Source organism: Streptomyces sp. NPDC052043, assembly GCF_044548235.1.
Lineage (GTDB): Bacteria > Actinomycetota > Actinomycetes > Streptomycetales > Streptomycetaceae > Streptomyces.
This window is the reverse complement of record NZ_JBIUBT010000004.1, coordinates 511,388-569,058: the sequence shown is the minus strand read 5'-3', so window position 1 is coordinate 569,058 and position 57,671 is coordinate 511,388. Positions and strand designations below refer to the sequence as shown.

At 68.0% G+C, this 57,671-nt stretch carries 48 protein-coding genes, 1 tRNA gene and 6 pseudogenes (2 of these 55 running past the window's edge); 18 read left to right on the top strand and 37 right to left on the bottom strand.

Features of this window, described 5'->3' with window-relative positions:
• From thrC to ACIHCX_RS13815, 5 genes are all read right to left on the bottom strand, one after another.
• Positions 1-319, bottom strand: partial view of a threonine synthase gene (gene thrC, locus ACIHCX_RS13835; protein ID WP_400029141.1) — the 5' end (the start) only. Its footprint begins 740 nt before the window's first position; the window shows 319 of its 1,059 coding nt (coding positions 1-319); the start codon lies at positions 317-319; its stop codon lies beyond the left edge, outside the window.
• 6 nt (positions 320-325) lie between these two features.
• Positions 326-1,618, bottom strand: coding sequence for a homoserine dehydrogenase (locus tag ACIHCX_RS13830; protein WP_400029140.1), 1,293 nt, complete (start codon positions 1,616-1,618; stop codon positions 326-328).
• Positions 1,619-1,850: 232 nt separating this feature from the next.
• Positions 1,851-3,242: a diaminopimelate decarboxylase gene (lysA, locus tag ACIHCX_RS13825; RefSeq protein WP_400029139.1), complete on the bottom strand. Its 1,392-nt coding sequence runs from the start codon at positions 3,240-3,242 to the stop codon at positions 1,851-1,853.
• A gap of 26 nt (positions 3,243-3,268) precedes the next feature.
• Positions 3,269-4,483, bottom strand: coding sequence for an ArgS-related anticodon-binding protein NrtL (gene nrtL, locus ACIHCX_RS13820; protein WP_400029138.1), 1,215 nt, complete (start codon positions 4,481-4,483; stop codon positions 3,269-3,271).
• Positions 4,484-4,640: 157 nt separating this feature from the next.
• Entirely contained in the window at positions 4,641-5,111 is a 471-nt protein-coding gene (locus tag ACIHCX_RS13815) for a response regulator (protein ID WP_400029137.1), read from the bottom strand.
• A 113-nt stretch (positions 5,112-5,224) separates the two neighbouring features.
• On the opposite strand from ACIHCX_RS13815, the gene ACIHCX_RS13810 reads away from it, so the two are divergent.
• Positions 5,225-5,296, top strand: a tRNA-Arg gene (locus ACIHCX_RS13810).
• A gap of 549 nt (positions 5,297-5,845) precedes the next feature.
• Here ACIHCX_RS13810 and ACIHCX_RS13805 read toward each other — a convergent pair.
• Positions 5,846-6,574 (bottom strand): DUF4839 domain-containing protein, encoded by a 729-nt coding sequence (locus tag ACIHCX_RS13805; protein ID WP_400029136.1) that lies wholly within the window; start codon positions 6,572-6,574, stop codon positions 5,846-5,848.
• A 258-nt stretch (positions 6,575-6,832) separates the two neighbouring features.
• Positions 6,833-6,919, bottom strand: coding sequence for a DUF3761 domain-containing protein (locus tag ACIHCX_RS13800; RefSeq protein ID WP_225075656.1), 87 nt, complete (start codon positions 6,917-6,919; stop codon positions 6,833-6,835).
• On the opposite strand from ACIHCX_RS13800, the gene ACIHCX_RS13795 reads away from it, so the two are divergent.
• Together ACIHCX_RS13795 and ACIHCX_RS13790 are read left to right on the top strand one after the other, a co-directional pair.
• Complete coding sequence (locus tag ACIHCX_RS13795; protein ID WP_400029244.1) at positions 6,912-7,193, top strand: hypothetical protein; 282 nt, start codon at positions 6,912-6,914, stop codon at positions 7,191-7,193. The genes ACIHCX_RS13800 and ACIHCX_RS13795 overlap by 8 nt on opposite strands.
• A gap of 755 nt (positions 7,194-7,948) precedes the next feature.
• On the top strand, positions 7,949-9,103 hold the full coding sequence (locus tag ACIHCX_RS13790) for a hypothetical protein (RefSeq protein WP_400029135.1): 1,155 nt from the start codon (positions 7,949-7,951) through the stop codon (positions 9,101-9,103).
• A gap of 68 nt (positions 9,104-9,171) precedes the next feature.
• Here the strand turns inward: ACIHCX_RS13790 and ACIHCX_RS13785 are convergent, their stop codons facing one another.
• The 13 genes and pseudogenes from ACIHCX_RS13785 to ACIHCX_RS13725 form a co-directional block, all read right to left on the bottom strand.
• On the bottom strand, positions 9,172-10,545 hold the full coding sequence (locus ACIHCX_RS13785; protein WP_400029134.1) for a tyrosine-type recombinase/integrase: 1,374 nt from the start codon (positions 10,543-10,545) through the stop codon (positions 9,172-9,174).
• The gene (locus ACIHCX_RS13780; protein WP_361772232.1) at positions 10,542-10,736 is read right to left on the bottom strand and encodes a helix-turn-helix domain-containing protein; all 195 of its coding nucleotides are present in this window, start codon (positions 10,734-10,736) and stop codon (positions 10,542-10,544) included. Before ACIHCX_RS13780 ends, ACIHCX_RS13785 begins: the two co-directional genes overlap by 4 nt.
• A complete protein-coding gene (locus ACIHCX_RS13775) occupies positions 10,712-12,031 on the bottom strand; it encodes a replication initiator (protein ID WP_400029133.1) in 1,320 nt (439 codons plus the stop codon). The genes ACIHCX_RS13780 and ACIHCX_RS13775 overlap by 25 nt, the downstream gene beginning before the upstream one ends.
• 133 nt (positions 12,032-12,164) lie before the next feature.
• Positions 12,165-12,419: pseudogene (locus tag ACIHCX_RS13770) on the bottom strand (SpdD protein); the annotation flags it as partial.
• A gap of 14 nt (positions 12,420-12,433) precedes the next feature.
• Positions 12,434-12,628 (bottom strand): hypothetical protein, encoded by a 195-nt coding sequence (locus ACIHCX_RS13765; protein ID WP_400029132.1) that lies wholly within the window; start codon positions 12,626-12,628, stop codon positions 12,434-12,436.
• 9 nt (positions 12,629-12,637) lie between these two features.
• On the bottom strand, positions 12,638-12,829 hold the full coding sequence (locus tag ACIHCX_RS13760; RefSeq protein ID WP_400029131.1) for a mobile element transfer protein: 192 nt from the start codon (positions 12,827-12,829) through the stop codon (positions 12,638-12,640).
• Complete coding sequence (locus ACIHCX_RS13755; protein ID WP_281155632.1) at positions 12,829-13,020, bottom strand: hypothetical protein; 192 nt, start codon at positions 13,018-13,020, stop codon at positions 12,829-12,831. The genes ACIHCX_RS13760 and ACIHCX_RS13755 overlap by 1 nt, the downstream gene beginning before the upstream one ends.
• Before the next feature lie 18 nt (positions 13,021-13,038).
• Positions 13,039-13,668, bottom strand: coding sequence for a DUF2637 domain-containing protein (locus ACIHCX_RS13750; RefSeq protein WP_400029130.1), 630 nt, complete (start codon positions 13,666-13,668; stop codon positions 13,039-13,041).
• Positions 13,669-13,751: 83 nt separating this feature from the next.
• A complete protein-coding gene (locus tag ACIHCX_RS13745; protein ID WP_400029129.1) occupies positions 13,752-15,125 on the bottom strand; it encodes an FtsK/SpoIIIE domain-containing protein in 1,374 nt (457 codons plus the stop codon).
• A 5-nt stretch (positions 15,126-15,130) separates the two neighbouring features.
• Positions 15,131-15,481, bottom strand: a complete 351-nt coding sequence (locus tag ACIHCX_RS13740) for a hypothetical protein (protein ID WP_365775198.1) — start codon at positions 15,479-15,481, stop codon at positions 15,131-15,133.
• 126 nt (positions 15,482-15,607) lie between these two features.
• Positions 15,608-16,336, bottom strand: coding sequence for a GntR family transcriptional regulator (locus ACIHCX_RS13735; protein WP_400029128.1), 729 nt, complete (start codon positions 16,334-16,336; stop codon positions 15,608-15,610).
• Positions 16,337-16,425: 89 nt separating this feature from the next.
• Positions 16,426-16,863 carry an ATP-binding protein gene (locus ACIHCX_RS13730; protein ID WP_400029127.1) on the bottom strand — a complete coding sequence of 146 codons (438 nt, stop codon included), beginning with the start codon at positions 16,861-16,863 and terminating at the stop codon, positions 16,426-16,428.
• Between the two features lie 278 nt (positions 16,864-17,141).
• Positions 17,142-17,882 carry a GntR family transcriptional regulator gene (locus ACIHCX_RS13725; RefSeq protein WP_400029126.1) on the bottom strand — a complete coding sequence of 247 codons (741 nt, stop codon included), beginning with the start codon at positions 17,880-17,882 and terminating at the stop codon, positions 17,142-17,144.
• 80 nt (positions 17,883-17,962) lie between these two features.
• Here ACIHCX_RS13725 and ACIHCX_RS13720 point away from each other — a divergent pair, with 80 nt between their 5' ends.
• From ACIHCX_RS13720 to ACIHCX_RS13690, 7 genes are all read left to right on the top strand, one after another.
• The gene (locus ACIHCX_RS13720; protein ID WP_400029125.1) at positions 17,963-19,048 is read left to right on the top strand and encodes a DUF1152 domain-containing protein; all 1,086 of its coding nucleotides are present in this window, start codon (positions 17,963-17,965) and stop codon (positions 19,046-19,048) included.
• On the top strand, positions 19,045-19,773 hold the full coding sequence (locus ACIHCX_RS13715) for a hypothetical protein (protein ID WP_400029124.1): 729 nt from the start codon (positions 19,045-19,047) through the stop codon (positions 19,771-19,773). Before ACIHCX_RS13720 ends, ACIHCX_RS13715 begins: the two co-directional genes overlap by 4 nt.
• 696 nt (positions 19,774-20,469) lie before the next feature.
• Positions 20,470-24,153 carry a DEAD/DEAH box helicase family protein gene (locus ACIHCX_RS13710; RefSeq protein WP_400029123.1) on the top strand — a complete coding sequence of 1,228 codons (3,684 nt, stop codon included), beginning with the start codon at positions 20,470-20,472 and terminating at the stop codon, positions 24,151-24,153.
• Complete coding sequence (locus tag ACIHCX_RS13705; RefSeq protein ID WP_400029122.1) at positions 24,150-25,640, top strand: restriction endonuclease subunit S; 1,491 nt, start codon at positions 24,150-24,152, stop codon at positions 25,638-25,640. Before ACIHCX_RS13710 ends, ACIHCX_RS13705 begins: the two co-directional genes overlap by 4 nt.
• 8 nt (positions 25,641-25,648) lie before the next feature.
• On the top strand, positions 25,649-27,256 hold the full coding sequence (locus tag ACIHCX_RS13700) for an N-6 DNA methylase (RefSeq protein WP_400029121.1): 1,608 nt from the start codon (positions 25,649-25,651) through the stop codon (positions 27,254-27,256).
• A 570-nt stretch (positions 27,257-27,826) separates the two neighbouring features.
• A complete protein-coding gene (locus tag ACIHCX_RS13695) occupies positions 27,827-29,335 on the top strand; it encodes an N-6 DNA methylase (protein WP_400029120.1) in 1,509 nt (502 codons plus the stop codon).
• 63 nt (positions 29,336-29,398) lie between these two features.
• Positions 29,399-31,552 (top strand): AIPR family protein, encoded by a 2,154-nt coding sequence (locus ACIHCX_RS13690; protein ID WP_400029119.1) that lies wholly within the window; start codon positions 29,399-29,401, stop codon positions 31,550-31,552.
• A gap of 693 nt (positions 31,553-32,245) precedes the next feature.
• On the opposite strand, the gene ACIHCX_RS13685 is transcribed toward ACIHCX_RS13690, so the two are convergent.
• Together ACIHCX_RS13685 and ACIHCX_RS13680 are read right to left on the bottom strand one after the other, a co-directional pair.
• Positions 32,246-32,986 carry an SDR family oxidoreductase gene (locus tag ACIHCX_RS13685; protein WP_400029118.1) on the bottom strand — a complete coding sequence of 247 codons (741 nt, stop codon included), beginning with the start codon at positions 32,984-32,986 and terminating at the stop codon, positions 32,246-32,248.
• A 90-nt stretch (positions 32,987-33,076) separates the two neighbouring features.
• On the bottom strand, positions 33,077-33,763 hold the full coding sequence (locus tag ACIHCX_RS13680) for a CatB-related O-acetyltransferase (RefSeq protein WP_400029117.1): 687 nt from the start codon (positions 33,761-33,763) through the stop codon (positions 33,077-33,079).
• A 370-nt stretch (positions 33,764-34,133) separates the two neighbouring features.
• On the opposite strand from ACIHCX_RS13680, the pseudogene ACIHCX_RS13675 reads away from it, so the two are divergent.
• Positions 34,134-34,307, top strand: a pseudogene (locus ACIHCX_RS13675) (transposase); the annotation flags it as partial.
• A 5-nt stretch (positions 34,308-34,312) separates the two neighbouring features.
• Here the strand turns inward: ACIHCX_RS13675 and ACIHCX_RS13670 are convergent.
• The 3 genes and pseudogenes from ACIHCX_RS13670 to ACIHCX_RS13660 all read right to left on the bottom strand — a co-directional run.
• On the bottom strand, positions 34,313-35,764 hold the full coding sequence (locus ACIHCX_RS13670; RefSeq protein WP_400029116.1) for a tyrosine-type recombinase/integrase: 1,452 nt from the start codon (positions 35,762-35,764) through the stop codon (positions 34,313-34,315).
• Positions 35,761-35,952, bottom strand: coding sequence for a helix-turn-helix transcriptional regulator (locus tag ACIHCX_RS13665; RefSeq protein WP_400029237.1), 192 nt, complete (start codon positions 35,950-35,952; stop codon positions 35,761-35,763). The genes ACIHCX_RS13670 and ACIHCX_RS13665 overlap by 4 nt, the downstream gene beginning before the upstream one ends.
• A pseudogene (locus ACIHCX_RS13660) lies at positions 35,947-36,333 on the bottom strand (AAA family ATPase); the annotation flags it as partial. The pseudogene ACIHCX_RS13660 and the gene ACIHCX_RS13665, both read right to left, overlap by 6 nt.
• Between ACIHCX_RS13660 and ACIHCX_RS13655 the strand changes: the two are divergent.
• Both ACIHCX_RS13655 and ACIHCX_RS13650 read left to right on the top strand, forming a co-directional pair.
• Complete coding sequence (locus ACIHCX_RS13655) at positions 36,332-36,574, top strand: hypothetical protein (protein ID WP_400029115.1); 243 nt, start codon at positions 36,332-36,334, stop codon at positions 36,572-36,574. The pseudogene ACIHCX_RS13660 and the gene ACIHCX_RS13655 sit on opposite strands and share 2 nt — an antisense overlap.
• 387 nt (positions 36,575-36,961) lie before the next feature.
• Positions 36,962-37,432, top strand: a pseudogene (locus ACIHCX_RS13650) (hypothetical protein); the annotation flags it as partial.
• A gap of 226 nt (positions 37,433-37,658) precedes the next feature.
• Here the strand turns inward: ACIHCX_RS13650 and ACIHCX_RS13645 are convergent.
• From ACIHCX_RS13645 to ACIHCX_RS13625, 5 genes and pseudogenes are all read right to left on the bottom strand, one after another.
• Positions 37,659-38,134: pseudogene (locus ACIHCX_RS13645) on the bottom strand (winged helix-turn-helix domain-containing protein).
• A gap of 197 nt (positions 38,135-38,331) precedes the next feature.
• Complete coding sequence (locus tag ACIHCX_RS13640; protein WP_400029114.1) at positions 38,332-39,639, bottom strand: hypothetical protein; 1,308 nt, start codon at positions 39,637-39,639, stop codon at positions 38,332-38,334.
• Positions 39,640-41,479: 1,840 nt separating this feature from the next.
• Positions 41,480-42,235 carry a hypothetical protein gene (locus ACIHCX_RS13635; protein WP_400029113.1) on the bottom strand — a complete coding sequence of 252 codons (756 nt, stop codon included), beginning with the start codon at positions 42,233-42,235 and terminating at the stop codon, positions 41,480-41,482.
• Between the two features lie 323 nt (positions 42,236-42,558).
• Positions 42,559-43,800, bottom strand: coding sequence for a S8 family serine peptidase (locus ACIHCX_RS13630; protein ID WP_400029112.1), 1,242 nt, complete (start codon positions 43,798-43,800; stop codon positions 42,559-42,561).
• Positions 43,801-44,233: 433 nt separating this feature from the next.
• Positions 44,234-45,121, bottom strand: a complete 888-nt coding sequence (locus ACIHCX_RS13625; RefSeq protein WP_400029111.1) for a LysR family transcriptional regulator — start codon at positions 45,119-45,121, stop codon at positions 44,234-44,236.
• A 163-nt stretch (positions 45,122-45,284) separates the two neighbouring features.
• On the opposite strand from ACIHCX_RS13625, the gene ACIHCX_RS13620 reads away from it, so the two are divergent.
• From ACIHCX_RS13620 to ACIHCX_RS13610, 3 genes are all read left to right on the top strand, one after another.
• On the top strand, positions 45,285-46,526 hold the full coding sequence (locus ACIHCX_RS13620; protein ID WP_400029110.1) for an alpha/beta hydrolase: 1,242 nt from the start codon (positions 45,285-45,287) through the stop codon (positions 46,524-46,526).
• A gap of 43 nt (positions 46,527-46,569) precedes the next feature.
• A complete protein-coding gene (locus tag ACIHCX_RS13615; RefSeq protein WP_400029109.1) occupies positions 46,570-47,751 on the top strand; it encodes an alpha/beta hydrolase in 1,182 nt (393 codons plus the stop codon).
• 505 nt (positions 47,752-48,256) lie between these two features.
• Positions 48,257-48,772, top strand: coding sequence for a hypothetical protein (locus tag ACIHCX_RS13610; protein WP_400029108.1), 516 nt, complete (start codon positions 48,257-48,259; stop codon positions 48,770-48,772).
• Positions 48,773-48,777: 5 nt separating this feature from the next.
• Here the strand turns inward: ACIHCX_RS13610 and ACIHCX_RS13605 are convergent, their stop codons facing one another.
• The 3 genes from ACIHCX_RS13605 to ACIHCX_RS13595 are packed head-to-tail and all read right to left on the bottom strand — an operon-like array spanning position 48,778 to position 51,586.
• Positions 48,778-49,356 (bottom strand): NifU family protein, encoded by a 579-nt coding sequence (locus ACIHCX_RS13605; protein ID WP_400029107.1) that lies wholly within the window; start codon positions 49,354-49,356, stop codon positions 48,778-48,780.
• Positions 49,353-51,290, bottom strand: coding sequence for a ferrous iron transporter B (locus tag ACIHCX_RS13600; RefSeq protein WP_400029106.1), 1,938 nt, complete (start codon positions 51,288-51,290; stop codon positions 49,353-49,355). Before ACIHCX_RS13600 ends, ACIHCX_RS13605 begins: the two co-directional genes overlap by 4 nt.
• Positions 51,287-51,586, bottom strand: a complete 300-nt coding sequence (locus tag ACIHCX_RS13595) for a ferrous iron transport protein A (protein ID WP_400029105.1) — start codon at positions 51,584-51,586, stop codon at positions 51,287-51,289. Before ACIHCX_RS13595 ends, ACIHCX_RS13600 begins: the two co-directional genes overlap by 4 nt.
• A 171-nt stretch (positions 51,587-51,757) precedes the next feature.
• Here ACIHCX_RS13595 and ACIHCX_RS13590 point away from each other — a divergent pair.
• Both ACIHCX_RS13590 and ACIHCX_RS13585 read left to right on the top strand, forming a co-directional pair.
• Positions 51,758-53,178: pseudogene (locus ACIHCX_RS13590) on the top strand (SMI1/KNR4 family protein).
• Between the two features lie 112 nt (positions 53,179-53,290).
• The gene (locus ACIHCX_RS13585) at positions 53,291-54,859 is read left to right on the top strand and encodes an FMN-binding glutamate synthase family protein (protein WP_400029104.1); all 1,569 of its coding nucleotides are present in this window, start codon (positions 53,291-53,293) and stop codon (positions 54,857-54,859) included.
• A gap of 269 nt (positions 54,860-55,128) precedes the next feature.
• Here the strand turns inward: ACIHCX_RS13585 and ACIHCX_RS13580 are convergent, their stop codons facing one another.
• From ACIHCX_RS13580 to ACIHCX_RS13565, 4 genes are all read right to left on the bottom strand, one after another.
• Positions 55,129-55,533, bottom strand: a complete 405-nt coding sequence (locus ACIHCX_RS13580) for a VOC family protein (protein WP_400029103.1) — start codon at positions 55,531-55,533, stop codon at positions 55,129-55,131.
• Positions 55,534-55,715: 182 nt separating this feature from the next.
• Entirely contained in the window at positions 55,716-56,528 is an 813-nt protein-coding gene (locus tag ACIHCX_RS13575) for a rhomboid family intramembrane serine protease (RefSeq protein WP_400029102.1), read from the bottom strand.
• A gap of 132 nt (positions 56,529-56,660) precedes the next feature.
• Complete coding sequence (locus ACIHCX_RS13570; protein WP_400029236.1) at positions 56,661-57,323, bottom strand: M48 family metalloprotease; 663 nt, start codon at positions 57,321-57,323, stop codon at positions 56,661-56,663.
• A 53-nt stretch (positions 57,324-57,376) separates the two neighbouring features.
• Positions 57,377-57,671, bottom strand: the 3' portion of a protein-coding gene (locus tag ACIHCX_RS13565; RefSeq protein WP_400029101.1) for a hypothetical protein. It continues 284 nt past the right edge of the window; 295 of the gene's 579 nt are visible here — the last part of the coding sequence; the start codon falls outside the window, past its right edge; its stop codon occupies positions 57,377-57,379.

Here is a 57,671-nt window from a genome sequence, read left to right as displayed (position 1 = left end):
GCACCGCCGAGACCATCCCGGCCCGTACGGCGTAGGCGGCCGCGGAGGCGGAGGTGTTGCCGGTGGAGGCGCAGATGACGGCCTTCGCGCCCTCCTCCTTGGCCTTGCTGATCGCCATCGTCATGCCGCGGTCCTTGAAGGACCCGGTCGGGTTCGCGCCCTCGACCTTGAGGTGGACCTCGCAGCCGGTGCGCTCGGACAGCACCTGCGCGGGCACGAGGGGCGTACCACCCTCACGGAGCGTGATGACCGGCGTGCTGTCGGACACCGGCAGCCTGTCCCGGTACTCCTCGATGATTCCGCGCCACTGGTGGGTCATTGCTGCTTACTCTCCTTCAACCCGCATGATGCTGGCGACACCCCGCACGGTGTCGAGCTTGCACAGCGCCTCCACGGTCCCGCCGAGGGCGGCGTCGGAAGCACGGTGGGTGACGACGACGAGGGAGGCCTCACCGTCCTTGCCCTGCTGGCGCACCGTGTCGATGGACACCCCGTGCTCGGCGAACACGGTGGCGACCTGGGCGAGCACACCCGGCTTGTCGGCGACGTCCAGGCTGATGTGGTACCGCGTGACGACGTCCCCCATGGGCGACACGGTCAGCGCCGCGTACGCCGACTCGCCGGGCCCGGTGGCCCCGTTGAGCCGGTTGCGGCAGACGGCGACGAGGTCGCCGAGCACGGCGGAGGCGGTGGGCGCGCCGCCGGCACCGGGACCGTAGAACATCAGCTGCCCGGCCGCGTCGGACTCGACGAACACGGCGTTGTAGGCGCCGCGCACGGAGGCCAGCGGGTGGGTGAGCGGAATCATCGCGGGGTGCACGCGCGCGGTGACGGACCCGCCGTCCTCGGCCCGTTCGCAGATGGCGAGCAGCTTGATGGTGCAGCCCATCTCCTTGGCGGAGGCGAAGTCCGCGGCGGTGACCTCGGTCATGCCCTCGCGGTAGACGTCGTCGAGCCGTACCCGCGTGTGGAAGGCGATCCCGGCGAGGATGGCGGCCTTGGCGGCGGCGTCGAACCCCTCGACGTCGGCGGTCGGGTCGGCCTCCGCGTACCCGAGCGCGGTGGCCTCGTCGAGGGCTTCCTGGTAGCCGGCCCCCGTGGAGTCCATCTTGTCGAGGATGAAGTTGGTGGTGCCGTTGACGATGCCGAGCACCCGGTTGACCTTGTCCCCGGCGAGGGACTCGCGCAGCGGCCGGATCAGCGGGATGGCGCCGGCGACGGCGGCCTCGTAGTAGAGGTCCCTGCCGTTCGCCTCCGCGGCGGCGTGCAGGGCGGCCCCGTCCTGGGCGAGCAGGGCCTTGTTCGCGGAGACGACGGAGGCGCCGTGCTCGAAGGCGGTGGTGATGAGCGTCCGGGCGGGCTCGATCCCCCCGATGACCTCGACCACGACGTCGATGTCGCCGCGTTTGACGAGCGCGGTGGCGTCGGTGGTGACGAGGTCGGCGGGGACGCCCTCACGCACCTTGTCCGGGCGCCGCACGGCGACCCCGGCGAGCTCCACCGGGGCCCCGATCCTGGCCGCGAGGTCGGCGGCGTGCGTCGTCATGATGCGCGCCACCTCTGAGCCGACAACCCCACAGCCCAGCAGCGCCACCTTCAGCGGACGCGTACGCATCATCCGACCTCGTTTCCTCATACCGTCTTCGGTGGGACCAGTCTCACGCACCGGTCCGGGGTATCTGCTATTTGTCCGGAACGTGAGACGTTTATTTCATTTCCGTCGGCCGGGAAGACAGGAGATCTTCCGGCCGCGCCTCGGCGATGTCACCGTTGTTCGTCGTGGTCGCGTGGGGCCGTCGTGATCGTGTGGGGCCATCGTGATCACGTGGGGTCTCATCCGACGTCGAGCCTTATCCGACGTCGAGCCGCAGGAGGTCCTCCTCCGTCTCCCGGCGGACGATCACCCGGGCCTCCCCGTCCGCCACGGCGACGACCGGCGGCCGCAGCGCGTGGTTGTAGTTGCTGGCCATGGACCGGCAGTACGCGCCTGTGGCCGGCACGGCGACGAGGTCACCGGGTGCCAGGTCGGCCGGCAGGAAGGCGTCCTTGACGACGATGTCCCCGCTCTCGCAGTGCTTGCCCACGACCCGGACGAGCATCGGCTCGGCCTCGGAGACACGGGAGACGAGCGCCACGCTGTACTCGGCGTCGTAGAGCGCCGTGCGGATGTTGTCGGACATGCCGCCGTCCACGGACACGTACGTCCGCAGCCCCTCCAGCGGCTTGATGGTGCCGACCTCGTAGAGCGTGAAGGCGGTGGGCCCGACGACGGCGCGCCCCGGCTCGACGGAGATGCGGGGCGTCCGCAGCCGGGCGGCCTCGCACTCACGGGTGACGATCTCGGTCAGCGCCTTGGCGATCTCGTGCGGCTCACGCGGGTCGTCGTTGCTGGTGTAGGCGATCCCGAGCCCGCCGCCGAGGTCGATCTCCGGCAGCTCGACCCCGTGCTCGTCCCGGATGTCCTTGAGCAGCCGCACCACGCGGTGCGCGGCCACCTCGAACCCGGACATGTCGAAGATCTGCGACCCGATGTGGGAGTGGATGCCGATGAGTTCGAGCCCGTCGAGCTGGAGGGCCCGTCGTACGGCCTCGGCGGCCTGGCCCCCGGCCAGCGGGATGCCGAACTTCTGGTCCTCGTGCGCGGTGGCGATGAACTCGTGCGTGTGTGCCTCGACGCCGACGGTGATCCGGATCTGCACGCGCTGCCGCTTCCCGAGGGACTGCGCGATGTGGGCGACCCGCACGATCTCCTGGAAGGAGTCGAGCACGATCCGACCGACCCCGGCCTCGACGGCCCGCTGGATCTCGTGCGGGGACTTGTTGTTGCCGTGGAAGGCGATCCGCTCGGCCGGCATTCCGGCCGACAGCGCGGTGGCGAGCTCGGTGCCGGAACAGACGTCGAGGTTCAGCCCCTCCTCGTCGAGCCACCTCACGACGGCCCGGGACAGGAACGCCTTGCCGGCGTAGAAGACGTCGGCGTGGTGCCCGAAGGCGTTGCGCCAGGCCCGTGCCCGGGCGCGGAAGTCGGTCTCGTCGAGGACGTAGGCGGGGGTGCCGAACCGTTCGGCGAGGTCGGTGACGGCGATACCGCCGACGGTCACGACGCCGTCCTCGCGCCGGTCGACGGTCTGCGCCCAGACCTTGGGATCGAGGGCGTTGAGGTCGGCGGGCGGGGCGGAGTAGTGCCCCTCGGGCAGGACGTCGGCGTGGCGGGGCCCGGCGGGATGTGCGGAACGGCTCATGTCAGTGCGGCTCTCTGTGGGCTCTCTCAGAGGTGTTCGGGTGCGTCGATGCCAAGCAGGGACAGGCCACCGGTCAGCACCGTCCCGGCGGCTTCGGCAAGGGCGAGCCGGGCGCGGTGGGCGGCCGAGGGTTTCTCCTCCCCACGCGGCAGCACGGTCGCGAGGAAGGGCAGCACGGCATCGGCAACGCTGACGAGGTGCCGGGCGAGAACGTCGGGAGCACGGTGGTCCGCGGCGCGGGCGAGCACGCGGGGATGGTCGGCGAGCAGGGTGAACAACTCGGGCGGGGCCACGTCGACGGGCCCCGCCTCGGCCCCGAAGCCCAGGTCGGCGGCGTTGCGACCGAGGGCCCGGGTGCGGGCGTGGGCGTACCGGACGCGGAAGAGCGGGTTGCTCTCGCGTTGCACGAGGTGCCTGTGGCGCTCGTCGTGATCGTCGTGATCGGCGCCGATACGGGGCCCGTCGTGGCCGATACGGGGCCGATCGTGGCCGGCGGGATGCAGCAGGGCCCAGCGGGCAGCGTCGCGGCCGAGGGGGAGGGGGTCGGCGGAGACGGGAACGGGCCGGACACGGACGCGAACGGGGACGCGGAGGCCGTGCGGCGTGTCCTCGCCGGGAGCATCGACGTGACCGGGGGCATCGACGTGCACGCCCAGGACCCACTCCCAGTCGGCGGGGACAGGACTCGCGCAGACGACCCGCCCCTCGCCCCCCTGGGACCGGAGCAGCCGCGCCACGACATCCGCGACGACGACGGCGCGGACCTCGCGGGGGCAGCACAGTTCCAGGACGGTCGGGGTCGGCTGAGGGCTCCCCGTCGCAGGGGACCGAGGGGTGCCCGTCGCCCGTGGGGTCCCCGTCGTCTCCGGGGCTCCCGTCGCCGGCGGGGCGTACCCGTAGCGCTCCCCCGACCGCCGAACGTCCTCCACCAGCCGGACGAGGGCGGCCTCGGCGTCGGCGTCACGGAGGCTGATGTTGAGGAACCCGGGTCCGGTGACGGTGACGTCGTCGATGCCGTCGAGGCCGAGTAGATGCCCCCGGAGCACCTGGGCGACGACCGGGGCCGGCTGTCCGGCGGACCGGGCGAGCCGGAGGGCGATGTTGGTGGCGTAGTCACCACAACCACCGGGCCGAGGCGGCGTGACCACGACCCGCTCGGGCACACCGACGCTCAGCTCCCCCACGTCGACAGCGCGACGAACCGCACTCAGCACGGTACGAGAGAGCTCCACGGGGGTCACGGGACAAGCGTAGGGGAGGAGGGGGGTGGGTAAGCGAACTGGTTTGGGCGCGGTATCGCCATGTGGACCATGTGAACGAGAACCGCCGGAATCCACGAGGCTGCCGAGCTGGGAGTGCCGAACTGGGACTGCCGACCTCCAGGAACCGGGAACCGTCTCACCCGCTGCTACGCCCGGCTGGCTCGGCCTCCCCCGCCCCACGGGCACCACCGTCGATCAACCGCCGCACGACCCGCACGAGCTCCGCCGGCTCGAAGGGCTTGGCGAGGAAGGCGTCGACGCCCACGTCGAGCCCGGCCTCGACCTCGTACTGCGAACAGGCGCTGACGATGGCGAGCGGAAGATCATGGGTGAGCGGATCGGCCCGTAACCGGGCCGCGGTCCGCAGCCCGTCAAGTCGCGGCATGACGACATCGAGCGTGACGACATCGGGCCGCACCCGATGCACGACATCCAGACACTCGGCACCATCGGCCGCGGTCACGACCTCGAGCCCCTCAAGCTCAAGATTGACCCTGATCAACTGCCGGATGACCTTGTTGTCGTCCACAACAAGCACCCGGCCCGAAGCGGCTGGCACCACTCGAGAGTAGGTCGGGACCAGCCACCGCGTCCGGCTTTTCCCCACTTCCACCCCTTCCGGGGGACCCACCCCCAGGACCCCACCGGAAAACGTTCATGACCACCCTCCCGGAACTGGTAGTGTTCTACCCGTCGCCGCGCAGACAACGCGCCCGACCCGCCCCCGTAGCTCAGGGGATAGAGCAACGGCCTCCGGAGCCGTGTGCGCAGGTTCGAATCCTGCCGGGGGCACCCTTCATGAGGTGCCCAAAGACCCCGTCACCAGCGGAAACGCTGAGGCCGGGGTCTTCGCGTATGTGCAGGCGTATGCCGCCCGGAGCGGCCGTATGTCGGGGGCTGTGGACGAGGCGTGGACGGGATCTTGAAGCATCGCCGCAGGTAATGAGCCTGATCCGACTCGCGCAGGCCTGCCCCTCGCTATCGTCGTTCTGGCCCTGATTTCTGCGCCGCGGCGGGGAAATCAGGCTGGCGGCGCAAGCTGTCGAGGCCGGCATACAGCCGGGCGAACGCTTGGTTCAGTGGCCCACTGTCCGATGGCGTGTATCTACTGCGGGTCACCCTGCGACATGACCTCGGCGTCGAGGTAAAGCCTGACTTCGAGCGCTCCCTCATGCGAGGTCTCGCCGCCCTCGACAGTGAGCGAAGAAGCCTTGAACGCCAACTCGACTCAGAGCACACTCAAGCGAACCGGTCCGCATAACGCACAGATCAGCACGGCCTGGCGAGAATGGACCGAGCGCCCGACTTCCGCGCGGCGTGCCGATGCGCCGCCCATCTTGGCTACCGGACTTCCGTCGAGACCGGGTCGAGGAAGAAGAGGCACTGGACCGCGTTGAATTCGCGCACCTGGGCGACGAAGCGGAACTTGTCGCCTTCGCCGACGGTGGCGGGGATCTTCTTGCCGGTCAGCTTCAGGTCAAAGATGTTGACGTCTTCGTACTTGAAGGCCGGCCCGACCGTCGTTTGCGGTCCCTTGTCGCCTGGGCCCAGGAGGATGTCGTAGCGGGTTTTGTAGTCACCGTGGGGCGCCATGTTGACGATCGAGCCGTTGAACGCGACCGTCTGGCCCTTGTGCCTGGTCGCGAAGTCCAGGTTCGCTTCGTCGCAGTGGTCCGCCGTCTTCAGCAGCGCCGCGAACTCCGGGTTGTTCTGAGGCGTGATCACCTCAGCGGCAGCCGACTCGGCCGCGGTCGGAGTCGGCGTAGCGGAAGGCTCCTCGCTCGCAGCGGCCATCGACTTGCCTGGCTCGTCCTTCTTCTCGCCTCCGTCGCTGAGAGCGGAGGCAACGCCGATGATGCTGGCCAGGATCACGAGGACGGCGGCCGCCGAGCCGATCAGGAGCCACGGCTGCGGCTTCTTCGGCCGACGGAAGTTGAGGGTGGAACGAAGCCTGCCCTGGGCCTGTTCCACGAGCTCCCAGCCATCCTTCTGCATCTTCGAGATCACCAAGCCGTCGGTGCCGCGAACTGTCTGCACGGTCTTGTACTCGTACTTGATCTCGTCGGCCATGCGACTCCGCCCTCAAAAAAGATGGACTGTTCATACCAAGGGCCTCGCGAGCGTAGGGGACGCCGCTTGGAACTCGGCATCACCGACGTCACCCTCCGCCCCATCCGGCGCGGCCACGGCCGAGGCCGCCGCGGTGGTCGTGCGTCCGGAGCCGTGCGGGCGCAGAAGCCTCGGAGACACGTGACCGGCCCCCCGATTCAACGGGGTGGGTGGCCCCACGCTCACACCACCAGTTGGAGCACCGCCCCGAGACGTTGACTACCGGTAGAAGACGGCCACGCCACCGTGATGCGAACAGGCTCCCTGATGGTGAGCGGCGTACGAGTACGTACCGTCGTTGCACAGAGCCGTCGCACCCCCGCCCGCAGAACTGGAGCCTCCCGACGAGCTGGACCCGCCGCTGGACGACGATCCGCCAGACGTCGAACTGCCACCCGTTCCCGACCCCGCGGCAGCGGCGTGCGCGGTGACAGTCACCTTCACCTCGACCGTCTTCGTCACTGTCGGCGCGGGTTTCGGCTTCGCGGTCTCCGTCGCCGTGGCCGTCGCAGTGACCGTGGCCGTGGCCGTCGGCTGCACCTTGTCGTTAGCCACCGACTTCGTCGCGTCCGGGTTCTGACCGTCGGCGCCGCCACTGCCCACGCCCATGATGAACGCGAGGCCCAGGGCGGGCAGTACGAATCGCTTGCGGGCCCACTTGGGTGCGGGACGGACGGCCGGCGGTCCGGGCGGAGGCTGGAACGGCGGCTGGGGCTGGTAGTAGCTCATGGGATCCCCCTGCTTGAGTACGTGCAGGGTGAAGCTATCTACACGGACACGCCAGATGTGAGGGATTAGTAAAGAAGGTGACCGAGTTGTGACACTGCAACTCTCAACTACCCCCGCAGGCCACCACCCCGGCACGCCCGAGCCACCGCCCCGCCACTCGATCAACTCCGGCCGGCAACAACCGGGGAAGCGGCCAGAGGGGGTGGCGCACGCAAGACGAGCGCTCATCCACCGCGGGAACTGGCCTTCGCGAGGCCTGGCACCACACGCGGTGCGCGAGGAGCCTGACCGGCAATCAACGGGGCCCCTGGAATCCACCGGATGCCAGGGGCCTCGGACACGGTTAGGTGACCGTCACTCGTATTCGCGAAGCAGGTCCTCGATACGTCAGTTGACGACGTCCTGCTGGGCCAGGCAGGACCCGCAGCGGACCGGACAGCCTGGCCGCGGACAGTATCTACGGCACCGGGGTGCCCTGCACGCGATCCCAGAACACACCGGCAGCCAGGCTGCCCGTCTGGTCAATCGGCAGGTGAGCTCTGATCGTGCAACACCGCCCCCTGAGGCCTTTCTTGGCATTACCCTGTCGCTCGAAAGGGGGGTGGCATGTTTAATGAGCTATTGCTGGCCACTGCGGCAGCTGGCGGAACAGCGGTGGTGCAGGCTGCTGGAACGGACGTTTGGCATACCCTGCAGCAGCGAGTGGCCGGGTGGGTCGGCCGGGGGGACCCTGAACATGAGGCGGACGCCATGCGCCGGCTCCAGGTCAGTGCTGACGAAATCGCTGCTGCGGAGCCACAGCGCGTCGAGGCGGTACGCGGTGAACTTCGGAGATATTGGCAAGGTCAGTTCGAGGGGCTTCTCATGGGCCTCAACCCAGCAGCCCGCGAGGAAGCTGCCGCCGACCTGGACCGCCTGCTGAAATCGATTCGTCCCGCTGAGACGGACAGGTCGATCCACGTAAAGGTAGATGGCGGTTCTGGATCGAACAACAACAACATTGGCAGCATCAGCGGCGGTCACATTGGCCACATCGGGACCGTGTACCACCAACCACCCACTTCGCGCGCCGAGAAGGCCGCCGAGTTAGCCAGCCTTGTCAGGGACGTCACCGGACTATTCGGCCCCGACCATCGCAACGTGCTCATCGGTCGTTCCAACCATGCCGCAGCGGTCGGCGAAAGCGGAGATGCTGCCGAGGCTGCACGACTGTACGGTGACGTCGTACGCCACTGGTCAAGGTTGTCCGGGCCTGATGATCCAGAAGTGCTCATGGTTCGCTACCAGCATGCAATGTGGGTTGGTGAGGCGGGCCAGGCAGGAGAAGCCGTCCGACTGTACGACGACTTGATCCCCCGACTGACGCAAGCGCGAGGTGCCAATGATCAATACGTGCTTGCGGCTCGAAGGCGGCAGGCAATACTCGTGGCCGAAGCAGGGGACGCAGAGCGGGCGGTCCGTCTGTACGACGCGTTGATCGACCATCAGGTCTGTCTGCTGGGCGAGGAACACATGGACACGCTCGAAGCCAGAATTTACTGGGCTCAGTGCGTAGGTGCCGCTGGAGACGCAGCCAGGGCCGCACAGATGCACGACGCGCTGTATAGCGACCTGAGGCGCGTACTGGGCTCAGAACACACTGCAGCCGTGATCAGCCAGAGCTGGGCCGACTTCTGGCGCACCTACGAGGAAGGCACTCCGTTGGGGTGGCGGGTATTCCACCCGCTTTCCTTCCATAGTCCTTCATGGCGTGAGGCATAAACGCCGCTGAAGCTCGACACGGAGGCCCCCGGACGACGGTCCGGGGGCCTCAACAGTGGCACGACGCGCTACTCGTATTCGCGCAGTAGGTCCTCGATACGTCGATTGGCGACGTCTTGACGTCCGTCGAGGCACTTCGCGTAGCGGGTCAGCAGGACCTCGACGCTGTTGCCAGCGCGTTCGGCGACCTCGGTGGGATCGACGCCCGCGTTGAGCCACGTCGATAGCGCCGAGTGCCGAAGGTCGTACGGCCTACTCGCGAGCGGCGAGGCCACGACGGCCGGCGGGAGCGCCAGGAGCCGGGCCTCCTGCCATACGCGGTAGTAGGTCGAGGACGGGACGACCGATCCTTTCTCACTGAAGAAGAGCCGCCCGTCTTCCGCCGTGCCGTACGTGGCAAGGTGCTCGCGCAGCGCTGCAACGAGTTGGGGCGGAATGGGCACGCGCCGAACGTCTTCGGTCGGCCGGTTCTTGAGTCCGCGGTCGTCGTGGGTCTCCCCCGAGTCGGTCCACTGCTTGCCGACCGAAGGACGAGTCCGGTGGAGCAGCGCCGATCCCCAGCCCTGCTCGGGGAGGACAAGGTCAGTCTCCACCAGGCCGACCGCCTCAGCAGGCCGGAGGCCACCGAAGTACATCGCTGCAAACAGCCCGACGAGACGCCGACCGCGAGCGCGCCGGTAACCGCCCACGTACGACACTGCCGCCAGGAGATTGCGGGCCTGCTCCGGGTTGGCGACAACGCGCGGATCGACCTGGTTCGAGACCTTGGGCTTCTGCCAGCGAACCGCCGTGATCGGGTTCTCACGCAGCTCCCCCAGGTCGACCGCGTAGTTCGCAGCGTTGACGAGGGTCCGCCGCTTTCGCCGCACGGTCTCAGCGGCTGCCGCGGTGCCGTCGAGCTTCAGCTTCAGCCCGTCGAGCACCGCACGGGCCGTTGCCGGTTCAGCGAGATCCGCGAGCGGTCGGGATGCCTTTGCCACCCAGTGCAGAACGTTCTGGACGTTGTCCGGGACTTCCCGATCGTTCGGTCCGGGCAGCACAAAAGCCCAGTTGCGCAGTGCCTTACGGATCTCCTCGTCGGACGGCCGTCCTGCGCGTTCCACGAGCAGTTCCATGGTCACGCTGGTGAGAGATTCGTTGATGCCGTCTCGTGTATTGGGTGCAGCGTGGGGCCACTTCATCGTGAGGTACTTGAGGGCGAAGTCGTACCAGGACAAGGGCGACTTCTTCTGTTCCAGCGAAGCCGGAAGACCAGTCTCCGTATCGAACTCTTCGCCGTCCCGCATGGCTCGCATGAGCTTCGCTCGGTAGTGATCAGCGAGCGCCTTGGTGCGGAACGAGTCCGAGGAGACGTTACCCGCCACGGACCAGCGGACGCCGTACGAGGGCGTTTTGGTGTCCCGCTTGCGTACGCCCCAGACCTTGACATCGAGAGACTTCATGCAGCCGCCTCCAACTGCCGGAGCCACGAGGTGAAATCGCTGCGCCAGACTCGAAGCTCACCGTTGGGAAGCTTGAATGCAGCCGGCCCCTGTCCCAGCTCGCGCCAGCGGTAGAACGTCCGGCGAGAAACGCCGCCCAGCTCGTCTAAGACTTGGCGAACAGTCATCAGCTCGTCGCGGCGGGCGTCCATGTCGGTTCTCCTTCCGTTCCGGGGGCGGGTTCGAGGGATGCGGCGAGCCAGGCTTCGGCGCGGGACAGGCCGGTACCAGCGAAGACCCAGTGAGCGAGGACGAGCGTGGTTTCGCCGTCCTGCGGGACGGGCGGAGCCGCTTGGGTCCGGCGCCAGTCGGCACGAGCGTCACGGAGGGCGCCGAGGGTGGTGGAGTAGCGGCGGGATTTGGTGGAGAAGTGGCCGCGGAAGCCGAGCATGTGGGCCCAGGCCCGCAGTCGCAGGTCTGCCAGCTCGGGACGGGCGCCCAGGGTCCAGGCGGTGCGGATCATGCGCTGGGCGTGTTCGGTGATCCGGGCTTGGGCCAGCTCGGCGAGGAACTTGATCGGCCGGTCCAGGGTGCCGGTCGCTGTCTCGGCTCCCTTGGTGGCGTATTTGGCGATGTACGCCGCTACGGCCCGCTCGGTCAGCTCCTGGCCGTCGTCGAAGTCGGCGGAGCGGATCGTGCGGATGTCGAGCTGTCGGCCGAAGACGAAGGTGTGGGCCCGTTCGTCGATCACCGGCCCGTCGACTCGCGCGGTGGTGGCAGCTACCCGGATGGCATCGGTCAGCAGCTCGGCCGTGGCCCAGACAGGAGGCGGACAGTCGCCTCCCTCCGGGCCGTCGAGCCGGATCACGGCGTGGAAGTGGACGGCTCCCCGCTTCTGGTACTCGGCCACCTTCGCGAAGGAGATCCGGGCGTGGTCCCGGAACGCCCGCTGTGTGAGGCCGGCCCGCTTGGCGACCTCCCGGCGGAGGTAGATCGAGAAGCGCCGCCACAGAGCCCCTGCGTGCGCGTTCCACAGCACGGCCGCTTCGTAGTCGTAGGACTCCGGGTCGAGGGAAGTCCCCAGGACGGCGTCACCTTCCTCGTGCCGGATCCCGCAACGGCAGTTCCGCCCGCCGGAGGGGCGGTTGTGGACCGGCCCGAAGCCGGGGGCGGTGAAGGTAGCGAAGACGCGCGGATGCGTGGCGACCCGTTCGGAGGTGCCCTTGCCGCCGCGGAGTCCGGCGGTGATCAGGTGGTAGGTGTCGCGGCGGTAGGTTTCGGCGCAGGCCGCGCACCGGGTGGAGCGGCGGTTGTTGCAGCGGACGAGGAGCTGACCAGCGGGGAGGGCCGAGGAGTCCAGGTGGTGCAGGACGCGGCCGATCTCGCCGGTCGTGTGGTCCACCGCGTGTTCGGTGCGGTGGCCGTCGAGGCGTACGGGGCGGGTGCAGCCGCCCAGGCCGGACAGTTGGCGGGCCAGCTCCGGCATGGTGCCGAGGGAGGCCAGCATGGAGAGTTCCGCCAGCGGGGGCGGGGTCTGCCGGGTGATGATGGGAGTTCCTTTCGGCTGTTGCGACGGTTGGGAGGGACGGCCCCGGGGCGGCGGGATGCTTGGCGGCGTTTGCCACCCCGGCGGCCGGCCAGCGCTTGTTCGCGCTGCTGACGAGGGAGCGCAGGACCACGGCGGCGATGGCCACGGACACGGCCGAGACGGCGACCGCCGCCAGGAGCGCGGTGAGCACGATTCCGACGACGACCACGGCAGCGACCGCGCCGACACCGACGCCCACATACGGGGCGACCAGGTGGCCGGCCGGGGAGGCCGGTGCCTGCGTCTGCTGAGGCGTGACGGTTGTCGTCGGCAGAGTCGGGATGTCGGGCAGCTTGGGGCGGAGCACGGCGGACCTCCTTGTCACTCGTGGGTTCCGTTGACGACGCCGACCCCGGAACGTGTGCCGGACTCGATGGCAGGGGCGAGGAAGGTGTGCGAGAGCCAGAAGCCGAACAGCGCGATCACGACAGCGACCCAGAGACGGACGCCGAGGAACTTGATCGCGGCCCAGGCGATGGCGCCCAGGACGAAGACGAGCGGCAGCGAGATGGTCACGGGAGTTCCTCAGCGGACGGCGCAGCGGTGGGTACGGGCGGCCAGCTCTGCGGCGGCGCGGCTGTCGTAGTCCGTGGCGAAGCCACAGCGCGGAGCCGTGCAGGCGGCGGTGTGCTTCTCGCGGCCCCGGCCGTCGTAGTAGGTGGCGACCTGGATGGGGCCGATGCGTGCGACGTTACGGAAGCGGCGGTTGGTGGTCATCAGCGGCTCTCCTTCGGGTCTTCGCCGGTGAAGTCGGTGACGTGGTCGGCCAGCCAGCGCAAGATCTCGTCGCCCTCGTAGCTGTCGGCGGCGAGGATCACGGGCTCGGCGATGAGCACGGCTTCGGTGAGGCGGTTCTGTCGGGTCAGCTCGGCGGCGCGTTTGAGCGCGCGGAGCGTGGACGGGCGCACGGTGGAAGGTCCTCCGGGTCAGGCGAGTTGGGCGGCGATGGCTTCGGCCAGCGGCAGCGGGACGCCGAGCCGGGCGCGAAGGGTCGAGGTGTCGATGGGCGTTCCGGTCCGGGCGCGGTGTTCGTCGGCGACCTTGCGCGCGAGCGTGACGAGCGCCGGCGGAACCGGGGTCGTGGAGAGCGGAGCTGCTTGGGGCTCCGCAGTGGGCAACTCGGGTGCAGAGGCGGGCGCTTCGGACGCCGTGGGCTCCGGGGCCGACTCACGTTCCGCCGGTGAGGCATCTGCGGTTGCGCCGTGGGCGAGCAGCGTCCCGCCCAGGAAGGCGACCGCGGGCCATCCGGCGACGAGGATGCGCAGCCAGGCCGGTACGGCGCCCAGGTCGAGGAGCCCGGCCGTGGCGACGTTGGCGCCGAGCGAGGCGGTCAGTGCGACTAGGAACCAGCACCACCCGGCCGCTTTCGCCCCGCCGGAGCGGAGCCGCCGCCAGGCCGCCACCAGCAGCAGGTCGACGGAGACCGGGTAGGCCCATGCCTTCCATCCGTGCTGTCCGGCAGCCGAGGCCAGGTCGTGCAGGTGGGCGAAGGACAGCGCGGCAGCGATCAGCGCTTGGACGAGTACGGCGTCGAGGCGGACGGGCAGGGTACGCACGGCGCAACTCCTTCCGGTTCCAGGCATGGAGGGGGTAGGGACGTGGCACGGGTCGGCCGTGCCGGCCGTGGGAGCGGGTGCGCTTACTCGGTGACCGGGCGAGCCGCGGCTACGGGCCCGGGCGCCTCCACTGGCATCGGCGAGACGTACGGTCGGAAGGGATCGAGCGCCGGTACGTCGGGGGCGAGGTGAGCCGTCGTACGGCAGGTGGCCGCAGCGTCGGCGAGAGAGAGGTAAGGGGTACGGATGCGGGACCAGCCGCCGGAGGTGTCGCCGATGACGGCCAGGCCGGGCAGCTCGGGGGCGATGGCGCAGGCCGCGAGGACGGCCTCAGGGGCGATGTCGCCGAGCGCCATCTTGGCCGAGGCTTCGTCGTTCACCCGGTGGCAGACGCGTCCGGTGAGCTGAGCGCGGAGCATGGTCGCGCCCTTGCCCAGCTCGGCGCCGAAGCGCTGTCCGCAGACTTCGAGGTAGATGCCGGCGGCCCGGCCGAGTTGGGCGAGGCGGATGAGCTGGGTGACCATCTCGTCCCGCCGCTCCTCCTCCTTCCGTGTGGCGACGAGGAAGAGTTCGGCCACCTCGTCGATGAAGAGCACGATCGGGGCGGGACGTTCGTCCTCTGGCAGTCCCCAGATGTCTGAGGTGATCAGCTCTTCCGGGGTGCCGGGCGCGATGCCCTGCCGAGCCTTGATCAGGTCGTATCGGTCCTCCATTTCCTTGACGAGCGCGGGGAGCAGCTCGGCCGCTTGGTCCGGGTCGGTGGCCAGGGCAGAGAGCCGGGGTGCGAAGGGCGCCAGCTCGACCCCGCGCTTGCAGTCGATGCCGACCAGGACGACCGGCTGAGCGGCAAGCCCGGTCAGCAGGTTCCGCAGGTACATGGACTTGCCCGAGAGCGTGGCGCCGAGCACCAACTCATGCGGCACGGTCCGGTAGTCCCGTACGAACGCGGTTGCGTCTTCCCGTAATGCCACCGGGACCTGAAGTGGGCCGCCGTTGAGCCGACGGGGCATCCGCACTTTTCGCAGCACGTCGAAGCCGACGAGCTGCAATTCGACGACGCCGGGCTTGATGTCCCGCACGTGGACGGCGTGGACGCCCCAGGCGTGCCGGAGGCGTTCGGCGGAGGCCGCCACGTCCGCCGGCTCCTGGCCCGGAGCCAGCCGCAGCCGCATGCGCAGGCCGGTCGTGGTGGGCCGGATGATGCCCCGACGAGGAGGCACCGGCCGGACCTCACGGCGGGTGGTCGCCTGGACGGCCACTGCCCGCCACCGGGACGGCTCCACGGTCAGGCCGCAGGCGTCCATGGTCGAGGGGTACGAGGCCAGCAGCCGGGCCACCGAGAGCGGCAGCCCGACCATGGACCAGTACGCCGCCGGGTAGGTGTGCCGGGCGTAGGCGGCGCCGCCTATCGCAGCGAGCGGACCGCCCAGCTCGGCCAACGTCACCAGTTCCGTCACGGCGATCAGCCCGCCTGAGCCATCGGGAAGGCACCCGGGGCAACGGCGGTCGCCCGGTAGGCGATGCCGTGCCGCTCCTTGCCGTTGAACACGCTCTCCCAGGGCCGCGCCACCAGACCCGGAAGCGAGACCGGAGCACCGACCGTCAGGCCCTCGGTCACTCCGCTTTCCGGGACGGTGACCTGGATCAGCGACGACTCGCCCTCGTCGATGTAGACGACGCCGACGGTCATCAGTGCCTCACCGGTCACCGCATCCTTGGCGATCTCGCCGGTCTGCCGGTCGCGCACCTTCGGCGCCGGAGCCTCGGTGAGCAGGATTGTGGCGGTTGAGGCGTCAACGCGGATCACACGCACAGGGATTGCTCCTTCTGAGAGTCGATCAACCTGTCGACCTGACAAGTTGACTTAGCAAGTTCGACGCTAGGGATGCCAGGTTGACTTGTCAAGTGGCTATCGGGGGGTCTCGCCCGAAGGGCGGCGTCAGCTCAGACGGTAGGTGTCTTCGAGTTCCTGCCGGTCAGCCGGAAGGAGCACGTCAGAGACCTGCAAGGATCGGCCGGAGGCGTCACAGGCGACGACCAGGACGCTCAGCACGGGAACGCCGTCCGGCAGATCCAGCAGCTCGGCCTCACGCGCCTCGGGCAGCCGAGCCGACACGCGCTCGACCACGTGGTCGAAGCGGACTTTCTTCCGCGCTTCGAGGTGTTCGCGGGTACTCCCGCTCAAAGGTTCGTCGGACCCCAGCTCAGTGCCCTCGACCAGGCCGGCGGGGAAGTACGACGAGACCAACTCGACAGCTTCGCCGTCCTCTTCGACCAGGAAGCGACGCATGAGGACTTCGGCCCTCTTCGGCAGGCCAAGCTCCGAGGCGACCCGAGCCGGGACAGGAACGTGCCTGACTTCGACCAGGCGGCCCGCGCCCTGCGACTCGTCGCGCTCCAGCGCCTCACGCCCCCGCCGGTCCTTCTGTTCGACGACTTCCGGGCGACCTCGGACGATGGTGCCGTACCCCTGCCGGGACTCAAGCCAACCGTCCCGTTTCAGCAGCTCCAGGGCTCGTACGACGGTCGGGCGGGACATCCCGAAGGCCTGCACCAGCTGGTTCTCACTCGGTACGCGGGCGCCGGGCGCATACGTGCCGTCCTCGATGCGACGCTGAAGCGTCTGCGCGAGGCGCACGTACTTCGGTGGCTCCACTTCATACGCCATGAACGCCGCCTGTCGAGATTGGCCAAGTCAACTGGTCAACCAGACTAGCGGCAGTTTTAGCGTGGCAGTAGAAGAGGCGGGCTATCCCATCACGCCGGCCAGGCATCAGCGACCACGAAGGAGACGACCGTTCCGTCGAGGTGGCTGGGCCCGGAATGCCAGGAGTCGGCGATGGAGTCGACCAGAAGCAGCCCCCGCCCGTGAGCGTCGTTCGCTTCCGGGTGCCGCAGCCGTACATTCGCCGGGAAACCCGGGTTGTGCACCTCGACGCGGAGCGAGGTTCCCTCGCGGAACCACTCGACCCGCACCAGCCAGGGGTCGTCCGACCTCCCGTAACGGATGGCGTTGGTCACCAGTTCCGAGATCATCAGCGTGCAGTCGTCGATCGAGCAGGCCGGGCTGTACGGAGCGATGAACTTCCGGAACCAGCGCCGGGCACGGGGTACGGACTCAGGTTCTGGATGCAAGATCATCGCACCGAGCCGCGGTGAGTCCTGACAGGGGTAACGGTCGATTGTGTAGGCCATGCGTGCTCACTCCTTGCCGCTGCCGTCACAGTCGAGGCAGCGCCGCTTCGACGTGGCACGGCTGCGGTCATTGGCCGTGGAGAGCGCCAGCGCCGTTCGGGAGCCGACGCGCTTCCATCCACGCCCCCGACACCCCCGGCAAGCTAACCGTGCACCCTGCTCCGGCCGCCGACTCGTCACGTCGTGCCCCCTCCTCATCCAAGTGGCCTTAGCCACTTCGTGGATAGTGGCATTGGCCACTTCGGGAGCGCAAGCGATTCGCCGTAACTGGCAAGTCGTCAGGTAAGCGGGTAGCCCTGCTCGAACGCCCAGCGGTGCGGCGGGTAGGTGGCTTCGGCGAACTCCAGAGGCCGGTCCTGGAGGTCGAAGACGACGTGATGGACGATGAGGACCGCGGATCCCGGCTCCAACCGCAGATCAGTCGCTTCCTCGTCCGTGGCGGCACGAGCGCACATGCGGTCTTCCGCGTAGCTGCCTTGACGCCCCGTCATCCTCTCGACGTACATGAGCGTCCCTTCCTGGATCCGCTCGGGATCCGTGAGCTTGGGCGCCCGCTCGCCGACGTCCGGAGCGAACCACGAGGTGGACAGCGTGATCGGACCGTGCTGGTTGTTTGTCACGCGCCGGCGGTGCACGGCTCGACGATCCTTCACCAGCCCCAAGGCCTCGGCGACGTAGTCTGGCGCCTCCAGCCAACCGGCCGACGTGATCACCGCGTACTCTCCGGGCGTATAGATCTTCCCGGTCTGCCGGGCCCGCCCGTACAACTCTCGTGCGCGCCGGTTCACTTCGAGGCTGCGCACGTACGTTCCCGAGCCCTGGCGCTTCTCGACCAGGCCCTGATGGCTCAGCGCTTCCAGTGACCGCGCGGCCGTAGGCCGGGACACCTTCCAGTCCGCGGCGAGCTGCCGTTCCGAGGGAACTTCGTCCCCCGGCCGCAGGTCACCCCGAAGAATCTGATCACGGATGTAGTGGGCGATCTGGAGATACTTCGGCTGAGCCTCTTCGATCTGAGGCATCTCCCCTCCTTGTCCAACTGGCTATGGCCTTTGGCCACTATAGGGTGAGTGGCCAACCTGTGAACCCGTAGTCTGATCGCATGACGCGGTTGATCGTCGCAGCAGGAGGAGGGGGCGACGCAGTCGCCGCCGCCATGCTTCACGCCGCCCTCTACGGCGACGAGGGCCAGGCGGTGATCCTCACGTACGCATGGGATCGCCTCCTGATCGACCCGCTACCGGGCCCGCGGCGTGCCGCCGACTTCACCGGCCTGGAACGCCTCACCGCTGCCGTCTGGACAGTGCCGGCGCAGGCCCGCCCGATCGCACCCGCAGGCTCCACACTCCCCCGACTCGCAGCAGAGCTCCCGCACACCTTCGCCCTGCTCGACCCCTACCAGGGAGCCGAAGGCCTCACCCACCAACTCGAAGACCTCGTGAGCCACTTGGAGCCCGAGTCGATCGACCTCCTGGACGTGGGCGGAGACATCCTCGCGCGGGGCGACGAGCCGACACTCAAAAGCCCGCTCGCTGATGCCCTCGCGCTGGCAGCGTGCTGCCAGGTGAACGCGCCTGTGCGGCTCCTGGTAGCGGGTCCGGGTCTGGACGGCGAACTCCTGCCGGAAGATGTGGGCGACGTACTGGGCCCCGTTGTCCACACCTTCACCGCGGGGGACGCCGCGGCGATCAGCTCAGTCCTGGAGTGGCACCCGTCCGAGGCGACCGCGCTCCTCGCGGCGACGGCCCTAGGCGTGCGGGGCACATGCGAGATCCGAGACGCTGGGCTCCCCGTGCCGCTCACGGACGAGAGCCCGACGCTGCACGAGGTCGACCTGGACGATGCCGTCAACCGCAACCAGTTGGCCCGAGCCATCATGGCGACCGCCCACCTGGACGAGGCCGAGGCCTACAGCCGCGAGATCTGCGGCTACTCGGAGATCGACTACGAGCGCAACAAGGCACTGTGGCTCAAGGAGCAGCAGCCGCCAAAGCTCGACCCAGCCGCGATCTGGGCCCAGCTCAAGCAGTTCGAGGCCGAGGCCCGAGCCCGCGGAGTCACCCACACGACATTCCGCCGCGTCACTGAGGCCCTAAACCTCGGCGGCTCGCAGCGCGGCGAGCTACGCGATCTCATGATCAGTGCACGCCCAGAACGGTACGCAGCGCCCCTCTGGCAAATCGTATGACCAGCGACAGTCTGTTCTCGTCGGTCAGTCTGCCCGATCCCGCAAACGTGCTCGCAGACACGGACTGGGCTGCGTTGGAGCATGCCCTTGGCTCAGCCGCCGACGCGCCCCCAATGCTTGCCGCACTACTCGAAGCGGACCAGAGCATCAGGACCAAAGCCCTCAGATACCTGCACGGCACGCTGCACCACGGGAACACCCTCTACGACGCGACAGTGCCCGCGGCACGGTACGTGGCCGCGATCCTGCCTGATCCGCGAACGACTCGTGCCATCGACAAGAAGCAGTACGACTCCGGTTGCCTGCGCTCCGAATTGCTGGCCTGGATAGCGTCAGTTGCGAGAGAGGTCACAGAAGAGGCCGAAGCGGTGTGTCAGCAGGACGGGCACTCTCTGCACGACTGGCCGCCGGCCGTCGCCATCCAAGGTCTGCGACCCCTCCTGTTCTCAGCCTCTGTGCCCTATGCAGACGACACCGACCGGCATGTACGCGAAGAAGCCCTGGCAGCCTGCATCCCGCTTCTTGACGACCCACAGTTGCTGCACCACCGGCGACTTCTCGTGCCTTTGATCCGCAAAGACTTGGGCACCAGCGTGTTTTGGCAGCGCCGCGCATCGGCTGTCGACACCCTCGAAGCCTGGGGCGAAGACGCATCAGGCCTGGAACGTCCGGAGAACCCACTCCTGTCGTGGGCCGATGGGTGCAACGAAGAACCACCGTTCTGACCAGGGACACATCCTTGATCCACGAGCCCGATGGCCAGTGAGTTACAACTTTCTTCACGGGTTCAAGGCGGCTCGCTCCGCTCGCCGCGCGCGGCCCGGCCCCCGGCCGGGCCTGCGCTCCTGTCTCCGCCCCGCTCCAGCCCGGCCGGCGCCCGTGCCGCGCTCTTGGCGATCAGCCGCCTGATGCTAGAGAAGGGGTGAGTCGTGGCTGGGGCGGTCGGCTCCGCGGCTTTACGGAGCCACTTTGGCGCGAGCCTCGAAGATCATGGCCCCAACGTCGTGCTTTACCGGGCAGGTCCACAGACTGCCCGACGCGCCGGAAGCTTACGGGGCCATGATCACTCGCGCCAAAGCAGCGCCGCCCCAAAGCCGCTCCGCCAACCTTGATTTCCCCGATCAGTCCGGCAATCGGCTGGACGTCACGCTTCTCGTCCGGCCGGATCGTCACGGTGATCGGGGACCCCCCTCTCTCTCATCACTCGATGCTCTCCCCAGATCCAACGTCAATCCACCGGCAGCGGTTCGGGTCGGGCGCTGGCGCGTGGCAATGCGATGGTGGCGGGACCAGGTCAGGCCAGCTGGAACTGTAGTGCCGAAGACCGGCGCAGAAGACCGGCCGCCAGTTAGGCTCAACGAGCGATCACGCTGCACAAAGCATCGGCGACCTTTGCACTCCCGGAGAGGCGGTACCACCCCATGAGCAGCGCAGGCGGGGCGCCCCAGACACCAGACCCCCGACTCGTACGCCTGGCCGGGCAGTCCCGCAACTTCGGCTTCCTGCTGCCGCACCTTCCGCTGCTCGTCGCATACGGAACCGCCGCCGAGAGTCATGTCTTCAGCGACCCGAACACGTCCCTGATCAAATCCCGCCAGTTCGCGGAGGCCATGGCGGCCGACCTGGTGAGCCGGGCCCGGGTCCGCGTGGAGGGCAGCACGCAGTTCGATCGCCTGCGAGCCCTGGACCGGGAGGGCTACCTCCACGGCGACGTGGGCACCGCCTTCCACGAGGTGCGCACCCTCGGCAACGAGGCGAGCCATGCGGGACTCGACAACGCCGACGACGCCTTCCGGGCCCTGCGCACCTGCTTCCGTCTCGGGGTCTGGTACCACCGGCTGCTCACCGGCTCGCGCGAGCAGCTGCCGTTCGTGCCGCCCAGCCCCGATCGAACCCCGGCCGCCGAGAACGAGCGCCTGCTTCAGGACGTCGCCCAGGCCCGCAAGGAACTCGAAGACGCCCGCCTCAGCTACCACGACCAGGCATCCCAGGGCCAGGCCGAACAGGCCGCCCGGAGCGCCGTCGAGCGCGAGCTGGCTCAGGCGCAGGCCGAGCGTGAGGAGCTGGCCCGCGCCGTCGCGGCCATGCAGGACCAACTCAAGGAGTTCCAGGCCGCCGCCGAGGCCACACGGATCGGCCGCAGCCGCGCCGACCGCACCGACCGGGCCGCCGCGTCGGCCGCCGTCGCCGAACGCGCCCGTCTCCTCGACAACGCGGAGCAGGCCTCCCTCGAACCCCTCACCGAGGTGCAGGTCCGCGAGCGGCTCGACGCGATGCTCAGGGCGGCCGGATGGGACGTCCAGAACGGCGGCGCGCACCTCAACCTCCACGTCCAGGGCGACCGGCGGGGCAACGGCGTCGCCGTTCGCGAGGTCACCACTGCCAAGGGCCGCGCCGACTACGCCCTCTACGTCGACCGCAAACTCGTCGGCGTCATCGAGGCCAAGCGCGAGGGCGCCGACCTGTCCGCCGCTGAGACACAGGCCGACCGTTACGCCGACCATCTCACCGACGCCCAGCAGCGCCTCAACGCCTGGCGCACCCCGCTTCCGTTCCGGTACGTGAGCGACGGCGGCGAGACCCGCTTCCGGTCCATCCTCGACCCGGACTCCCGTACCCGCCGCATCTTCTCCTTCCACCAGCCGCGCACCCTCGCCCGCTGGGTCCGCCAGGCCGAGGAGGACGAGCAGGCCCCCAGCTATCGGGCCCGGCTGCGCTGGCGCATGCCCGACCTCGACGAACGCCCGCTGCGCCCGGCGCAGATCAAGGCGGTGCGCGGCGTGGAGGACTCGGTGGCGCTCGGCAAGGGCCAGCACGGGATGGGGCAGTCCCGTTCCCTCGTCCAGATGGCCACCGGCGCCGGCAAGACGTTCACGGCCGTGACGTTCTCGTACCGGATGCTCAAGTACGCGCGCGCCGAGCGCGTCCTGTTCCTCGTCGACCGCAACAACCTAGGTGTGCAGGCCTTCGCCGAGTTCGAAAACTTCAAGACTCCCGACACCGACCGCAAGTTCGCCGACCTCTACAATGTCCAGCGCCTCGGCGCGGAGGGCATGTTCGCCTCCTCCAAGGTCGTCATCTCCACCGTCCAGCGCCTCTACATGGAGCTGACCGGCGCGAGCCTGCCGGGCAGCGACCGCGGCGACGGCGAGATCGACTACGACGTCGACGTGCCGGGCGGCATCCGGGTCGGCTACAACACCGACATCCCTCCGGAAGCCTTCGACCTGATCGTCGTCGACGAGTGCCACCGCTCCATCTACGGCAAGTGGCGCTCCGTCCTCGAATACTTCGACGCCCCCATCGTCGGCCTCACCGCCACCCCCGTCGCCCAGACCTTCGGCTACTTCAACGGCAACCTGGTCAGCGAGTACTCCTACCAGGAGGCGGTGGCCGACCGCGTCAACGTCGACTTCTCCGTCTACGAGATCGAGACGCGGATAACGGCCGAGGGCGGTGTCATCGCACACGGCACCATCCCGGTCCGCGACCGCCGCACCCGCCGCCAGCGCTACGAGGACATCGACGAGGACATCGAGTACGGCGCCAACCAGGTCGGTGTCGGAGTCATCAGCAAGGATCAGCTGCGTACGGTCGTCCAGACCTTCCACGACCGGCTGTTCACGGAGATCTTCCCCGAGCGGGCCAAACACGACCCGGCCACCGGCGCGCTGCGGTGCGACGAGATGTACGTGCCCAAGACGCTGGTCTTCGCCAAGAACGACAACCACGCGGAGGAGATCGTCGAGGTCGTCCGCGATGTCTTCGGCAAGGGCAACGACTTCTGCGCGAAGATCACCAGCGCGGCCCGCAACGCCTCCGAGCGCCTCGCCGCCTTCCGTAACCTTCCTGAACTGCGCATCGCGGTCACCGTCGACATGATCGCCACGGGCACGGACGTCAAGCCGCTGGAATGCCTGTTGTTCCTCAGGGACGTCAAGAGCTGGGCTTACTTCGAGCAGATGAAGGGCCGCGGCGCCCGGACCCTGTCCCTGACCGACTTCGAGAAGGTCACCCCCGGCGTCGGCCCCAAGACCCGCTTCGTGATCGTCGACGCGGTCGGCGTGACGAAGAAGCCGAAGGTCGACGCGGCACCACTGGAACGCCACACCGAGAAGCAGATCAGCCTGGAGAAGCTGCTCCGCAAGACCGCAGCGAACACCATCGAGGAGGAAGAGGTCTCCACCCTCGCGGCCCGCCTCGCCAAGCTCGACATCCAGATGACGGACGAGGAGCGCGCCGAGATCCAGCGGCTGAGCGGCGGACTGGAACTGAAGAAGATCGTTCACGGGATGGTCGAAGCCGTCTCGGCGGACCGGCAGATGGAAGTCCGTGAGGCCGCCGAGCGCGCGGGCCGCGACCCCGAGCGCGCGGTACGCGACCTCATCGAGCAGTCCGTCCGCCCCCTCGCCGCGACACCGCCGCTGCGCGCCCGCCTGCTGGAGATGCGGCGCGCGAAGGACATCCTCTACGACGAGAACGGCACCGACGAGCTGCTTCGCGCGGGAGCCGTCGCCGACGACGAAGACGCGGCGACGGAGACGGTCCGCGACTGGCGCCGCTACATCGCGGAGAACCGTGACGAGATCGCGGCGCTGTCCGTCGCGTTCAGCGCCGGCTCCGACGTGCCGCCTGGCGTCGCCATGGACCGGCTCAAGGACGTGGTCCGCAGCATCGCCCGCCCGCCGCGTGCATGGACTCCGGACAGACTGTGGAAGGCGTACGAGAAGGTCGGCGAGGCGGTGACCGACGGAGCCCAGCGCAAGCACACGGTCTCCGATCTGCTCGCCCTGCTCCGCTACGAACTCGCGGGCGGAGCCGCACAAGGCGCCCCGGCACCCCGCCCGCACGAGGAGCTCGTGCGCGAGCGCTATCAAGCCTGGATCGCCCGCCAAGAACAGGCGGGCGCGCGTTTCACCGAACGACAGCGCTGGTGGCTCGACCGCATCGCCGCGGCGACGGCTGAGCGTGTACGCTTCGACACCGCTGACCTCGATTACGCCCCTTTCACCTCGCACAACGGCACGGACGGATTCATCGCCGAATTCGGGGGGACGCGGGCGGAACACATCATCAATGAGCTGGACAGGGAGCTGAGCGCGTGACGACCGACTCAGGTGTGGGGCCGGGCTGTTCGGGCTCCGAGGGGGATGTCGCGAGCGAGCTGCCTCCGGGGTGGGTTCGCACAACACTCGGAGAGATCATCTCCCCGATTTCGGATAGGTATAAACCGACCGCGAGAGACGACCTTCCGTATCTGGGGATGGATAACGTCGAGTCGCATACGGGGCGGGTGATGAACTTCGGCTCGGCTGCTTCGATCAAAAGTTCATCGCCCATCGTAAGGCCAGGATATCTCCTGTATGGGCGGTTGCGTCCTTATCTGAACAAGGTGGTCCTTGCCGACTTTGATGGAATTTGCTCGGGGGAATTTATTGTTTTCCCTCCGAGTGAAGCCATCGATCCCCGCTTCTTGCTGCATCGACTTTTGAGTTCTGATTTCGTCCGCTATGTCATGCAGAAGAACCCGAAGGGTGACCGCCCCCGGGCTTACTGGGAGCAATTCTCGAATTTCCCCGTCTTGCTTCCGCCTTTGAGTGAACAGCACCGCATCGTCGCCAAGCTGGACGATCAGCTGGCGTACATCGAGGCGGGCGAGGCGGCTCTCGATGCTGCGGACGCAAAAGGGAAGAACTTTCTTCAGGCCGTCCTTCATGATGCCTTGCGCGGAAAACTCGTTCCCGAAGACCTTTCTGAGGGGGATGCGCAGGTTCTCGTCCGGGACTCCGTTGCCTTGGATGAGGGGCCTTGGGATGTCCCCAACGGGTGGCGATGGGCAACTATAGGAAAGCTTTTCAAAGTTGCTGTTGGGTCAACTCCCTCACGCGGCAATCCAGCTTACTGGGGTGGTGATGTCCCCTGGGTGAGCAGTGGAGAGGTGTCCTTCGGCCACATTTCATCTACGAGAGAGTCAATCACGGTTGATTCGATCACAAATCCTGAGGCCCGGATTCACCCGCCCGGAACGGTGATGATTGCGATGATCGGCGAAGGGCGAACGCGCGGGCAGGCGGCAATCCTTGATATTCCTGCGGCACATAACCAGAACTGTGCATCAATCCGAGTCTCAGAAACTGCCATTCTGCCCGAGTTTGTGTACTACTTCCTCATGGCTCGCTATGAGGAAACGCGCAGGGAGGCTTCAGGGGGAAATCAACCAGCGCTTAACAAGGGGAAGATCCAGAACCTCGAAATTCCGATTCCCCCTCTTGGTACGCAGCGGAACATAGTTGCTCGTGTTCAGGAATTGGAAGAGGACCTGCGGGGACTGCGAGAAGCGGTAACTGACGGCTGGGCGAGGGCTTTGAGGCTCCGTAATGCCCTCCTCCACGCAGCTTTCACCGGAGCTCTGGTGCCCCAAGATCCCGATGACGAGCCCGCCTCCGTCCTCCTCGACCGGATTCGCGCTGAGCGGACTGCCGTTGTCAAGCAGTCCAGGCGTAAGCGCGTATCCCGTACGACCTCCCCGGCTGCCCCCCAGACCTCCGGCCGCCCGGTTCCCTCCGGCAGCCAAGAAGCACTTCCCCTGTGAGCACCGTCATGAGCAGCAGTACTGACACGCCGACCCCCGAGGATCCCGCCGAGGCGGTTTCTCCAGCATCCAGCACGACGCCTGCCCCTCGCGCGGCGGAAGCGAGGGCCAAGGCAACCCCTGCCCCAGCCTCCACCTCCACCCTGGTCAACCGCCTCTGGTCGTACTGCGAACTGCTGCGCCACTCCGGCGTCTCCACCCTCGACTACGTCGAGCAGCTCACCTACCTCCTCTTCCTGAAGATGGCCGACGAGCGCGCCAACCGCCCGGCGGCCTTCCGGCGCAACGTCCCCGAGAAGCCTCTCGTCCCCGAAGGCCGGGACTGGAAGAGCCTGACGACCCGGTCCGCCGAAGCGCTGCTCGACCACTACGAGTTCATCCTCAAGGACCTCGGCCAGCGCGGCGGCACCATGCTCGGCGAGGTCTTCACCAAGGCGCAGAACAAGATCCATGAGCCGGCTGTCCTCGACCGCCTGATCAAGGACCTGATCGACCCCTACACCTGGACCACCGAGAACCAGGACCTCAAGGGCGACGCCTACGAAGGCCTTCTCCAGCGCGGTGCCGAGGACCGCAAGACCGGAGCCGGCCAGTACTTCACGCCCCGCCCGCTCATCGACGCCATGGTCGACTGCGTCCAGCCGAAGCCCGGTGAGACCATCACCGACCCGGCCTGCGGCACCGGCGGCTTCCTCATCGCGGCGCACGCCCACCTCGTCCAGAACTACGAGGACGAGCTGTACGGCGACAAGGGCCGCGCCCTCCAGAGCGGCGCGATCACCGGTTACGAACTCGTCCGCGAGACCGGCCGCCTCGCCCTGATGAACATGCTGCTGCACGGCATCGGAAGCTCCGAGGCCAAGCCGCTCATCACCATCCAGGACTCCCTGGCCCGCCCGCCGAAGCGGCACTACGACATCGTGCTCGCCAACCCGCCCTTCGGCGTCGGCTCGGTGACCGGTGAGTCGTACACCTCCCGCACCGACTTCTGGGCGCCGACGACGAACAAGCAGCTCAACTTCGTCCAGCACATCTACAACCTGCTGAAGACCAACGGCCGAGCCGCCCTCGTCCTCCCCGACAACGTCCTCTTCGAAAGCGGCGCCGGCGAGACCATCCGCCGGAACCTCCTCAACCTCTGCGACGTCCACACCCTGCTGCGTCTGCCCACCGGCATCTTCTACGCCAACGGCGTCAAGGCCAACGTCCTGTTCTTCGACAAGACCGGCCAGCGCACCGGAGGCCGCCCCGGCACACGCCAGCTCTGGGTCTACGACTTCCGTACGGACCAGCGATTCACGCTCAAGCAGCGACAGCTGGGCCGCCAGCACCTCGATGACTTCGTCGCCGCGTACCACTCCGGCGGCACGGACTTCAGCAAGCGCACCCCGAGCGACCGTTTCCGTGCGTACGACTACGACGGGCTGATCGCCCGGGACAAGGTCAATCTTGACCTCACGGTAATCAAGTCCGACGCCGCCGGGACCACGGAGTACGCGTCACCGGACGTGATCGCCCAGGAGATCGTCGACGAACTCGAAGTGGCACTGGCCCAGTTCACGGCCGTGGCCCGCGCACTGAAGAAGGACGTGCCGCCGTCGGCCGACGAGGACTAGAGCCAGCGGACGGGCCGGTGGTTCACCAGAACCACCGGCCCGTCCGCTGTTCGCCTCTCTTCGTGCTCAGAGCTCGCCCGCGATCACACCCGCCCGGAACGCGGCCATCGTTCCGCTCGTCGCCGAGGTGGGGGTCACGTCGTCGGGGTGCGGTGGGGACGCGGGGCGGGGAGTCCGGGTCAGGCTGCACGACCCGTACCGTCGGATGCTGCCCGTGCGGGGAGCCGTACGGCTCGACGATCCCGAGGCGGAGTCGGGGCGTGGTCTGCCGTTGGTCGATCTGCTCGCACCAGGGTGGCGGGTCACGGGGACGCCGGCCGGTAAGCAGGTGCGCTGCTGGATTCCGGCTCAAAAGGGGGGACAGGGTCTGACAGGCCGAAAAAAGTACTGCTCGGAGCCCCGGGCGCCGACCTTGCGCCTACCCTGGAAGGGAGTTGATCGTCTGCGGCCCGATCGGCCGGTTCCGATGTGTTCTCGGAGCGCTTCGTCACCGGATCCGGCACTGCCGGAACAGGGGAGTGGCCCGTCGGCGTATCCACTCGGACAGGGACGTTCGAGAACGGGTGGGGCATGGCGACGGAGCGCGAGAACATCGGGGCGAGAGGGCCGGAGGGCCACTGGACGGCAGACGGTATCTTCCGACGCTGGCAGCGGTTCTTCGAACAGAAGCCGAGCCTCAAAGGGCTGACCCGGCTGGAGTTCACCGAGCACATCGCGTATCTGCTCTTCCTCAAGCTCGACCATGAGCGTGCCCAGCGGACGGGGATGTTCGCGAGCCCGCCGATCGCGCCGGCGGGCAGCTGGCCGAGCCTCGTACTCGCCGGCGGTGAGGATCTGCACCGTGCCCTGACCGGGTTGATGGCCGAACTCGGCAAGCCGAACCCGCAGGATCCCCGCCGGGCCATCGCGAGTGTCCTCTTCCACGACTCCCGCCCCTGGCCGGCCGACAAGATGGCGGATCTCGGACGGCTGATCGTCGAGGAGTTCGACCCGTACCGCTGGTCGGATGTGCGCCGGGACGAGCTCGGTTCCGCCTTCTCGCTGTTGATAGCCGACTGCCGGGGCGACATCCGGGCCAAGCGGGAGACGGGCCAGTTCCTCACCCCGCCCCACCTGCTCACCGTGATAGTCAAGGCTCTCGCGCTCACCCCACGGGACCGGGTCGTCGACGCGGCCGTCGGGGTTGGCACCAGCCTCATCGCCGCCCACCGTGAGATGGCCGCGCACGGGGACCGTGTGGACGCCGCCGCTATCGCGGGCGCCGACATCGACGTACAGATGTGCCGCCTGGCGACGATGAACGTCCTCCTCAACACCGGGCGTCAGTTCCACGACGTACCGCCGATACTGCGCGCGGACTCGCTCGATACGAAGGAACGCCTGGTGCACCGGCACGAGCAGGGCGTGGCCGCCACCGTCGCCATCTGCAACCCGCCGTTCAAGAGCAACGTCGAGGCGAACACCGAGCGGCGCGACGACTTCTGGGCGCAGAACGCCACGCTCCCCGCCAACTTCCTCCAGCATCTGGCCATCACTTTGCCGCAGGGGGCCAGAGCAGCCGTCTTCGTCCCCGACGGTGTGCTGTTCCATGGCGGAGCGGCGGCCACCATCCGCAAGGCACTCCTGAGGAACTGCGACGTGCACACCCTGCTGCGGCTACCGACCGGCATGTTCCACGACACCGGCTCCAAGTCGAACGTGCTGTTCTTTACCAAGTCCGTCCTGCGCCCGAACGGCGATCCGGCCACCGATGAGTTGTGGGTGTACGACGCCCGCGACCTGCACCACACCGACACCGAGAATCCGCTCACGGAGGAGGACTTCGCGGAGTTCCTGGAGGCGTACCGGCCCGGAGAGGAGGGGCGCGCGGGCCGCGACGAATCGTCGCGCTTCAAGCGGTACGACCGTGACGCCGTGCGCAAGATACTGAACAGCCGCGATGCCAGCCTCCTCCTGAACGCGGATCCCACCGACGCGCCTGACGACTTCGGCGACCCGCGCGAGATTGCGCAGTTGATCGTGGACCACCTTGGCGAGGCACAGAGGAGCTTCCAGGTCGTGCTCGACTCGCTCAGCTGACGTTCGATCCCCGTGCCGCCGTCTTTCGCCGCTCCCGCCCCCCGTCAGCCGTACAGGAAAACCATGAACGCGACTCCCCAGCAGCCCCCCGTCCCCACCCCGGTCCGCCAGACCGCGCGTGCCTTCGACATGACGTACCCCGGCCTCATCGACGTGAGCGACTTCGGCAACCGGCCGCCGGACAAGATCCAGCCCGCGTTCCGCTCTCGCGCCCTGGCCGCGCACGCCGTGCGCATCATGACCGGCTGGACCCCCGAGCAGGCGGCCGACTGCGTCATCGACGGCGGCCAGGACCAGGGGATCGACGCCATCGCCATCGACGAGGCGAACGCGCACATCTACCTCGTGCAGGCCAAGTGGAGCCCCGAAGGGACGGCCAAGGCGGACGAGACCGCGGTGCACAAGCTCTTCGCCGGGCTCACTCTCATCGACTCCGGGGAAGCCGCCCAGTTCAACCCCCGCGGTCAGATACTCGCCAAACGGGCACACGACCTGATCGGTGAGAAGAGCACCCAAATCACCCAGGTGATCGCCCTCATGGGTACCAAGCTGCCTTCGCCGGGTGTGCTGCAGGTCATCAAGAACGGCGAGAGCGAGTTCAACTCCCACGGTGAGTACGTCGACCACCGCTTCCTGCATGCCCCTGACATCCACGCCCTGGTGCTGAAGGACCATCAGAGCGAGCCCATCACGCTGACGGCGACGCTCCACCCCTGGTTCAGCGTGCCCTCGCCCTACCTCTCCTACGAGGGCGTCATACAGGCCGAAGAGGTCGCGACCTGGGCCGAGCACGGCAACGAGCTGTTCGTCCGCAACATCCGCGACCCGCTGGGGCTCACCCCCATCAACAAGGAACTGCTGGACACGCTCACCGGCGAGCCGTCCCACTTCTGGTACTTCAACAACGGCGTCACCGTCCTGTGCGACTCCCTGGAAGCGGTGCCTGGATCGCAGAAGTTCCCCGAGCGCCATCCCGTCCGCATCACCGCCAAGGGCGCCAGTGTCGTGAACGGCGCACAGACGGTGCGTTCCGTCATCGACGCAGCCGAGCAGTCCGATGAAGCCGGACTCGCCCAGGTCACCATCCGGTTCATCGTCACCGGTGGCGACACCGAGTTCGCCAACCGCACCACTCAGGCCACCAACCGGCAGAACCACATCACCGAGCGTGACCGGATCGCCCTCGAACCCGTCCAGGCGGTGCTCATCAAGGAGTTCCGTGCCGAACTGGGGCTCGTATACAGCGTGCGCCGCAGCGAACTCGAACCCCAGGACGACGAGGGCTGCTCCGTGGTGGAAGCCGCGTGCGCGCTCGCCTGCGCCCACAGCGGCAGCCGGTTCGCGGCCCGGCTCGTCGCGTCCGGCACCACCGACGTGCTGTGGGAACGGGGCGGCAGCGGTATCTACGACCCTCTCTTCCGGTCCGTGCCCAGCGTGTACGAGACCTGGAACGCCGTGAACGTCCTGCGGGCGGTGCGTACGGCTCTGCGTGCGGAACGCGAACAGTACGCCGGGCGCGCGGCCGCCGTCATCGACGACGGCACGTTCCTCATCACCCACCTGGTGTTCCAGCAACTCCTCGCCCAGGACGCCGGCATGGGCGAGCCGGACCAGTCGCTCACCTGGGCCGCCGAAGCCAAGGAGCAGGTGCCCGACCTGGTCAAGCGTGTCGTCCCGGCGCTCGTACAGGCTCTGGACGGAGTGGGAACCCGGTCGAGCCTGCAACGCGTGTGCGCCGATCCGAGGCAGGCCGCCGACCTCGTAACCGCGGCCCTGGCAGCGCTCGAAGGAGGCGGGACCGAGGACGCCGCCGCGCAGTACCGGCGCGAGGAGAGCAAGCCCCGCAAACGCCGCAGGCCCAACGCGGTGCATGTCATCGTCGACAAGGGCGCCCTGGAGGAAGGGGCACCGCTGCACCTGGCCCTGTACCTGCAGCCGGAGAAGGACGCGCTCGCCGCATGGCTCAACGCGAACCCGCGCCGGGCACTCGCGAAGTGGACCAACACCAACCGGGCACGCCCGATCGTCTGGGCTGCCGACGGCAACGCGTATTCGCCCAGTGGGCTCATCGCACGGATGTGGGAGCTGGCCGAATGGGAAGGACGGCCCGTCTCGAACCAGGGCACCGCCCGCTGGGCTACCCAGGACGGAGAAACGCTCGCCATCCTCGCCCGGAGACTCCTTAACGGTATGGAGGAAGAGAAGGACGCCGAGTAGCTGCCGAGCAGGTCGGGGATTCTCCGGCCGTAAGGCGGACTCCTCGTTTATGGTTACGGCGAGCGCTATCTAGGCACAATCGAGGGGCGGCCATGAGCGTCATTTACGTCCGAAAGTTATTGCACAACCCCAGCGCCGTCTTCACCCGAGTCTAAACGGTCGAGGTCAGGGGGAGGATGTTGACTACGGCCATGAAGGTGCTGATACGGGAACGCAGCTGTAGTCGCGCCCCAACCCTCGGGCACCGCTGACAGGCAGGCCGTCGAGTCGTACCGTATGCTCCTCCGACAGCAGTGTGTGGCTGACGCCGACGCTGTGGAACCGTGGACCACCCGTGGACAGATCACGTCCTCCCGATCCCGAACGTGCCTCGGACCTGCTGCATTGTCTGAGAGTGAAGGGGCCTCCGGAGCCGTGTGCGCAGGTTCGAATCCTGCCGGGGGCACTCCAGCTCGGACAGCCCGATCAAGCCGCTGACCAGCAAGAGCGCCAAGCACAAAGGCCCGGACTCAGTCCCACTGAGTCCGGGCCTTTGTCGTTACGTGTCACTGATCGCGAGTGAGTAGCGAGTGAGCCCCGCCAAGCCAGTGGCCCCCGATCCCCTGCGGAGCACAGCATCCGAGGCGCGGCGCTCGCGCTGACCGCAGTCGCTACAAGGGCTCCTCAAACTGGCCATGTAGGACACGGTGCAGGTCAGGCAAGACCGCCGTTGCCGAACAGTACCTGGCCGTTTACCCAGCGTGCCGGCCCTGCGAGAAAGGCCACGATCTCGGCCATGTCCTCGGGGCGTCCCAGACGCTCGAGCGGAGCGGCCTTGGTGAGGCCGCTGACGGTTGTCTCGTTCTTGTCATCGAAAAGCATCGAGGTGGCGGTGGGGCCGGGGGCGACAGCATTGACCGTGATGTCCTTGCCGCGCAGCTCGCGGGCGAGCACCAGGGTCATTGCCTCGACAGCCGCCTTGCTCGTGACGTATGCACCGTAGGCGGGGCGTTGTGTGCGTGTCATGGAGGTGGAGAAGTTGATGATTGCTCCGCCGGCGCGCAGTTGCCGGGCCGCCTGCCGGTCGACGACGAACGTGCCGCGGATGTTAGTGCGGTGGATCTGGTCGAGCTCAGTCAGGTCCAGGGCCGCGATTGGTCCAGTCCGCATGATACCGGCGGTGTGCACGAGGACGTCGATTCCCCCGAATTCAACTTCGACTTCATTGAAGGCTGCGGCCATCGCGTCCTCATCAGCGACGTCGCCGCCGACTGCGATCGCCCGACCGCCACTCGACGTGATCTCCTCCACCAGGCTGTAGGCCGTGTCCTTGTTTTTTGCATAGTGAACGCCTAGACAGAACTTGTCTTCCGCCAGCCGTCTGACGATGGCGCGGCCGATCCCGCCGGACCCGCCGGTGACGAGGGCGACACGGGAATAAGGACTGTGGGACATTCCTGTTTCCTCCTTAACGCTATACCGGCGGCCTTAAAGAGACCCGCACTCGGCGATTCTGATTCCGGCTGCATCCATTTACTGGTTGGGTTATGCCACAGGGTCAGCAGCTACATTTCTATGAACGGTTGAGCTTGAGACATCCCACGCCTGGGACATCTCCTCAAGGGCGTCGATGCTTGATCCGCAGATAACCGGACGCAGAGAGTCGAATTTCTCGTCGCTCCACTTGTAGATGTCCAGTGCGAGGAGTCGGTCGATGACCTCCGGATCGAAGCGCTTCCGGACTTCCCGTGCAGGACTGCCGGCCACAAGGGTGTAGGGCAGCACATCCCGGGTGACTACACTTTGAGCAGCGACTACGGCGCCTTCGCCTAGCGTTACGCCAGGCATGATCATGGCGCGCATGCCAATCCAGGCACCGCCCTTGATCACAGTGTCTCCCTTTCCCTGGTAAGCGTTGGCGCGAACGTCACGGAAAGGATAGAGACTGAACCAGTCTGTGCGATGAAGATGGTTGCCGCCCATGAGGATTACAGCTTCGGCTCCAATGCACACGTAGTCGCCGATATATAGTTGGTCGATGGGCCAGGCTGGCACGAAGTCCCGATTCGCTCGACTGTAGGCATCTCCGTGGAGGTAACGCACCACGGACCCCTCGAAGTCGCCGGACCAGGCGTGGCTGTAGTAACTGCGGGTTCCTGTCACGTGGATGTTGGGGTTGGTTACGGCCTCATGGAGGTATTGCGGCCTCGACCAGTGATAACCATCAGGCATAGCGATACCGCTCTCAGATAGAAGTGGACAGGATCCCTGATTCCGGACGATGTGGCACTCCCGACTCCGCTGCCGCATGTCGCATCCCACACCCTCTTTCCTCGCCAGGCTCCAAAAATCCACGCACGGGCATTTCAGGTGCTGGTAGACATGGTTACCCGGACCTCTTGCATACCTCTCCATCCCCTCCCGTTTCCACTCTAAGGAAGTATTTGAGAGCCCTTACGGAGCCTCTCCCGGGTAGCAGATGCCTCAGGCCCTTCAACTGGATGGGCCAGCCGTACTGGCCTTGCGCGGTCGGCAACCTTCACTGGCACGTGGCCGCGATCACGTCGAGAGGAATGGGAGCCGCTAATCGAGTGGCCTTGACGCCAAGGAGGACCTGACCGCCTTCGCCGCCTTCCCCATCTCCCACTGGAAGAAGATCCAGTCGTCAAATCCCTTGGAGCGGATCAACCGCGAGATCAAGCGCCGCACCGACGTCGTGCAGGTCTTCCCCAACCCGGCCGCCCCCGAGCGGCTGGTCACCGCCGTGCTCAACGAGATGCTTCACTGCCAGCCCATGGCCTTCTCGATCCTCCCGTTGTTGAGCTCCTCATGGCCGTCGATGCAGCCCTCGTACCGGCGATGGATGACCTCCGGCGAGTTGCCCGCTCGGCGGGCGACCTCGGCAACGGGGACGCCCGCGTTCAGCCAGTTCGTAATGCAGGTGTGGCGCAGGTCATAGGGCCGATGCGCGAGCGGCGAATCCACCTTGTCCGGAGGGAGAGCGATGGGACGAGCCTCCTGCCACACCCGCCAGTAGCTCGAAGTCCCAAGCACCTCGCCGCGCTCGTTATGGAAGACCCGGCCGTCCTTCGCCGTCCCGAACTCCCTGATGTGCTCGCGCAGCATCGCTACCAATGGCGGTGGGATGGGTACCGGGCGGTCGGCCTTGACCTCGCGGGACTTAAGTCCGCGTTTGTCGTGCCGCTTGCCGGAGTCCGTCCACTTCTTACCGGAGACCGGACGGGTCTCCTTGAGGGTTAGCGTGCCCCAGCCCTTCTCGGGCAGGTAGCAGTCCCTTTCCCTGAGGCCAACCGCTTCGGCCGGCCGCATCGCCGCATAGAGCTGACAAGCGAAGAAGGCGACCAGCCGACGCCCTCGGTTGCGGTGCACCGACCCGACGTACGAGACCGCCGTGAGGAGTTGGGCTCCCTGCACCACGTTCACCAGAACCCGGGGGTCTACGACGTCACCACGGGTGGAACCCGCGCGCTTCACTCCCGCGAGCGGGTTCATATCCAGGTACCCGCACTCGATCGCGTACTCCATGGCGGTGTTGAAGCCGCGACGGCGACGCTTGTAGGTCTCCCCCGCCGCCGGGGTGTCGTCCAGCTTGAACGAGAGCCGGTACTGAACGTCCCGGACCACCTTGGGGTCGGTAAGGGCTGACAGGGACAGTGAGCGGTGCTGAAGCCACGTACAGGCAGCCGCGAGACCTTCGGGAGGGTCTTCGTCCTGATGCGCCGGTACGACAGCCCACCGCATCGCCAAGCGGACCTCTTCGAGTGACGGCGCCTTCTTCCCGTCGTCCATCATCGCGAGCGCGACCGTAGCGAGGCTGTCCGCCACCCCTTCTCGGGTCTTGGCCGCAGACGTGCGCCACCGGCTGGCCATGTACTCCCGGCTGAAGTCCCACCATGACGGGTCGGGCTTGGCGTTCTCCCGTGCGGTAGCCGCCCTGAGTTCAGACTCCGGCAACCCCGACTCGACGTCGAACGCCTCGCCCTTGACCATCGCCTTCCACAGGTCGGAACGGCGACTCTCGGCGAGGGTGACCGTAGAGAAACTGGCGGTTTTGACCTTGCCCGCTACGAGCCACCGAAGCTGATACGGGGCTCTCTTGCTCCGCACTCGGTTGATCTTCCACACCCGCACATCCGTAGACAGGTTCGGTTCCTCGGCCGCGGGCGGGCGCCCGCTATCGCGGGCGCCCTTCGAGTTGTTGCGGTAGGTCACGCGGCTTCCTCCAACGCCTCAATCCAGCGCTCCAGTTCCGACCGCCGGATACGCGCCGAGCCGTTGGGGAGCTTGATGGCCTTCGGTCCCTTCCTGAGCTGTCGCCAGCGGTAGAAGGTCGCTCGCGGTACGCCGAGTTCTGCGATGACCTGGTCGGGGAAGGGTGGGCATTCGGTGACCAGGGTCAGCCCGGCGGGTGCTGGCTGGCCCCCGAGGAGCTTGCCCATGCGGGTCTGGAGACGGCGCGGGGTGTCTTCCAGGGCAAGGTAGAGCACCGGGCCGCCCTGGACGGACACGGAGTCGAACGCCTTGCCGCCGGCCGCCACCGACAGCCCCAGTCCGAGGGAGAGCCAGGACTTGCCGACCTTGGGCGGTCCGGCGAGCACGTTGACGCCTTCGGCGAGGATGCCGGGCACGGCCCATTTCGGCTCGGGAAAGTGCGCGGCCATGAGCTGATCAGCCGTCCATGCCGTCCGTGGACGCTCCCGTTTCGGCGGCGCCGTGGGGGCCGTCTCGGGGTCGCTGGGCACGGAGTACAGGTGCAGGGGCGGGATGGGGTTGGCGCTCATGCGGCGACCGTCCGGGGGCGACGTGCAGGTCGGCGCAGGCAGCACCTTCGCCGGACACCCGTACGAGATCACTCACCACGGCCCCGTGGCGCCCCTGCCGGGCTGGCTCGCCGAACTCCTGCGCCCGGCCCCGCTGCCTCCACAGACGCCGATCACGGTCGCCCTCACGGGCCACGGACGGCGCACCGCCTTCCTCCGCTCCGCGATCAACGGGGAGGCGGCGTACTGCTGCCGGACGTAGTGGCGCGGGTCGCAGATGGCGGCCGTGTCGTCCTTCCCAGGACACAAGCGCCCTCCGGAGCCGTGGGCGCAGGTTTCGAATCCTGCCGGGGGCACAGAAGCCGGAACAGCGCGATCAAGCCGCTGACCAGCCAAGGTGCCATGTACAAAGAGCCGGACTCAGTCTCACTGAGTCCGGCTCTTTGTCGTTCTCACTCACGGATCCCGAGTGAGTGGCGAGTGAGCCCCAGAGTGCCTCCACCGCGCCGGCCCGGGGGGGCGCACCAGGCCGCGCAAGCGCTGCCCGTACGAGCTGGAGGCTCGCTCCGCTGCATCGTGCACTCTTCTCCGCAGGTGAAATCCATTACTACTGAACTTGATTGAGTGATGTCGGGACGGGTTGCCCCGAATGAGTCGCCCGTCCCCCGGGCCTATGGGTATTGCCGGGCAGTCTGTCGGGAGAGGACCATCTCGTGAGCCAGTTCCTGCCTCAGTTGCCAAAGCCGAGTTCGTCTTGATCCCCGTCGGGGCCCCACCCGAGGTGCCCACCCGACTCGCTGTCGAGCTCAGGGAGACTGGCATCCCAGGCGGGTTGATCGGATACGAGTACCGGCCGTTGAGCGAGCCGGTGTGCTTTGGGGAGATCTGTGAGCAGGGGGTGGTCGCTATCGCGACGAGTGGCCTGTTCGGACGCATTGCTGTCGATGTGGCCAGTGGTCACGTTGTGGAGATTCCCGAGATCGAGTCGGCGACGGCCAGTCACGTGAACCGAGACCTCGACTCCTTCAACCGATGTGTCGCGGCCGTGATTGCACGCTTCCCGTTCTATGCGGAGGGTGACAAGGAAAGGTGTGAGGAGGTGGCGGAGAAGCTGCGCGATCTCGTCTCCGGCATCGACGAGACCGCCCTCGCGCACAGCGGGTTCTGGGAGACGTTCTGCGACGACGTGGGGATCGGCGACTATGCGGACTGGGATGGGTGGTCTGGCCCGGTCCCCGGCTTGAAGCAGGCCATGCCCGCCATTGGCACCCGCCCGGAGCCGCAGCCCCGCACCCGCACGACCGGTGTCTGGCCGATCCGACCCCAGGTCCTGGCATGCGGCGGAGTCATCGACTGCCCGGCTTCGTCCTCGAAGACGATCCAGGCGCCATGCTCCGCCGCAGTGCTCTTACCCGCGGCCAGGTCTCCTTCTTCCATACCTCGACCGCATCGTCGTGTGTTCGATGGCCCGCCTGGCCGGCTGCTGCCAGCTCCAGCCGTGCCGCTTCAGTAGCTGCCAGGTGCCCTCGACGGTGTAGGAGACGCGGAACGGGCGGCCGACCACTGTCTTGATCCGCGCCAGTGTCCACCGCTGGTCCGCCCAGCCGTGGACCAGCAGGCCGCGCTCCAACTCTCGTTCCAGCCTGGCGATCGGGGTCTCGCTGAGCCGGGACCGCCCCGGAGACCCCTTCGACAGGACCCCGGCCTCACCGCGCTCGCGCCAGGCCCGGCTCCACCGCTCCGCCGAACGCTCGCTCACCCGCAGAGCGGCAGCGATCTCCCCGTTGGTCTCCCCGCCCCTGAAACGGACGACGGCCTGCAACCGGATCCGCTCCTGCGCGGCCCTCTCGGCGTCGGTCAGTCCACCACCCTGCGTATCTCACACCCCAGGAGCTACCGGACCTGACCGCCCACTGTCAGGCGAGCAGCCCCGACATCACCCAATCAAGTTCAGTAGCTGAGCCCTCCAGGGGGTCTTGCCCTCGGCACGTACTCCGAGGGCAACACACTGCTGGCTCGTCAGTTCACGTAGAAGACGTAGTCGTAGGGGGCCAGTTGGACGCCGTCCCGGGTCGTCGCATAGACCATGAGGTCCTGAAATCCGGTCTGGCTCGGGTTCCAGCTGATGCGGGCCGCCTGGTGGGCACCTGCCTTGACCGTGACCTCCGGGCCCCAGTTGAAGGAGTACGTGTAGCTCACGACGCCCTTCACCTTCGGAGCGAAGGTGAAGGTGCTCGGGACGCCCACTCCGCCGCTCGACTCGTCCTCGGTGTAGACGTCCGAACTCACCGTGGCGGTGGTGTCGAAGCTGGTGTACCACCGTCCCGCGTCGCTGACCCAGCCGTTCGCGCTCGTGCTCTTCACATCGACGGATTCGTGGTAAATGCCGTCCAGCGTGAGCGTCACCTTGGCGGTGCCGTCCGCTGATGCCTTGACAGTGATGGTCTTGTCGTTCTGGCCGCCAGTGGTCGCCACGGAATAGCTGACAACCCGGCTCGTCGCCTGCAGTGCCGGATTGGGCTTGAGGGTGAACGTGGTCCGCTTGCCGAACTGGGGCAACGAGGGGGAGGGAGTGACCGTCGGCGCCGTCGACTTGACGCGGAACGTGTAGCTCGTCCGGGGTGAGGGGTGGTAGGCCCGGTCCAGGCTCCTCACCCACAGGGTCATCACCCCGGAGCCCTGCGGCGGGATCAGGTTCAGTGTGGCCGAACCGCCGAGAGTGTCGGCGCGGGTGCGATATCTCGTGTTCGAGTACGGGTCCACGAACTGCGGAACCCCGTAAGGGCCGATTTCTGCGGCGATGACGGGGAAATCCCCCGTCCAGGAGAACTCGAAGCCGGTGACGTCGTCGACCCCGTTGGAGTCCAGGGTCACATGGACTGGTTCACCACCCTGGTTCCACTCGTCATCGTCCGAGTAGTTGGACACGGAGAGGGTCGGAGACTTCGACGGGGCGGTGTTGTCGATCGTGACGTAGCACTCGGTCGACCAGTCCGAGGCCGTGCCGCCTGCTACCGTCTGCGCCCGCCACGCGTAGGTTTCTCCGTCGGTGAAGGCATCTGCCGGGAGGTCGACTGTCGCCTCGAACCCGAGGGCGGCGCGCTCCCGCGAGACCGTTGTGATCCGGCTCGGGTCGGTGACCGGCCAGGCCTGGTATTGAACGGTGACTGGGGCGTTGTCGGTGGGCTCGTCGCTTCCCGGTATGCCCATGACGGTGAGGCCTTCGCGGGCCCCGAGGTAGGTGGGCTTGTCCGCGTCGGTCGAGCAGCTCTGGACGCCGTTGAAGAGCTGGGTGGGTGTGGTGGGCGTGCCGCTCGCCGCACTCACGGGTGACGCACCGACCAGCGCCAGGCCGAGAGTTCCCAGGGAAGCCAGGACAACACGCGATCTCGCGCCAAAAGATATACTCAAGTGAATCCCTCCCGAAAAATTCCCGAATGCGGTGCTCTGGCACGCAACCGCTTACGGGCAGTAAGGGGATCGTAATGTGTGGTTCACGTGAGGGCAATGTGAATAGAGAGGGGAGCTGAGTCATTGGTGTTGCACCGAAAGCAGGCCAAATGCTCATGAAGTTCACTTGATGGACGAAGAGCTTCAGGTCGTCGCGCTTTGCACGGTCCGGCAATCCCGAGCCTGCGACCTCGTCCGAGCCTCCGCTGACCTGGCTTGAGTTCTAACTCTCACCGAGAGCCTTACGGTCCCACTCAAACAACGTCACACCGGAAATTCATCGCTGCGACGGATAGGCGCCTCGTAGGAAATCTCATAGGAAGTAGCCGGGGGCACCGGCCGCCACGCAAAGACGCCTCCAGGGCCACGGCGCAAGACGCTTCAGAACGTCGGTGCTTGCTTCAGCCAGGACCTCTTTGGCCCTATCCGAGTGCACTGGACCGGCATCGTCCAACAAATCGACTTCGTCTGCAGCGAGCCGTACTGCTCGAGGCAGGCCTTGTATTCGCTCACCGCAGGGAAGCGAATCGCCGAGGTCCTTCGCCGTAGATACTCGCTGGCATGCCCCCCTGCCGGTGGTCAGCGGACAGACCGCCACCTCTGCCAACCGTTCGTCAGTGGGCCGAGGACTACTACGAGGTCCCAGTCGACCTGAAGGCCGTTCGCCACGTCCTTTCTCGCCGTCCTCTGACCGAAGAAGTGGTCAGCACACTGAACTCGGAGATCGCTCTGGCCGACCTCGCGGAGGACATCGCGGAGATCGGCTGTCCGAGGAACTGAGCCATAGAGCAACGACGAGGCCCCTGGACGCGATGCCAGGGGCCTGGGATCCAGGCAGGGGGTCTACTCGGACTCGCGACAGCGCCGAGTGCCGAAGGCCGTACCGCCTACTCGCGAGCGGCGAGTCCGCGACTGCCGACGGGAGTACCAGAAGCGGAGGCGGTTGTCTCGTACGCCCGCGTAACGGAGAAGCCGCAACCTCCTGGCCTCAGCCTCGCCTGCTTAGCAGTACCGGGCTTCTGCTCGGGCGAAACCGTCGCTGTACCCGTTGCGGTAGCCGCGGTCGTAGTCGCTGCCCCTGTGGCTACCCCGATACCCCCTGTGCATCCGGCAGTCATCCCGAGCGTCCCGGTAACCATCCCGGAATCCATCGCGGAAGCCCCGTTGGTATTCGCGCTGACTCTCGCTCGAGCTGGCGTGGGTCTGGCTCGGCGTTGCCGCTGCTGCCGCCACCGGCTGCAGGCCAAGCGGGGCGAGGGCGAGGATGAGGACCGAACCAGCAACGGCAGATCGCTTACAGAGCCTTGGGTGCATGACCGTACCCCTTTGCAACATAGGTCACATCGGTCACTTCCACCGTAGTAGCCCACATGGGTCCCGCAACTTGCTTACATCAGCGCCAGAAGCACCTCCGCTCCACGACGTGTGGACCCACGGCCGTGTATGCGGTCGCGGGGCCGTCGCCCGACCGGTATGGCCGTCGCCGACCGATCCACAGAGAGCTACGGATCAGGAGGTGGGACTGGCCGCACGACACGGTGAGTGTCCAACTACGTGAGAACGCCAACGCACAACAGCGAACGCGTGCGGGCACCTCCGGATATCCGCGGACCATCGCAGCAGGTGAGAGGCACACCAGCCCAAGGTCGAGCGCCCATACGAGTTGCTTCGGGACGAAGAGGGCGTGGGTTCACACCCCGCCACCCCGACGCGGTTCTCAGCTGGAGCCGGCGATGACCTGCCCGACGACGGAGAGGCGCTGCTCGCATTCCGGGCAGGTCGCCTCACCGAAGGCATGAGTCAGGGCGCGCGCAACTTCCTCGTGGCCGTCGGCCAGGGCAAGGTCGTAGAGGCGGCGGCCGAGACCTTCCAGCGCATGCGGGTCGGCCGGATGGAGAGGGAAGGTTTCGATGTCGTCGGAGAGGGCGTAGTCTTCCGCCGCGCTGAAGAAGCCCCGCTCTCCGATGATCACCCACAGCGACGCGCACCCGTCGGGATCGGGGCACTCGAGTTCGTATTCCTCGTTGACGACGCCCCAGATCAAGTCCCGTGCCCAGTGGATGTCACCCTCCAGGTTCAGGACCGCCTCAAGCAGGTGGCAGTAGTCATTCCGGTCGACCGTGACCTGCCGCCACCGGTTTGCGGCGGCCAGCAGGCGTGCGACTTCCGGCTCGTGCCGGTCGCGCAGGTTCCGGGTCTCGTACCGCTGGTCCGCCTGGACGAGAAGGGCGCCGGCAAGGAGGAGGGCCGAAGCTGCCGTGTCGGCATGGTCGTCCTCCGCCATGTCGGTCAGCGTGGGCAGCACCAACGGATGGGCGACGTCCAGGGAACCGTTGTGGTAGAGCTCCGTCCAGAGGTCGCTCCAGGCCTGACTTGCCCGGCCTTTGGCGGCACGTTCCAGCAGGGTCCTCAGGCGGTCGGAATCGGCGTCGTCCGTGCGGGGAACAGGAGAACTCGTCGTCATCTCCGGCATCCAAGCAGACTGCCGCAAGCGCGCTTTCGACGACTCGTCGATTGCGAACGTTGACAGCGGGAGGGGCAGCTCGGCGCGAAGTTCGGGGCCGTCTCCGGGCCGTCCGAGGTCAGCCGAAGCCGACCGACAACGACAGCAGCCCACGGCGTCTGAGCTGGTCAGAGCCGTGGGCTTCTTCAGGTCCGCTGGTCAGCGGAAGGGCCGATCAGTAGACCGGCCACTGCTCGCGCTCGATGGAGCTTGACTCGGCCCATTGAGACTGGCGGCCCAACGGGCCACCTCAGCGATAGGCAGGCGCCCGCGCCCCGGGCACGGGAATGCTCTCAGCCCTCCTTGGCGAGGGCCCGGACGAAGCGGGCCGCGTCGATCGTGCCGACGCCGGTCGCCATGTCGTAGCCCTTCACCGCGGTGTAGCCGGGGACTCCCGCGTAAGTGTTGTTCGTGCCGTCCTTCGCGTCCACGATCCCGGTGGACGGGTTCCGCGAGGACTGCGCGAACAGCGTGTACAGCGCCTGGTGGATGTCGCCCAGCCGGTGTCCGGCGACCTGGTCGGCCAGGGCCACGATGCCTGCGAAGAGCGGGCTGGCCTCGCTGGTGCCGGTGTAGACGTCCCAGCCGACCCGCTTCGGGTCGAAGCTGGAGTACACCCATGCGCCGCCGTTCATCGCGGCGGACATCGAGACGTCGGGGGTGCCGCGGCGGTCGCCGACCACCTGCTTGACCCCGTTCTGGTACGAGGGACGGGCGAATACATGGGACTTGCCGCCGCCGCTGGCGCCGTGGTCGTTGTAGACGCTGTCCGGCGCGATGCGGTCGCCCTTGGCGTCCAAGTGCAGTTGGGTGCCGCCGACCGAGACGACCAACGGGTCGGAGGACGGCCAGGAGTTGGCCCTGTACGGGTAGTCGGCGTCGCCGTTTCCGGTGGGGCTGGTGGCTCCGTCGTCGCCGGAGGCGGCGAGGACGGTCACACCGTGCCTGGCCGCGTCCTTGAAGGCGTACCGCAGGTTCTGAATGCTGGAGAAGTCACCGCGCCGGTAGCCGGGGAAGGTGTTCTCCGTCGCGCCGAAACTCTGGCTGATCACATCGCCCACACCTCGGTCGATGAGCGACTTCTCGGCGTCCATCATCTCCCGCAGGCCGGTGGTGCCGTCCCCGCTCTGGTTGACCCCGGTCTCCACCAGGACGATGCGCGCGTCCGGGGCGACGGCGTGCGCCATCTCCACGTCGAGGGTGCTCTCATCGGCCCAGAAGTTGTGGTCGCCGTTGGAGGGGTCGAAGGGCGGGACGTTGCCCCACTTGACCACGTCGACGTGGGTGCTCTTCATGCCGAACCGGGCGCTGTAGACATCCAGGTCGTGCTGGATGGTCGGCGAGCCGAAGGAATCCACGATCACGATCGTGCGGCCCTTGCCGGTGACTCCCGCCCGGTGCAGCGAGTTCAGGTTGTACGCCTTTTGGTACTGGGTCGGGGTGTAACAGGAGATCTGCCACTTCGCCTGGCACTGCTCGGTGGTCAGCAAGCTGTGGCCCGTGCTCTCCGGTTGCTGCCCGGCTGCCGCCGGCACGGCCTTGACTCCTTGCGCGGATTGCACGGGTGCGGCCATCGCAGAATCGGACAAAATGGGTGATATCAGTGCGGTATTGGCGAAGACTGTGACCCCGGCCACTGTGACCGCAATACGGCGCCGCACGCGAACTCCGCGCATGATTAATCCCCTTGCAAGGTGAGACCCCCACTCGACGGTTGCCGCAATCCCACCTTGAGGTCATTCGCGGAGCAAGCACTTGGCCCTGTGTGACTTCTCACCGATGTGCTACTTGTCACTGTTGTCCGATTCAGGACTGTGAGGTCATGCCTGGCGCGCACAGTACGACACGGAAAGAGCGGGAGTCGCTCTCACCGACTCCCGCTCTTTCTCACTGTCCCTCAGTGATCGCGCACCCCCGACGCAGTCGGAGCGGCCCCGGCACAGTCGGGGCGGCGCCTCGCCCCCTGGATCAAGTCGCCGTCAGCGCGGCGGCCAGATGGTCGCGGAAGCGGCGGGCCGCCTCGGACACGTAGGCCCCCTCCCGCCAGTACAGCCGCAGGACCCGCTCGGCGCCGGGAGCCGCCAGTCGTACGGGCGAGAACGGCGCCCGCGACGCCGCCAGTGGGGAGCGGAGATACCACGCCGGCCCGAACCCCACGCCGAGCCCGGCGCTGACCATCTCGATGGCCGTGGTGGCCTCGTCGATCTCACAGGCGACCACCAGCTCCAAGCCGGCCTCGGAGAACAGCCGCTCAGCCAGCGTGCGCTGCCAGATCCCCGGCCGGGTGGTGACCACGGGTTCGCCCGCGAGGTCGGCCATGGTCACCTCCCGCCGGCCGGCGAGCCGGTGCCCGAGCGGCACGGCGAGCCCGACTTCCTCGCGGACCAGCTCGTCATGACCCAGCCCCGGTCCCTCGAGCACCTCGGAAGCAAGGCAGAAGTCGACCTGGCCCTCGCTCAGCCGCCCGGCCATGACCTTCGGGGTCGCCTGGAAGAGACGAACGGCGACATCCGGATGCTCGGCGATGAAGCTCTTGACCGGTTCGGTGACCGTGAGCAGCGTCTCCGAGGCGAGCGAGACGCTGCCACGGGCGAGGCCGGCGGCGTCGGAGAGTTCGCGCGTGGCGTCGTCCAGCTCGGCCAGGGCCTTGTCCACCCGGCGCAGGAACGCGGCGCCGAACCGGTTGAGGCGGATCCGCCTGCCCTGCCGGTCGAACAGCTGCACGCCCACGTCGGCCTCCAGCCGCGCGATGGTCCGGCTGATCGAGGGCTGGGCGACGCGAAGCTCGTCCGCCGCCCTGCTGATGTGCTCGTGACGTGCCACGACCTGGAAGTAGCGCAGCGACAGCAGATCCATGATGGCTACCGTTATGCCTCTACCGTTATGACTACATGGGAAAACTGGTCTTGGACAGCATATAGCGCTGCTGGCTACGGTCGTCCCTCAGAGACCTTGGATCCGGCCTGCCTGCGATTCGCCGTCGCGACGGGCATGCGCACTGTCGATCTTTGGAGGTTCCGTGCCCGTCGGTTATCTGGTCACTGTGGCGTTGGCCGCGATCGGCACGCTGTTCGCGCTGGCGCCGGTGCCGTGGTCGCGCCCGCTCGGCCACGTGAGCTACTTCTTCGGCCTCGCCGCGAACGAATTGCCGTTCGCGGCCTTCTGGTGGCTGGTGCTGCTCCCGACCGCGCTGGCGTTCGGCGAAGGTGACATCCGTTCGCCGGGCGCTTGGGCGGTCGTCGCCCTGGCCGCTCTGACCACGCCCGGGCTCGCGGTCATCGCCCATCGCGCGCTCGGGGAGCGGGACCGGATCGAACGCGCCATGGCCGACGGGCTGGGTGCCGGGTGGCGTGCCGCCATAGACGCCGACCTCGCCGAGGGGCTGCGGCGCCGCCTCCCGCTGGCCCGCATCCTGTTCCTGCCCATCTTCCGGCGCCGCTGGGATGTCCGGCGCGTGGCCAACCTCGCCTACGGCGACGCAGGTCGCCGCAACCTGCTCGACCTCTACCATCACCGCTCGCGCCCGCAGGGCGCGCCCGTACTGATCCACCTGCACGGCGGCCACTACCGCCAGGGCCGCAAGAACACCCAGTCGCTGCCGCTGCTCCACCACCTGGCCGGCCGGGGCTGGGTGACCGTCAGCGCCAACTACCGGTTGCAGCCCAAGGCCCAGCACCCCGACCACCTGATCGACCTGAAGAAGATCATCGCCTGGGTGCGGGAACACGCCCACGAGTACGGGGCCGATCCTGCGACGCTGTTCGTCACGGGCAGTTCGGCGGGCGGGCACAACGCGGCCCTGGCCGCGCTCACCCAGAACGACCCCGCTTTCCAGCCGGGCTTCGAAGACGCCGACACCTCGGTGACCGGCGCCATCTGCCTGGGCACCTACTACGGCCCCATCAGCGACGATCCGACATCCTCGCCGCTGGCCCGCATCACACCGGGCGCCCCGCCGTTCCTCCTGGTACACGGCGACCTGGACCCGCTCGTGCCCGTGGCCGACGTCCGCCAGGCCGCCGAGCGGCTCCGCCGTACCTCCTCCAACGCGGTTGTCCACGCCGAACTGCGCCACGGGAACCACGCCTTCGACCTGTACCACTCGGTTCGCTTCGAAGCTGTCGTCGACGCGATCGAGGCCTTCACCGCCTGGGTGAGATCACGGGAGAGGACCGCCCCGGAAGCCGGGCAGGCCTGCGCCCCGGTCGAGCAGAAGACCACATGGTCGGCCGGGGCGTCCGCCAAGGGCCAAGACGATTAAGTTTCCGGCGTTTTCCCAGAGTTGATGGGAGTAGGTCACGACCATGCCGATCGGATACCTGGTGACGACGGCGCTCCTCGCCTGGTGCACCTTCTTCGCCGTTGTCGCACCGCGCCGGCCCCGACCGCTGGCGAGCCTGAGCTTCTGGTTCGGCCTGATCCTCAACGAAGTGCCGTTCCTGGGCATCTACGCACTGGTGGCCTGCACGGCACTGGCCGCCGCCCAGGGCGATCTGGGGTCACTGGGCGCCAAGGCGACGGTCGGCGTGGCCGTCGTCACCGCCGCCGGGCTCGCCGTCTCCGCCTGGCGGGGCCTGCGGACGGATCAAGTGGTCGGGCGGGCCCTTGAGCAGGGGCTGGGGACCGGCTGGCGGGAGCGTGTGCACGTGCCGCTGCGCCGCCACCGGCCCTGGGTCCGCATCCTGCTGCTCCCGGGCTTCTTCTGGCGGCGTGACGTGGAGCGGATCCCCAACATCGGCTACGGGGACGCCGGGCGCCGGAATCTGCTCGACGTCTACCGCCGCCGCGGCGCGCCGCAAAGCGGGCCGGTCCTGGTCTACTTCCACGGCGGCGGCTACGCCAGCGGAGCGAAGAACCGCGAGGCACGCCCCCTGCTGTACCGGCTCGCCGGCCAGGGGTGGGTGTGCATCAGCGCCAACTACCGGCTGCGGCCCCAGACCACTTTCCCCGGCCACCAGATCGACGCCAAGAAGGTCATCGCCTGGGTCCGCGAGCACGGCGTCGAGTACGGCGCCGATCCCTCGCGGCTGTTCGTGGCGGGCAGTTCCGCCGGATCCAACATGGCGGGCCTGTGCGCGCTCACGCCGAACGACCCGGCGTTCCAGCCCGGATTCGAGTCGGCCGACACCTCCGTCACCGCCGCGATCTGCCTCTACGGCTACTACGGCCGCTACTTCGGCGATCCGCCGGACGAGCCCCCGCCGCCGCCCCAGCCGCAGGGATACATCCACCCCGGTGCGCCGCCGTTCCTCATCGCCCACGGCACCAAGGACGCGCTGGCGACCGTCGAGGCCGCCCGGCACTTCGCCGGTCAGCTGCGCCGCATCTCGGACAACGCCGTGGTCTACGCCGAACTGCCCGGCGGGCAGCACTCGTTCGACGCTTTCCACTCCCCGCGCTTCGAGGCGGTCGTGGACGGCGTCGAAGCCTTTGCCGCCTGGGTCCTGGCTCCGCAGCGCGCTCCCGACTCAGCCCGCCAGGTGTAGTGACCTGAGGCAGTGGGTGCTACGCCGAGCAGACCCGATCGACACATACGGCACACACGCCCCTCACATTTTCCATACAATCTCCCCCTGTCTGCCGTGTCTGCCGCGTGGGGGCGGCGTACGTGTCCGGAACGGAATCGTCCACGCCGGCATGTGCGGACACGAATCGCCAGCAGACGCTGAGCACAAGAGCCAGGGGGCGTACATGTCTTTTCAGTTTGGCCCGAAGTGGCCGGAATCCGGTGGTGCCCGGGGAAGGAAGAGCGGCGGAGGCAAGAGGCGCCGGAGCTACGGAGGCCTGGTGGTCGGGCTTGTGGCCTTGTCCCTCGGCCTGTCGGGGTGCTCCGGCACGGATCAGGTCGACAACGCAGCAGCGACACTTTCGGCTTCGGCGGGCATATCCGCTTCTCCCTCCGCCACTCCTCCCGCTGACACTTCTCCCTCCGCCACGCCTTCGACGTCCCCGTCCGCGACTCCCTCGAAGCAGCCCGTCGTCAAGGAGACGGTGAGCAGCTACGTCGGCTGGAACCTGCAGAAGGCCGTGGCAGACGCCCGCGGGCACCACATCAAATCGGTGTCCTACGGGGACGCGAGCGAGCTGGGCCGCACCGTGGTGCACACCTACAACTGGAAGGTGTGCTCGCAGACGCCGTCCGCCGGTGTCCACAGCACCGTCACGAAGCTCGCGTTCAAGATCGTGGGGGTCAACGAGTCATGTGCGAATCCCCCGCGCGCCACGTCCGGCAGTACGTCCAGCAACGGTGGGTCCTCCGGCGGGTCCTCTTCCTCCGGTAGCTCCGGATCCGGATCTGGAGGCTCCGGTTCCGGCTCGGGTGGCAGTTCGTCGACGGGCGGCGGCTCCACCAAGACACAGCTGTGCAGCATCCGGTCCAACGCCGGCAACTGCTACCACGCCGGACAGTTCTGCCGGGCGTCCGACGTCGGGGCGAGGACCACGGACGCCGCCGGGCGTGAGATCACGTGTGGCTATCAGTCCGGCGCGAACCGGTGGCACTACTGAGCGTCTCAGGCGCTGCGGCGGCGCAGCGTAAGCCAGGTGCGCCGTGCCGCCCTGCCGGGCTCCTCCGTGGCCCGCAGTTCGACCAGTTCGGGGAACCGGGCGCGCAGTTCCGACTCGAGGCGGGAGTGGAGGGTGAACCCGGCTGCCGGGCAGTGTGTGCAGGTGCCCGCCATCCGGACCTCCGCCCGCCGGTCGTGGGCGGACACGATCGTCACTTCGCCGCCGTGGGAGCGGATGTAGTCGCCGGCGGATCCGTCCAGGACGTCCTGCAGTGCGGCGCGCAGCCGGTCGTCCTCGGTGACCACGTCGGCCGGCCGCCACCGCTGGGGGTGCTGCAGTGCGGCGCTGAGCGCGTCGCGCATCCGCACCCCCGCGCCGGACCAGCTCCGGCCGTCGGCGAGCCGTATCACCACGGCCTGGGTCTCCACCGCGATGGAGGCGACGTCTTCGGAGTGGAGCAGTCTCCCGAGCTCGTCCGGTGCCTCGGCGATCTCTCCGAGGACCGGCAGCGTGCCGGCGGGGATCACCCAGCGGACGGCCTGCGGGTCGGCGGTGGCCTCGGGGTGCATGGGGACGACGCTCATGCCAGCAGTCCTACGACGGTGTGCGTCAGGAAGGCCATCGTCCAGGCCAGCACGAACATGTAGCCGAAGGCGACCGCGGGCCATCTCCACGAGCCGGTCTCACGGCGCATGACCCCGATGGTCGACATGCACTGGAGCGCGTAGAGGAAGAAGACCAGCAAGGCGGCCGTCGTGGCCGGGGTGAAGAGCTTCTCTCCCTGGTGCGGCCCGTCGGTGTACGTCATGTGCGCCAGGGTTTCGGCCGGCTGGTCGGGGTTCTGGGCGGCGGCGACCTGGCCGAGGGTGGCGACGAACACCTCGCGGGCGGACAGCGATGCCAGCACGCCGACGTTGATCCGCCAGTCGAAGCCGAGGGGTTCGAAGACGGGTTCGATGGCGTGACCGATGTCGGCGGCGTAGCTGTGGTCGACCTCGTAGGCCGAGACCGCGGTCCGGTCCCCCGGGTCGACCCCTGCGGAGCGCAGTTGGGCGTCGCTGTGCATGGGCAGGGTGAGCAGCAGCCACAGCACGACGGTGGCCAGCAGGATGATCCGGCCGACCTTGTGCAGGAAGCCCTTGCAGGCGCTCCACATGGACTCGACCACCGACCGGGGCCGCGGCAACCGGTAGGACGGCATCTCCATGTAGAACGGCAGCACCGGGCCGCCCCGGCTGCTGAACCGCTTGAAGACCCAGGCCGTCGCCATGGCCGAGAGCGCGCCGACGAGGTACAGGGCGAACATGACGACGCCCTGGGCGCCGAAGGGACCGACGCTGGCATCGGGGCTGACCAGCAGGCCGGTCAGCAGCACATAGACCGTCAGGCGCGCCGAGCAGGTCATCAGCGGCGCGCCCATCATGGTCGCGAAGCGGTCCTTGGCCGACGGGAGGGAGCGGGTGGCCATGATGCCCGGGATGGCGCAGGCGAGGGAGGAGAGCAGGGCGACGAACGCCCGGCCCTCCAGCCCGGCCTTGGCCATGATCCGGTCCATCAGGAAGGCCGCGCGGGAGAGGTAGCCGCTGCCCTCCAGCAGGGAGATCATGAGGAACAGCAGGGCGATCTGCGGCAGGAAGACCAGAACGCTGCCCAGGCCGCCGATCAGGGCGTTGCCGAGGAAGCCGGCGAGCAGCGGGTTCGAGACGTACTCGGTGACGAGCGTGCCGAGCCAGTCGAAGAGGCTCTGCACCGCGTCCTGCAGCGGTGTCGCGACGGTGAAGATGATCTGGAAGAACGCGAACATGGTCGCGAAGAAGATGAGCGTGCCCCACAGCGGGTGCAGCAGTACGGCGTCGATCCGCCGCGTGCGGTGGTCGACCTCGGGGACCCGGTAGTCCGCGCTCTGCAGCAGCGACTCCACCCAGGCCCGCCTCTGTGAGGGGTCGGTGGGCGGCGGGAGGACCGGCCGCTCCCATGCGGCCCAGTCGAGCAGCATGGACCGCAACCGCGCCAGGTCGTTGCGTGACCCGCTCGTCACCCCGACGACCGGCACGCCCAGAGCGCGGCTGAGGGCCGAGACGTCGAGGGTGCCGCCGCGACGGGCCAGTTCGTCCCGGAAGGTGAGTACCACGCAGACCGGCAGGCCCGTCTGCATGACCTGGGCGAGCAGCCCGAGGGAACGACGCACCGTCGTCGCGTCGATCGTGACGAGAATCCCGTCGGGTGTGCCGATGTCCGGGTTGTCCGGGTCGAGCACGTCGGCGACGACCTGCTCGTCCGGGCTGATCGGGTCGAGGCTGTAGGTGCCGGGGAGATCCTCGATGACCACCTCGTGCTCGCCGACGCGCGCCGTCCCCTCATAGCGTGCGACGGTCACTCCGGGGTAGTTGCCGGTCTTGGTCCGCAGGCCGGTCAGGGCGTTGAAGAGCGTGCTCTTGCCCGAGTTGGGGCTGCCGACGAGAGCCAGGCGGATGTTGCCGGTGACCGTCTGGGCCACCGGACCGCAGTGCGCGCTCATGCAGTGCGCCGTACACGGATGCCGGCGGCCTGCTCTTTGCGCAGTGCCACCTCGTACTCCACGACCTGGAAGACGACGGGGTCGCCGAGCGGCGCCTTCCGCAGCACGGTGACCTCCGCGCCGGGGGCGAACCCCAGGTCGAACAGTCGTCGCGCGGTGCTCGGCTCGACCGACTCGTCGATGTCGGTCACCTGGCCGCTCATCCCGGGTCGGAGGTCGGCCAGTCGCGCGCCTTCCGCTGAATCCGTCGGCACGGGCGGACCGCTCTGACGCCCACCCAACTGCACTGAGACCATCGACATCCTCAACCCCGGGATCACCTCTATAGCTTAGGGCAGGCTAACCTTTTATCCCGGTAGCGGCAATATCGCCCCCCTTACCGCAGTGCTGCTGGTAGCCGTTCACACTCGGCAGGCAGTGTCCTGGCGGCGAAAGAGACTGTCAGTGGCGGCCCCTGGAGTCACCGCATGGTCGATCAGAGACTCGCTTGTGCGGGGCTGCACGACTTCGCCACCTGGGCCCCGGTGTTGCGGCTGCTGCGGGACCGCGGCACCGGTCAGCGCTCCGATGCCGTCGCGCGCGCGACAGGGCGCATAGGGCGGGGTAGTTGGAGCCTGCCGCTGGAGCCGCCGCGGCCCAGGCCCGGGAGTGCCGCTCAGGTGGACGACCTCCAGGAGGAGTTCGACGCGGTGGGGCGGGTGCGCGAGGCACTCGAGGCGGCCGGCGTCGACGACGTCTCCTTTTCCGTGAAGTTCGCGCCGACCGGGCAGGCGACGCTCCGTGTGATGGGGCCGAGCCCCGCCGTCGAGTCCGGCATCGGCACCGCGCAGCCGGGGGCGCTGATCCTGGTCGACGGCGCGGTGCCCGAGCCCTGGCGCCGGCTGCCGGATCCGATGCCCGGCGCGGTGCCGGCCCCGACGGCGGACCCGGCGCTGCTGGCCCGCACGCTGCGCGAGCGGGGGCCCGACGCCGTCGGCGCGACCGACGCGGAGATCGCCGCCACGGAGGCACGGCTCGGCGTCGCGCTGCCTGAGGAGCTGAAGGCGCTCTACCAGGTCGCCCACCCGACGTGGGAGCACGGCTCGGAGACCGCTGACGAGGCCGCGGAGCGGATCGACAGGGCGGTCGGGGGGAGCTCTTCCCGCTGGACTCCTTCTACGTCGCCGACGCCGCGTCCCGTCCCTCCCCCTGGGGCCACGGCGCCAGGGAGGCGGTCGTCACCGAGCCCGATGCCGCCGTGCAGGGCCTGGTCGGCTCGCCGGGCTGGATCGTGTTCGGAGACAACGGCGGGGGCGACCGTCTCGCGGTCGACCTGACGCCGGGACCGCGCGGGCACATCGGACAGATCATTCTGATCGGTCACGAGGGGTACGTCGGCGCGGAGATCGTCGCGGGCTCCCTCACCGACCTGGTGCTCGACCGGTTGCACCGCAGAGCACGGGGTCGGCAGGGCGAGCAGCCGCCCGTCGTGGCGCACGTCAACATCCGCGGCACGGCGAGCGTCGAGGCCGCCGCCCATCCCGGCCTGGAGGTGCTGTCCATCGGGGTGTGGGACGACGCAGCGGTCAGCCTCGCCCCGGTCGTCGGACTGCCGCGGCTGCGCACACTGTGCGCCTACCCCGGCACGCTCGCCGATCCGCTGGAGATCGCCCGGCTCAAAGGCCTCGAGTTCTTGGAGCTCGGCCCTGAGGAATGGAGGGTGCTGCTCGACGCCGGGGCGGTCCCGCGCAGCCTGTCGGCCGCCGCCATCACGGTCCACGGCCGGCAGGATGTGCTGCCGACCGTGGACCTGGCCAACGAGATCCTGGCGCTGTGGGACCGCCCGCAGATCGTCCGCACCGTCCTCAAGGGCGACCTCGGGCCCGCCGCGCGGACCGCCGGTGGCTGAACGCCGGGTGACGCCGTCCTGACGTGCGCATCATGCGTCGGATGTCTCACCCTTGGAACATTGTGATGCGCACGGGCGAGGATGTACGTTCCTCCGAGTGATCAGAATTGCAGTGATCGTATTCATCGGGGCTCTCGCCATATCCTCCGGCGTCGCGGCGTTGACTGTGTCGCCCTGGTGGTGGCTGGCCGCCGTGTTGTGCGCGGGGATAGCCGGACTCGGCACTTATGACCTGCTTCAAAAGCGCCACTCCGTCCTGCGCAACTACCCGGTCCTTGGACACATCCGCTTCATGCTGGAGTCGATCCGGCCGGAGTTGCAGCAGTATTTCATTGAGCGCAATTTCGATGGCCGCCCGTACGACCGCGATGTGCGCAGCCTTGTCTACCAGCGCGCCAAGGGGACCGAGGCGGAGATCGCGTTCGGCACGGAGCGGAACGTCTACGCCGAGGGCTACGAGTACTTCGAGTCGTCGATGAGGCCGCGCCCGGTGCCGACGGAGCAGCCCCGGGTCCGCATCGGCGGCCCGGACTGCACCCAGCCCTACGACATGGCCCTGCTCAACGTCTCGGCCATGAGCTTCGGTTCGCTGTCCGCCAACGCCATCCTCGCCCTGAACCGGGGGGCCGCCCTCGGAGGCTTCGCTCACGACACCGGCGAGGGCGGTATGTCGGAGTACCACCTGCGCCACGGTGGTGACCTGGTGTGGGAGATCGGTACCGGATACTTCGGCTGCCGCACCGCGGACGGCGGATTCGATCGCGCGCGGTTCGCCGAAAAGGCCGCCCGCGACAACGTGAAATGCGTGTCACTGAAGCTGTCCCAGGGAGCCAAGCCCGGTATCGGAGGGGTGCTGCCCGGAGAGAAGGTCAGCGCCGAGATAGCCCGGGTGCGCGAGGTTCCCGAGGGGCAGACCGTCATTTCTCCCCCTTACCACCAGGTTTTCGACACACCCCGGGAACTGATCCGGTTCATCGCCGAAATGCGTGAGCTGTCCGGTGGCAAGCCGGTCGGCTTCAAACTGTGTGTGGGCTCCCGGCGGGAGTTCCTGGCGGTGTGCAAGGCCATGGTCGAGGAAGGCACCGCGCCGGACTTCATCATCGTCGACGGCGCTGAGGGCGGCACCGGAGCCGCCCCGCTGGAGTTCGCCGACCACCTGGGAAGTCCGCTCACCGAGGGACTGATCACGGTCCACAACGCCCTGGTCGGCACCGGCCTGCGGGACCGGATCAAGATCGGCGCCAGCGGCAAGGTGGCCACCGGGGCCGACGTCGTCAAGCGCATGCTGCAAGGCGCCGACTTCACCAACGCGGCCCGCGCCATGATGTTCGCGATCGGATGCATCCAGGCGCAGAGCTGCCACACCAACACCTGCCCCGCCGGCGTCGCCACACAGGACCCGCGCCGCGCACGCGCGTTGGACGTCGCCGACAAGTCGGCCCGGGTCCACCGCTTCCAGTCCGGCACGGTGAAGAGCGCACTGCAGATCATCGCCTCGCTGGGCGTGAGCGAACCCGCCGAACTGCGCCCGAGCATGCTGCGCCGGCGCGTGGACCCGGTCACCGTCCGCTCCTACGCGGAGCTCTACGACTGGCTGACCCCCGGCCAGTTGCTGATCGAGCCGCCCGAGTCCTGGGCGGCGGACTGGAAGGCCGCTGATCCCGACCGTTTCGCCGCCTGACAGGCCCGTAGCCGGCTTCGGGGGCGGGACCTGTCCGTCGTGGCGCTCCTACCGGAACACCGCCTGGAACACCGCCCCCGGTCGGCGCCGGCCGCACGCACGTGTCTGCGGCGGCCGGCGGGAGCGCCGGGAGCGTCCCGCCCGGGTGGCCGCCGGCGCAAGGTTCCTGGAGCATCGCCGCAGGTGAGTTGGCCTGGTCTCCCCCACATCGCCACGGAGTGAACCGACGGCGACCGGCGTGGTGATGGTGATCAGCGGCAGCCGTTCCCTCAGCCGGCCTGTGGTGTGTCCTCGCCGCTGCCGTACGGGCGGGTGAGGAGCTCCATCGCGTGGCCCACCGGGTCCTGGAAATACAGGCCGCGGCCGCCGTCGCGGTGGTTGATCTGGTCGGGCTGTTCCAGGTACGGGTCGGCGTAGTACGTCACGTGGGCCTGCTGGATTCGGTCGAACGCCGCGTCGAAGTCCTCGTCGGACACGAGGAAGGCGTAGTGCTGGGAGGCGATCGGCCCCTCCGGGTCGGCCATGTAGTCGAGGGTGACGCCGTTGCCGGTGGCGACGGGAACGAACGGGCCGAAGGGCGCGCCGACCTCCAGACCCAGGATGTCCGCGAGGAACTCGGCGGACTCCTGCTTGTTCCGGGCATGGACGATGGTGTGGTTCAGCTCCACGTTCATGGTGTGCCTCCCTACGGCACTCCTCGTCGGCGCCTCCGTGCCCCACCAAGCCGATGTCCGGCACGCGGTGCCGTCATTTCGACCCTAGCCGGGGCGGTCCGCGGAGGGTAGCCGGGCCCGAATCACCCGGTGCGCGGGCGGGCGGACGAGAACGCAACGCGACCAGTCGTCACTCCACGCTCTCACGAGGTCGCTGGTCCCGACGCGCTGCTCGCCGCCATCGCCGGCAGCCTGGTGAAGACGCCCTGAGCGAGCTGGAGGAGGCCCAGGTCGCCGAGTTCCTTGTGCAGGTCGGCGCGCGGGTTGTCGGCACGTACCGGCAGGTCGCCGCGGCCGGTCGTCCCGGTGCCGCCGTCGGGGCGGCCGGTTCCGGTGGGCCGTGGGCGCCGCTCCCGGAAGAGCCAGGCACCGACCAGGCCACCGATCAGGCCGCCGAGGTGTCCGAGCCAGCTCACTCCCGGTGTCCCGGGCACGGCGACGGTGAGCATGTAGGCGAAGGAGCCCGCCATGACGATGCCGATCAGCGTGTCGATCAGATGCCGGTCGAAAAGACCGCGGACCACGACGTAGCCGAAGTAGCCGAAGATCAGACCGCTGGCGCCCACGGTCTCCACGCCGCCTCGTTCGAAGAACCAGACGGTGAGTCCGCTGGTCACCGCGACGAGCAGGCTCAGCCCGAGGAAGCGGACCACACCCCGGTAGGCGGCGAGGAACCCGAAGATGAACAGCGGGCCGGAGTTGCTTTCGATGTGCGCCCAACTCCAGTGCAGGAAGGGGGCGGTGAGGATGTCGGGCAGCGTTCCGAGGTCGCCCGACATCACCCCGAACTGCCGCGAGAGGGCGTAGCCGTCGGTGTAGTTGGCCAGTTGCACCAGCCAGACCACCGCGAGGAACCCGAACATCGTGAAGAACGCCTTCCGCGCCTCCGCGATCATCTGCTCCGGCCCCACCGGCCCGGCCCCCGCCCTGTCCCTCTTCTGATCCGACCTGCCCATGGCGTGCTCCCCTCCCCCTGCGGATCCGCGTCCGCGCCAGCAGGGACCTCAAGTATTCCCGGTGGCGGGCGCGCGGAGGGAGGGGGAGCACATGTGCGCGGAGAGGTGAGCAGTCCAGTGTCGCAACAGGCCCTAGCCGTCGAAGCCGTCTCGGACGATGCGCCGGGCCACCTTGCCCCGCGCGTCGGCGAGTTCAGCGGCGATCCGGTCCTCCCGGTCACCGTCCGTCACCACGGCGGCGGTCACGGGCGTGCCGGTGAGCAGGCTGGTGCGCCTGAGGTGTGTCGGTGGGTGGGTCGCGTCCACGCTGTGTCCGCGCCGGGCGCCGACGCGCCGCTGGCGCTCGTACTCGTACTCGGGGACCGATGTCATGTGTGCGGCGAGCCGCCTCCACAGTTCGTCCGTCCCGGCATCGGCCCTGCGCGCCTTGCGCGGTCCGGTGAGGGCGGCGTTGTTGGCCTCGCGTCGCAGGGTGACGGCGACCGAGTCCGTGGTCAGGAGCCTGTCCATGAGCCCCACGGTTGCCTCGGTGGACGCGGCGCGGGCGGCCTCGCGGTCGGCCAGGTACTCCGCACGCTGGGTGGCCCGCAGCGTCAGATGGTCCAGCAGTGACAGCACGCCGCGGACGAGCAGTCGCGGTACGACGCACAGCACGTTGACGACCATGTCGAGGGCGGACGGTCTCGCGGTCGGGGCGAAGTAGTAGAGCCAGGTGGTCAGCGAGTGGTACGCCGTCGACACGACCAGGCCGTGGCGTGTGTCCCCGTTGCTGTAGTGGCCGAGCTCGTGGCCCAGCAGGGCGATTCTCTGCTGCGGCGTGAGGGTCTCCCACAGGGGCAGCCCCAGCGTCAGCAGCCGACGCCCGCGCAGACCGTAGAGAGTATGACGCTCGCGTTGATCTTCGCGTCAACGGTGATCAGGTCCACGCCGCGGGTACCGACCACTTGGGCGACCTGATCGACCAGCGCATAGAGCTCCGGCGCGTCGGCGCGGTGCAGCACCAGGGCGTCCTGGGGCAGCCCCGGCGGCCTCGGTCTGAGCGCCCATGCCGCCACCAGGAGGACAACACCCAGCGCGATGCCCACGCCGCCCCATCCGCTCAGGAGACACCAGATCCCGCTCAAGGCCAGCACCGCGGTGACG

Coding starts and splice junctions, on each gene's coding strand:
- ACIHCX_RS13595 (WP_400029105.1), bottom strand. CDS start 51,586: ATGGTCTCAGTGCAGTTGGGTGGGCGTCAGAGCGGTCCGCCCGTGCCG.
- ACIHCX_RS13575 (WP_400029102.1), bottom strand. CDS start 56,528: ATGGGCAGGTCGGATCAGAAGAGGGACAGGGCGGGGGCCGGGCCGGTG.
- ACIHCX_RS13780 (WP_361772232.1), bottom strand. CDS start 10,736: ATGGACGCCCGCCGCGACGAGCTGATGACTGTTCGCCAAGTCTTAGAC.
- ACIHCX_RS13685 (WP_400029118.1), bottom strand. CDS start 32,986: ATGTCCCACAGTCCTTATTCCCGTGTCGCCCTCGTCACCGGCGGGTCC.
- ACIHCX_RS13615 (WP_400029109.1), top strand. CDS start 46,570: ATGCCGATCGGATACCTGGTGACGACGGCGCTCCTCGCCTGGTGCACC.
- ACIHCX_RS13695 (WP_400029120.1), top strand. CDS start 27,827: ATGGCGACGGAGCGCGAGAACATCGGGGCGAGAGGGCCGGAGGGCCAC.
- ACIHCX_RS13735 (WP_400029128.1), bottom strand. CDS start 16,336: ATGGCGTATGAAGTGGAGCCACCGAAGTACGTGCGCCTCGCGCAGACG.
- ACIHCX_RS13790 (WP_400029135.1), top strand. CDS start 7,949: ATGTTTAATGAGCTATTGCTGGCCACTGCGGCAGCTGGCGGAACAGCG.
- ACIHCX_RS13775 (WP_400029133.1), bottom strand. CDS start 12,031: ATGCTGGCCTCCCTCGGCACCATGCCGGAGCTGGCCCGCCAACTGTCC.
- ACIHCX_RS13720 (WP_400029125.1), top strand. CDS start 17,963: ATGACGCGGTTGATCGTCGCAGCAGGAGGAGGGGGCGACGCAGTCGCC.
- ACIHCX_RS13600 (WP_400029106.1), bottom strand. CDS start 51,290: ATGAGCGCGCACTGCGGTCCGGTGGCCCAGACGGTCACCGGCAACATC.
- ACIHCX_RS13690 (WP_400029119.1), top strand. CDS start 29,399: ATGAACGCGACTCCCCAGCAGCCCCCCGTCCCCACCCCGGTCCGCCAG.
- ACIHCX_RS13625 (WP_400029111.1), bottom strand. CDS start 45,121: ATGGATCTGCTGTCGCTGCGCTACTTCCAGGTCGTGGCACGTCACGAG.
- ACIHCX_RS13655 (WP_400029115.1), top strand. CDS start 36,332: ATGCGGCGACCGTCCGGGGGCGACGTGCAGGTCGGCGCAGGCAGCACC.
- lysA (WP_400029139.1), bottom strand. CDS start 3,242: ATGAGCCGTTCCGCACATCCCGCCGGGCCCCGCCACGCCGACGTCCTG.
- ACIHCX_RS13725 (WP_400029126.1), bottom strand. CDS start 17,882: ATGCCTCAGATCGAAGAGGCTCAGCCGAAGTATCTCCAGATCGCCCAC.
- ACIHCX_RS13700 (WP_400029121.1), top strand. CDS start 25,649: ATGAGCAGCAGTACTGACACGCCGACCCCCGAGGATCCCGCCGAGGCG.
- ACIHCX_RS13730 (WP_400029127.1), bottom strand. CDS start 16,863: ATGGCCTACACAATCGACCGTTACCCCTGTCAGGACTCACCGCGGCTC.
- ACIHCX_RS13680 (WP_400029117.1), bottom strand. CDS start 33,763: ATGCCTGATGGTTATCACTGGTCGAGGCCGCAATACCTCCATGAGGCC.
- ACIHCX_RS13580 (WP_400029103.1), bottom strand. CDS start 55,533: ATGAACGTGGAGCTGAACCACACCATCGTCCATGCCCGGAACAAGCAG.
- ACIHCX_RS13715 (WP_400029124.1), top strand. CDS start 19,045: ATGACCAGCGACAGTCTGTTCTCGTCGGTCAGTCTGCCCGATCCCGCA.
- ACIHCX_RS13605 (WP_400029107.1), bottom strand. CDS start 49,356: ATGAGCGTCGTCCCCATGCACCCCGAGGCCACCGCCGACCCGCAGGCC.
- ACIHCX_RS13785 (WP_400029134.1), bottom strand. CDS start 10,545: ATGAAGTCTCTCGATGTCAAGGTCTGGGGCGTACGCAAGCGGGACACC.
- ACIHCX_RS13760 (WP_400029131.1), bottom strand. CDS start 12,829: ATGACCACCAACCGCCGCTTCCGTAACGTCGCACGCATCGGCCCCATC.
- ACIHCX_RS13830 (WP_400029140.1), bottom strand. CDS start 1,618: ATGATGCGTACGCGTCCGCTGAAGGTGGCGCTGCTGGGCTGTGGGGTT.
- ACIHCX_RS13805 (WP_400029136.1), bottom strand. CDS start 6,574: ATGGCCGACGAGATCAAGTACGAGTACAAGACCGTGCAGACAGTTCGC.
- ACIHCX_RS13635 (WP_400029113.1), bottom strand. CDS start 42,235: ATGCCGGAGATGACGACGAGTTCTCCTGTTCCCCGCACGGACGACGCC.
- ACIHCX_RS13710 (WP_400029123.1), top strand. CDS start 20,470: ATGAGCAGCGCAGGCGGGGCGCCCCAGACACCAGACCCCCGACTCGTA.